Source organism: Variovorax sp. FW305-3-2-15-B-LB1 (assembly GCF_058787635.1).
Genome location: NZ_JBYSZY010000002.1, coordinates 86831 through 142831 on the forward strand (window position 1 = coordinate 86831; position 56001 = coordinate 142831).

53 protein-coding genes (1 of these 53 running past the window's edge) are annotated in these 56001 nt (G+C 66.7%); 29 read left to right on the plus strand and 24 right to left on the minus strand.

Annotation, left to right across the window (positions count from 1 at the left end; all coding sequences use genetic code 11):
- Positions 1–34 precede the first annotated feature (34 nt).
- Together AC3WQR_RS01915 and AC3WQR_RS01920 are read right to left on the minus strand one after the other, a co-directional pair.
- Positions 35–2053 carry an acyltransferase family protein gene (locus tag AC3WQR_RS01915; protein ID WP_492740993.1) on the minus strand — a complete coding sequence of 673 codons (2019 nt, stop codon included), beginning with the start codon at positions 2051–2053 and terminating at the stop codon, positions 35–37.
- An 84-nt stretch (positions 2054–2137) separates the two neighbouring features.
- Complete coding sequence (locus AC3WQR_RS01920; protein WP_492740994.1) at positions 2138–2896, minus strand: glycosyltransferase family 2 protein; 759 nt, start codon at positions 2894–2896, stop codon at positions 2138–2140.
- 45 nt (positions 2897–2941) lie between these two features.
- Between AC3WQR_RS01920 and AC3WQR_RS01925 the strand changes: the two genes are divergently transcribed.
- The 4 genes from AC3WQR_RS01925 to AC3WQR_RS01940 all read left to right on the plus strand — a co-directional run bounded on the left by AC3WQR_RS01925 (position 2942) and on the right by AC3WQR_RS01940 (position 6799).
- On the plus strand, positions 2942–4033 hold the full coding sequence (locus AC3WQR_RS01925; protein ID WP_062471143.1) for a glycosyltransferase family 4 protein: 1092 nt from the start codon (positions 2942–2944) through the stop codon (positions 4031–4033).
- 64 nt (positions 4034–4097) lie between these two features.
- Positions 4098–4991, plus strand: a complete 894-nt coding sequence (argB, locus tag AC3WQR_RS01930; RefSeq protein ID WP_062471140.1) for an acetylglutamate kinase — start codon at positions 4098–4100, stop codon at positions 4989–4991.
- A gap of 88 nt (positions 4992–5079) precedes the next feature.
- Positions 5080–5730, plus strand: coding sequence for a nucleoid occlusion factor SlmA (gene slmA, locus AC3WQR_RS01935; protein ID WP_062471138.1), 651 nt, complete (start codon positions 5080–5082; stop codon positions 5728–5730).
- Positions 5731–5917: 187 nt separating this feature from the next.
- Complete coding sequence (locus AC3WQR_RS01940; protein ID WP_492740995.1) at positions 5918–6799, plus strand: DMT family transporter; 882 nt, start codon at positions 5918–5920, stop codon at positions 6797–6799.
- On the opposite strand, the gene AC3WQR_RS01945 is transcribed toward AC3WQR_RS01940, so the two are convergent.
- From AC3WQR_RS01945 to AC3WQR_RS01970, 6 genes are all read right to left on the minus strand, one after another.
- A complete protein-coding gene (locus AC3WQR_RS01945; RefSeq protein WP_492740996.1) occupies positions 6796–7854 on the minus strand; it encodes a malate/lactate/ureidoglycolate dehydrogenase in 1059 nt (352 codons plus the stop codon). The genes AC3WQR_RS01940 and AC3WQR_RS01945 overlap by 4 nt on opposite strands.
- A gap of 71 nt (positions 7855–7925) precedes the next feature.
- Entirely contained in the window at positions 7926–9452 is a 1527-nt protein-coding gene (locus AC3WQR_RS01950) for a UxaA family hydrolase (protein WP_492740997.1), read from the minus strand.
- A 47-nt stretch (positions 9453–9499) separates the two neighbouring features.
- Positions 9500–10894 carry a TRAP transporter large permease gene (locus AC3WQR_RS01955; RefSeq protein ID WP_070060226.1) on the minus strand — a complete coding sequence of 465 codons (1395 nt, stop codon included), beginning with the start codon at positions 10892–10894 and terminating at the stop codon, positions 9500–9502.
- Positions 10895–10925: 31 nt separating this feature from the next.
- A complete protein-coding gene (locus AC3WQR_RS01960; RefSeq protein WP_070060225.1) occupies positions 10926–11483 on the minus strand; it encodes a TRAP transporter small permease in 558 nt (185 codons plus the stop codon).
- Between the two features lie 9 nt (positions 11484–11492).
- A complete protein-coding gene (locus AC3WQR_RS01965; RefSeq protein WP_070060224.1) occupies positions 11493–12503 on the minus strand; it encodes a sialic acid TRAP transporter substrate-binding protein SiaP in 1011 nt (336 codons plus the stop codon).
- 47 nt (positions 12504–12550) lie between these two features.
- Positions 12551–13258 (minus strand): FadR/GntR family transcriptional regulator, encoded by a 708-nt coding sequence (locus tag AC3WQR_RS01970; protein WP_062471117.1) that lies wholly within the window; start codon positions 13256–13258, stop codon positions 12551–12553.
- 165 nt (positions 13259–13423) lie between these two features.
- Here AC3WQR_RS01970 and AC3WQR_RS01975 point away from each other — a divergent pair, with 165 nt between their 5' ends.
- Genes AC3WQR_RS01975 through AC3WQR_RS01985 form a run of 3 tightly spaced genes read left to right on the plus strand, consistent with a single transcriptional unit; the run spans position 13424 to position 15788 of the window.
- Positions 13424–14158: an SDR family oxidoreductase gene (locus AC3WQR_RS01975; protein WP_307635964.1), complete on the plus strand. Its 735-nt coding sequence runs from the start codon at positions 13424–13426 to the stop codon at positions 14156–14158.
- A complete protein-coding gene (locus AC3WQR_RS01980) occupies positions 14155–14910 on the plus strand; it encodes an SDR family NAD(P)-dependent oxidoreductase (protein WP_492740998.1) in 756 nt (251 codons plus the stop codon). Before AC3WQR_RS01975 ends, AC3WQR_RS01980 begins: the two co-directional genes overlap by 4 nt.
- A 29-nt stretch (positions 14911–14939) precedes the next feature.
- On the plus strand, positions 14940–15788 hold the full coding sequence (locus AC3WQR_RS01985) for a fumarylacetoacetate hydrolase family protein (protein ID WP_492740999.1): 849 nt from the start codon (positions 14940–14942) through the stop codon (positions 15786–15788).
- Here the strand turns inward: AC3WQR_RS01985 and AC3WQR_RS01990 are convergent.
- Positions 15778–16665 (minus strand): LysR family transcriptional regulator, encoded by an 888-nt coding sequence (locus AC3WQR_RS01990; protein WP_492741000.1) that lies wholly within the window; start codon positions 16663–16665, stop codon positions 15778–15780. The two genes, AC3WQR_RS01985 and AC3WQR_RS01990, sit on opposite strands and share 11 nt — an antisense overlap.
- A 107-nt stretch (positions 16666–16772) precedes the next feature.
- Here AC3WQR_RS01990 and AC3WQR_RS01995 point away from each other — a divergent pair, with 107 nt between their 5' ends.
- The 12 genes from AC3WQR_RS01995 (at position 16773) to AC3WQR_RS02050 (ending at position 29759) form a co-directional block, all read left to right on the plus strand.
- Positions 16773–17531, plus strand: coding sequence for an SDR family oxidoreductase (locus AC3WQR_RS01995; RefSeq protein WP_492741001.1), 759 nt, complete (start codon positions 16773–16775; stop codon positions 17529–17531).
- Between the two features lie 149 nt (positions 17532–17680).
- Positions 17681–18385 (plus strand): TetR/AcrR family transcriptional regulator, encoded by a 705-nt coding sequence (locus AC3WQR_RS02000; RefSeq protein WP_070060219.1) that lies wholly within the window; start codon positions 17681–17683, stop codon positions 18383–18385.
- Between the two features lie 75 nt (positions 18386–18460).
- Entirely contained in the window at positions 18461–20257 is a 1797-nt protein-coding gene (locus AC3WQR_RS02005) for an acyl-CoA dehydrogenase C-terminal domain-containing protein (protein WP_369644812.1), read from the plus strand.
- A 43-nt stretch (positions 20258–20300) separates the two neighbouring features.
- On the plus strand, positions 20301–20735 hold the full coding sequence (locus AC3WQR_RS02010) for a DUF2147 domain-containing protein (RefSeq protein WP_070060217.1): 435 nt from the start codon (positions 20301–20303) through the stop codon (positions 20733–20735).
- A 36-nt stretch (positions 20736–20771) separates the two neighbouring features.
- Positions 20772–23195 (plus strand): 3-hydroxyacyl-CoA dehydrogenase/enoyl-CoA hydratase family protein, encoded by a 2424-nt coding sequence (locus tag AC3WQR_RS02015; RefSeq protein ID WP_492741002.1) that lies wholly within the window; start codon positions 20772–20774, stop codon positions 23193–23195.
- Positions 23196–23206: 11 nt separating this feature from the next.
- Entirely contained in the window at positions 23207–24406 is a 1200-nt protein-coding gene (locus tag AC3WQR_RS02020) for an acetyl-CoA C-acyltransferase (protein WP_062471086.1), read from the plus strand.
- A 56-nt stretch (positions 24407–24462) separates the two neighbouring features.
- Positions 24463–25368, plus strand: coding sequence for an alpha/beta hydrolase family protein (locus AC3WQR_RS02025; RefSeq protein ID WP_492741003.1), 906 nt, complete (start codon positions 24463–24465; stop codon positions 25366–25368).
- Between the two features lie 32 nt (positions 25369–25400).
- On the plus strand, positions 25401–26240 hold the full coding sequence (locus tag AC3WQR_RS02030; protein ID WP_492741004.1) for an acyl-CoA thioesterase: 840 nt from the start codon (positions 25401–25403) through the stop codon (positions 26238–26240).
- Between the two features lie 5 nt (positions 26241–26245).
- A complete protein-coding gene (locus tag AC3WQR_RS02035) occupies positions 26246–26992 on the plus strand; it encodes an SDR family oxidoreductase (protein WP_095949525.1) in 747 nt (248 codons plus the stop codon).
- A gap of 55 nt (positions 26993–27047) precedes the next feature.
- Positions 27048–27641, plus strand: coding sequence for a 2-hydroxychromene-2-carboxylate isomerase (locus AC3WQR_RS02040; RefSeq protein ID WP_492741005.1), 594 nt, complete (start codon positions 27048–27050; stop codon positions 27639–27641).
- A 39-nt stretch (positions 27642–27680) separates the two neighbouring features.
- Positions 27681–28445 (plus strand): enoyl-CoA hydratase, encoded by a 765-nt coding sequence (locus AC3WQR_RS02045; protein WP_070060210.1) that lies wholly within the window; start codon positions 27681–27683, stop codon positions 28443–28445.
- Positions 28446–28640: 195 nt separating this feature from the next.
- Complete coding sequence (locus AC3WQR_RS02050) at positions 28641–29759, plus strand: ABC transporter substrate-binding protein (RefSeq protein ID WP_139701560.1); 1119 nt, start codon at positions 28641–28643, stop codon at positions 29757–29759.
- Between the two features lie 7 nt (positions 29760–29766).
- Here AC3WQR_RS02050 and AC3WQR_RS02055 read toward each other — a convergent pair whose 3' ends face one another.
- Positions 29767–30210 (minus strand): acyl-CoA thioesterase, encoded by a 444-nt coding sequence (locus AC3WQR_RS02055; RefSeq protein ID WP_070060209.1) that lies wholly within the window; start codon positions 30208–30210, stop codon positions 29767–29769.
- 42 nt (positions 30211–30252) lie between these two features.
- On the opposite strand from AC3WQR_RS02055, the gene AC3WQR_RS02060 reads away from it, so the two are divergent.
- Together AC3WQR_RS02060 and AC3WQR_RS02065 are read left to right on the plus strand one after the other, a co-directional pair.
- Positions 30253–32088: an ABCB family ABC transporter ATP-binding protein/permease gene (locus AC3WQR_RS02060; RefSeq protein ID WP_492741006.1), complete on the plus strand. Its 1836-nt coding sequence runs from the start codon at positions 30253–30255 to the stop codon at positions 32086–32088.
- Between the two features lie 49 nt (positions 32089–32137).
- A complete protein-coding gene (locus AC3WQR_RS02065; protein ID WP_492741007.1) occupies positions 32138–33076 on the plus strand; it encodes a 2-hydroxyacid dehydrogenase in 939 nt (312 codons plus the stop codon).
- A 10-nt stretch (positions 33077–33086) separates the two neighbouring features.
- Here AC3WQR_RS02065 and AC3WQR_RS02070 read toward each other — a convergent pair whose 3' ends face one another.
- Complete coding sequence (locus tag AC3WQR_RS02070; RefSeq protein WP_492741008.1) at positions 33087–34529, minus strand: amidase; 1443 nt, start codon at positions 34527–34529, stop codon at positions 33087–33089.
- Between the two features lie 61 nt (positions 34530–34590).
- Between AC3WQR_RS02070 and AC3WQR_RS02075 the strand changes: the two genes are divergently transcribed.
- From AC3WQR_RS02075 to AC3WQR_RS02095, 5 genes are all read left to right on the plus strand, one after another.
- Positions 34591–35580, plus strand: coding sequence for a LysR substrate-binding domain-containing protein (locus tag AC3WQR_RS02075; RefSeq protein WP_062471061.1), 990 nt, complete (start codon positions 34591–34593; stop codon positions 35578–35580).
- A 385-nt stretch (positions 35581–35965) separates the two neighbouring features.
- The gene (locus AC3WQR_RS02080) at positions 35966–36865 is read left to right on the plus strand and encodes an amino acid ABC transporter substrate-binding protein (protein WP_062471058.1); all 900 of its coding nucleotides are present in this window, start codon (positions 35966–35968) and stop codon (positions 36863–36865) included.
- A 96-nt stretch (positions 36866–36961) separates the two neighbouring features.
- On the plus strand, positions 36962–37693 hold the full coding sequence (locus AC3WQR_RS02085) for an amino acid ABC transporter permease (protein WP_062471055.1): 732 nt from the start codon (positions 36962–36964) through the stop codon (positions 37691–37693).
- 1 nt (position 37694) lies between these two features.
- Positions 37695–38384, plus strand: coding sequence for an amino acid ABC transporter permease (locus tag AC3WQR_RS02090; RefSeq protein ID WP_062471052.1), 690 nt, complete (start codon positions 37695–37697; stop codon positions 38382–38384).
- Positions 38385–38428: 44 nt separating this feature from the next.
- Positions 38429–39166, plus strand: coding sequence for an amino acid ABC transporter ATP-binding protein (locus tag AC3WQR_RS02095; protein ID WP_056576214.1), 738 nt, complete (start codon positions 38429–38431; stop codon positions 39164–39166).
- 72 nt (positions 39167–39238) lie between these two features.
- On the opposite strand, the gene AC3WQR_RS02100 is transcribed toward AC3WQR_RS02095, so the two are convergent.
- Genes AC3WQR_RS02100 through AC3WQR_RS02115 form a run of 4 tightly spaced genes read right to left on the minus strand, consistent with a single transcriptional unit; the run spans position 39239 to position 43181 of the window.
- A complete protein-coding gene (locus AC3WQR_RS02100; protein ID WP_492741009.1) occupies positions 39239–40177 on the minus strand; it encodes a nucleoside hydrolase in 939 nt (312 codons plus the stop codon).
- Between the two features lie 46 nt (positions 40178–40223).
- Positions 40224–41261, minus strand: a complete 1038-nt coding sequence (locus AC3WQR_RS02105) for a DctP family TRAP transporter solute-binding subunit (RefSeq protein ID WP_062471046.1) — start codon at positions 41259–41261, stop codon at positions 40224–40226.
- A 40-nt stretch (positions 41262–41301) separates the two neighbouring features.
- Complete coding sequence (locus AC3WQR_RS02110) at positions 41302–42600, minus strand: TRAP transporter large permease (protein WP_307635951.1); 1299 nt, start codon at positions 42598–42600, stop codon at positions 41302–41304.
- The gene (locus tag AC3WQR_RS02115; protein ID WP_139701448.1) at positions 42597–43181 is read right to left on the minus strand and encodes a TRAP transporter small permease; all 585 of its coding nucleotides are present in this window, start codon (positions 43179–43181) and stop codon (positions 42597–42599) included. Before AC3WQR_RS02115 ends, AC3WQR_RS02110 begins: the two co-directional genes overlap by 4 nt.
- Positions 43182–43776: 595 nt before the next feature.
- Here AC3WQR_RS02115 and AC3WQR_RS02120 point away from each other — a divergent pair.
- Positions 43777–44259, plus strand: coding sequence for a GreA/GreB family elongation factor (locus AC3WQR_RS02120; RefSeq protein ID WP_447741001.1), 483 nt, complete (start codon positions 43777–43779; stop codon positions 44257–44259).
- A gap of 79 nt (positions 44260–44338) precedes the next feature.
- Here the strand turns inward: AC3WQR_RS02120 and AC3WQR_RS02125 are convergent, their stop codons facing one another.
- Complete coding sequence (locus AC3WQR_RS02125) at positions 44339–45805, minus strand: aminotransferase-like domain-containing protein (protein WP_492741010.1); 1467 nt, start codon at positions 45803–45805, stop codon at positions 44339–44341.
- Positions 45806–46175: 370 nt separating this feature from the next.
- Here AC3WQR_RS02125 and AC3WQR_RS02130 point away from each other — a divergent pair, with 370 nt between their 5' ends.
- Positions 46176–46412: a hypothetical protein gene (locus AC3WQR_RS02130; protein ID WP_062471033.1), complete on the plus strand. Its 237-nt coding sequence runs from the start codon at positions 46176–46178 to the stop codon at positions 46410–46412.
- A gap of 190 nt (positions 46413–46602) precedes the next feature.
- Here the strand turns inward: AC3WQR_RS02130 and AC3WQR_RS02135 are convergent, their stop codons facing one another.
- Positions 46603–47529 (minus strand): alpha/beta hydrolase, encoded by a 927-nt coding sequence (locus AC3WQR_RS02135; protein WP_492741011.1) that lies wholly within the window; start codon positions 47527–47529, stop codon positions 46603–46605.
- Positions 47530–47786: 257 nt separating this feature from the next.
- Between AC3WQR_RS02135 and AC3WQR_RS02140 the strand changes: the two genes are divergently transcribed.
- A complete protein-coding gene (locus AC3WQR_RS02140; protein WP_070060194.1) occupies positions 47787–48350 on the plus strand; it encodes a metal-independent carbonic anhydrase family protein in 564 nt (187 codons plus the stop codon).
- A gap of 285 nt (positions 48351–48635) precedes the next feature.
- On the opposite strand, the gene AC3WQR_RS02145 is transcribed toward AC3WQR_RS02140, so the two are convergent.
- The 7 genes from AC3WQR_RS02145 to AC3WQR_RS02175 form a co-directional block, all read right to left on the minus strand.
- Positions 48636–49145: a DUF1993 domain-containing protein gene (locus AC3WQR_RS02145; RefSeq protein WP_062471023.1), complete on the minus strand. Its 510-nt coding sequence runs from the start codon at positions 49143–49145 to the stop codon at positions 48636–48638.
- Between the two features lie 769 nt (positions 49146–49914).
- On the minus strand, positions 49915–50301 hold the full coding sequence (locus tag AC3WQR_RS02150) for a Rieske (2Fe-2S) protein (protein WP_492741012.1): 387 nt from the start codon (positions 50299–50301) through the stop codon (positions 49915–49917).
- Positions 50302–50456: 155 nt separating this feature from the next.
- Positions 50457–51809 (minus strand): MFS transporter, encoded by a 1353-nt coding sequence (locus tag AC3WQR_RS02155; RefSeq protein WP_492741013.1) that lies wholly within the window; start codon positions 51807–51809, stop codon positions 50457–50459.
- A gap of 41 nt (positions 51810–51850) precedes the next feature.
- Positions 51851–52864 (minus strand): YeiH family protein, encoded by a 1014-nt coding sequence (locus tag AC3WQR_RS02160; protein WP_492741014.1) that lies wholly within the window; start codon positions 52862–52864, stop codon positions 51851–51853.
- Positions 52865–52878: 14 nt separating this feature from the next.
- Positions 52879–54507 (minus strand): 3-(methylthio)propionyl-CoA ligase, encoded by a 1629-nt coding sequence (locus AC3WQR_RS02165; RefSeq protein ID WP_492741015.1) that lies wholly within the window; start codon positions 54505–54507, stop codon positions 52879–52881.
- A gap of 13 nt (positions 54508–54520) precedes the next feature.
- Complete coding sequence (locus tag AC3WQR_RS02170) at positions 54521–55864, minus strand: aconitase X (RefSeq protein ID WP_492741016.1); 1344 nt, start codon at positions 55862–55864, stop codon at positions 54521–54523.
- Positions 55865–55906: 42 nt separating this feature from the next.
- Positions 55907–56001: the 3' portion of an aconitase X swivel domain-containing protein gene (locus tag AC3WQR_RS02175; RefSeq protein ID WP_492741017.1), read on the minus strand. 349 nt of this gene lie beyond the right edge of the window; the window shows 95 of its 444 coding nt (coding positions 350–444); its start codon lies beyond the right edge, outside the window; it ends in the stop codon at positions 55907–55909.

Genomic DNA, 56001 nt, shown 5'->3' on the forward strand with positions numbered 1-56001 from the left:
CGGGGGCGCCCCGCCGGCCGCCGCAGCCTGGTCCTCAGCGGGCCGGCGCCGACGTCATCGCCGGGTCCATGTAGGTGGCGTGCGAGCGTACGTACTCGGCGCGCAGGTGGCCCGCGTCCTTGTAGATCGGCGTGGCGTCGGCATCGGCGCGGGTGCACCAGTCCTTCTGGCACAGGGTCGGGATCGGGTCGATCACGATGGCGCCGCTGCGCTGCGCGATCTGCCGCATGCGCTCGTGCAGCGCCTTCTGCCGCGGGTCCCAGGGGGCGGTGGGCGACATCTTGCCCACTTGCATGTCGCCCAGGCGGCCGCCCTTGATGAACTCCTCGGGGCCGAAGCCCTCGCCGACCGGGTTGTCCAGCAGCAGGTAGACCTGCTTGTGCTTGGACAAGGTGGTCAGCACGGTCTCGAGCATGTTGAGCGAGAAGTCCACGCCGCCGCCGCCCATGAAGCGCCGCTTGTCCTTGCCGTCGAAGAAGTAGTAGCGGTCGGCCGCTGCGTTCTCGGCGTTGGGCTTGCCGGTCTCGGTGAAGTAGCAGTTCCAGCAGCCGCCGAAGACGACGGCGTCGAACCGGTCGCTCATGGCCAGCCGCATGCCGCCGTCGCGGCGTTCGCCGCAGAGGTTGTTCTGCTCGTCGACCACGTTGGGAATCGGCGGGCAGGCGCCCCACGTCACGAAAGAGAGCGAATCGAGCGTGCCTGGCGAGGTCTTGGAGAGCTCGACGGCGCGCGGCCCGTACTGCTCGACATGGCTGTCCCCGAAGAACAGCACCCGCCGCTTGCCCTGTCCGATCTGCTGCAGCACCTCGCCGTCGACCTTGATCGGGCTCAGGCCGTCCGGGTAGGCCCAGTCCTTGGCGGCTGCGGCGGTCTTGTTGAAGTACGGATCGCTGTGGCGGCCGACGTAGTAGCGCGTGGTCGCCAGCAGGCCGAGCACGACGAAGCCGATCATCACGGCCACCAGCCCCGCCGTCACCGTCGGGTTCTCGCTGCGGCGCGTGTAGCGTTCGACGAACCGGTAGGTCAGCCAGGCGAGCACGAATGACGCCACCAGCATCAGCGCCCGGATGCCGTCGGACGGCAGCTTGCCTTCCAGGATGCGCGCATAGGCCAGCAGCGGCCAGTGCCAGAGGTAGAGCGGGTAGCTGATCAGGCCGATCCAGACCATCGGCTTGGAGGCCAGCACGTAGCGGTTGAGCACGCCGCTCGGCCCGGCGGCGATGCAGAAGAAGGCGCCCACCGACGGCAGGATGGCCCAGAACCCGGGGAAGGCCTTGCCGCCGCGGATGTAGCACAGGCCCAGCACGATCAGCACGAGGCCGGCGATCGACTGCGCGTGGCGGCTCCAGCCCGCCTTCGGCGGCGGGCGGTGCAGCCGCGCGTAGGCCAGCATGCCGCCGATCATCAGCTCCCAGAAGCGCGACAGCGGCGAATAGAACGCGGCCGTGCGGTGGCTGTGGATGGTCGTCACGTTGAGCAGGAACGACATCGCCGCCACCGTGCCGAGCACCGCGAGCATGCGCCACTTGCGCTTCCAGGCCAGGCCCAGCAGCACGGGCCAGAAGATGTAGAACTGCTCCTCGATGGCCAGCGACCACAGGTGCAGCAGCGGCTTGGTCTCGGCGGCGTTGTCGAAGTAGCCGGCCTCGCTCCAGAAGGCGAAGTTCGACACGAAGCCTGCGCCCGCGGCCACGTGCTTGCCCAGCTGTTCCCATTCGTGCGGCAGCAGGGCGAACCAGCCGAAGGCCATGGTGGCCAGCAGCACCAGCGCCAGCGCCGGAAAGATCCGCTTCACGCGCCGCGCATAGAACTCGCGGTAGCTGAAGCCGTCGCCCTGGAAGCTGCCCAGGATGATGGTGGTGATCAGGAAGCCCGAGATGACGAAGAAGATGTCGACGCCGATGAAGCCGCCCTTGATCCACTGCGGGAACGCGTGGTAGCCGAGCACCGACAGCACCGCGACAGCGCGCAGCCCGTCGATGTCCGGGCGGTATTTCGGGTGAACCAGGTGGGCGTGTTCGGGGAGGGAGGTCGGGCTGCTCGTGGTCGTCATCGTCGGTGCTGAAAGCGGCGCTAGCGGGCTTTTCGTGCGGGGCTTTTCGGCCCCGATTGTCCTCGCAAACGCCGCCGTGCCTTTTCAGGCGGCGGCGCGCTGCAGCCGCCAGTAGCGCCAGAAAGCGCCCGACAGCCACACCTTGAGCAGGCTGGTCACGTGCCAGTACAGGTACTTCTTGCTGCGGTGGCTGGCGCGCTGGGCGTCGTGGCGCGCGCGCAGGTCTTCGGTCACCTGGAGCTTCCAGCCGGCCAGGCGGGTGCGGGCGCAGATGTCGAAGTCTTCCCCGTACATGAAGAAGCGTTCGTCGAAGCCGCCGATCTTGCGGTAGGCCTCGCTGCGAAACAGCATGAACAGGCCGGGAATCCAGGCCGGCACGGTCGGCGGCTGGTAGCCGGGCTTCTTGCGGCCCAGGATCTCGAAGGGGGTCAGCAGCGCGCGGTGCGGCTCGGGCTCGGGCCGGCCCGACTCCAGGATGCGCGGCGTCATCAGGCCGGCGTCGGGCGCGGCCTGGGCGAGCATCGGGGCGAGCACGTCGGCGTCAAAGCGGATGTCGGGGTTGAGCACCAGGAACCAGGGCGTGTCGCAGCGCGCGAAGGCCTGGTTGTGGTTGGCGCCGAAGCCCAGGGGCGCCGCGTTCTCGATGCGCTCGATCGGAAAGCCCCACTGGCGTCCTGCGATCAGGTCGGCCTCGGGAATGTTCAGCGTGAGCACGACCTTGGCGATCGCGTTCCGGCTGTGCCGGTCGAGCTGCTCGAGCAGCGGCAGCACCAGCGCGAGCTGGCCGTGGCTCACGATCGACAGGGTGACCGGGGCGTGGGGTGAAGAAGGGGGCGTGGGCATGGTCTAATTTCGCTCGGGAATTCTAGGGTTCCCCCAACCCCACTCATGATTGCCCTGATCATCCTCAGTTTCTTCGTCTCCGCCATCGCGGTGCAGCTGTTCATGCGCCGCGCGCGCAGACACGCGCGCCGCTACGGCGCCGACATGCCCCAGCGTTTCCACAAGGGCCACGTGCCGCGCCTGGGCGGGGCCGGCATCATGCTCGGCATGAGCGCGGCCTGGCTGGGCGCCGGCCTGATCGAGCCGCTGAACATCGCCTGGCCGCTCAAGTCCTCGATGCTCACGCTGGTGTGCATCCTGCCCGCCGTGCTCGGCGGCATCGTCGAAGACGTGACGCAGCAGGTCAAGGTGCGCTACCGGCTGGGCCTGACCATCGGCTCGGCGCTGCTGGTGTGCTGGGTGCAGGGGCTGGGCGTGGCGCGCACCGGCTTCGAGACGCTCGACGGCTGGCTCGCGCTGCTGCCCTATGCCTCGCTGGTCTTCGCGGCCCTGGCCATCGGCGGCCTGCCGCATGCCTTCAACATCATCGACGGCTACAACGGGCTGGCCGGCACCGTGGCCGTGCTCGTGTGCCTGGCGATCTCGCACGTCGCGCTGCAGCTGGGCGACCGGCAGCTGGCCGCGATGGTGATCTGCCTGGTCGGCGCCACCTTCGGCTTCCTGGTCTGGAACTACCCGCGCGGCAAGATCTTCGCCGGCGACGGCGGCGCCTACGTCTGGGGCATGGTGATCGCCGTGGCCTGCGTGACGCTGGTGCAGCGCCACCGCGTGGTGTCGCCATGGTTCCCGATGCTGCTCCTGATCTACCCGGTGTGGGAGACGCTGTTCTCCATCTACCGCAAGCTGGCCCGGGGCCAGTCGCCGGGCACGGCCGACGCGCTGCACTTCCACCAGCTGATCTTCCGGCGCATCGTGCGCGTGGCCTTCGCGGACGACGAGGCGCGCCAGCTGCTGGCGCGCAACAACCGCACCTCGCCCTACCTGTGGATGTTCGCCGCGCTGTCGGTGGTGCCCGCGGTGCTGTTCTGGAACAACACCTTCGTGCTGATGCTGTTCTGCCTTCTGTTCGTCACGACCTACGTCGGGGCGTACCTGATGATCGTGCGCTTCAAGGTCCCGCGCTGGCTGCGGCCCTGACCGCCGGCGCCGCCTTGTTGCGAGAATTCTTCCCATCGTCCACCGCTTTGGAGCCTGACCGCCCATGACCGACCCCGTCCTCAACATCCCTCCGCGCGACAAGGCCGAGATCCTGGCCCAGGCGCTGCCGTACATCCGCAAGTTCCACGGCAAGACCATCGTCATCAAGTACGGCGGCAACGCCATGACCGACCCGGCACTGCAGGCCGACTTCGCCGAAGACGTGGTGCTGCTCAAGCTGGTCGGCATGAACCCGGTGGTGGTGCACGGCGGCGGCCCGCAGATCGAGGCCGCGCTGAACAAGCTGGGCAAGAAGGGCAGCTTCGTGCAGGGCATGCGCGTGACCGACGCCGAGACCATGGAAGTCGTCGAATGGGTGCTGGCCGGCGAGGTGCAGCAGGACATCGTGGGCCTGATCAACCAGGCCGGCGGCAAGGCCGTGGGCCTCACGGGGCGCGACGGCGGCCTCATTCGTGCGCAGAAACTCAAGCTGGCCGACCGCACCGACCCGAACGTGCACCACGACGTGGGCCAGGTCGGCGACATCGTCTCCATCGACCCCAGCGTGGTCAAGGCGCTGCAGGACGACGCCTTCATTCCCGTCGTGAGCCCCATCGGCTTCGGCGAGGAGAACGAGAGCTACAACATCAACGCCGACGTCGTCGCCGGCAAGCTGGCCACCGTGCTCAAGGCCGAGAAGCTCATGCTGCTGACCAACACGCCCGGCGTGCTCGACAAGAACGGCAACCTGCTCACCAACCTGAGCGCGCGCGAAATCGACGACCTGTTCGCCGACGGCACCATTTCGGGCGGCATGCTGCCCAAGATCGAAGGCGCGCTCGACGCGGCCAAGAGCGGCGTGAATGCGGTGCACATCATCGACGGCCGCGTGCCGCACGCGATGCTGCTCGAGATCCTGACCGACCAGGCCTACGGCACGATGATCCGGGCGCGCTGAGCGCCCTCCGCGTGCCTTCCGTCGGCGGAAGGCGCGCGCTCACTGCGCTGTGCGAGAATCAATTGATTACATCTTTGCACGCGCTCCCATGCAGAACGAAGAGACAGCTGCCCCCGGCGTAGAGACCCCGGCCGACACGCCCGCCGCCGCACCGACGCGCAAGCGCCCCAAGCCGGGCGAGCGGCGCGTGCAGATCCTGCAGGCGCTGGCCGCCATGCTGGAGCAGCCCGGTGCCGAGCGGGTCACCACCGCCGCGCTGGCCGCGCGGCTCGAGGTGAGCGAGGCGGCCCTGTACCGCCACTTCGCGAGCAAGGCCCAGATGTTCGAGGGCCTCATCGACTTCATCGAGCAGAGCGTCTTCACGCTGGTCAACCAGATTCTCGAGCGCGAAGGCGCCACCGGCAGCCAGCAGGCGGCCCGCATCCTCGTGCTGCTCGTGCAGTTCGCCGAGCGCAACCCCGGCATGACGCGCGTCATGGTCGGCGACGCGCTGGTGTTCGAGAACGAGCGCCTGCAGCAGCGCATGAACCAGTTCTTCGACAAGATCGAGGCCACGCTGCGCCAGGTGCTGCGCGGCGCGGCCGCCGCCGACGGCTCGGCCACGCCCAGCGTCGATGCCCAGGTGCGCGCCGCGGCGCTCACGGCCTTCGTGGTCGGGCAGCTGCAGCGCTTTGCGCGCTCGGGTTTCCGCCGCGCCCCTTCTGAGCACCTGGAAGCCACGATCGCCCTGATCGTCTGAAGGCCGGGCCGGCAGGTCCAGCACCGCCACGCTGAACTCGACGCGGCCCTTTGCGGCGCGTACGATCGATTTCCTCCCTTGCCGCCACGCGGTGCCGCGGTGACAAGCCCGTTTCGCATGACCTCTGGATCGGAGGCTCGCATGAGTGCTTGTCCTTCCCGCCGCCGCTGTCCTTCCGGGGCGCGCCATGCCTGACGCCGCTGCCCGCCCAGCCCTTCTCCTGCACGCCGTCGCGCTCACCGCGGTCGCCATGGTCGCGTTCGCGGCCAACTCGCTGCTGTGCCGGCTCGCACTGCAGCACGGCGGCATCGACCCCGCCAGCTTCGGCAGCATCCGGCTCGCGTCGGGGGCGATCACGCTCGCGCTTGTCGTGCGCTTCCGATCGCAGCCGCCCGCGCTCGGGCACACCGGCTGGCTCCCAGCCGTCATGCTGTTCGCGTACGTCGCGTTCTTCTCCTTTGCCTACCTCAGCCTCCCGGCGGGCACGGGCGCGCTGATCCTCTTCGGCGCGGTGCAGCTCACGATGCTGGGCGCGGGGCTGGGCGGCGGCGAGCGCTTCGGGGTGCTCGCGTGGTGCGGCTTTGTCCTTGCGGCGGCCGGACTCGTCTACCTGGTGTCGCCGGGCGTTGCCGCGCCGCCGTTGCTCGGCGCCGTGCTGATGGCGGTGGCGGGCGTGGCGTGGGGCGTGTATTCGCTGCGCGGCCGGGGCGTGGCCGACCCGCTGGCCGCGACCGCGCGCAACTTCCTGCGCGCTGTGCCATTGGCCCTGGCGCTGAGCCTGGTGTTCGCCACGCGCGCGCACGCCGATGCGCGCGGCGTCGCGCTGGCCGTGGCCTCCGGTGCGCTGACCTCGGGGCTCGGCTACGTCGTCTGGTACGCGGCGCTGGGCCGGCTGTCGGCCTTGCGGGCGGCCACGGTGCAGCTGTCGGTGCCGCTCCTGGCGGCGTTCGGCGGCGTGCTGTTCCTGTCGGAAGCGATCACGCCGCGGCTGGCGCTCGCCTCGGTGGCGATCCTCGGCGGCATCGCGCTGGTGCTGAGCCAGAAGTCGCGCCAGGCGGCGCGGCGCTAGGCGACGGCCACGCCCACCTTGGCACCGGCGGCGACGATCTCGCCCCAGGTCGCGTCATCGACCCACACGCCGTCGCGCCGACGCGCCGCGCGCGCCTGGCGCTCCGGCTCGCCCGCGATCTGCACGGCCTCGAAGCCCTGGCCCGGCGGGCTTTGCCGCAGCCAGTCGATGAACTCGCGCGCCTCCTCGTCGAAGGCTTTCTGCGTGCCGAGCTTCACGGGGTCGATCAGCACCGTCAGCATGCCGTTGAGCACCGTGCGTGCCGTGTCCGCCGGCCGGTGCCAGGTGCCGCCGCCCGTGAGTGCGCCGCCCAGCAGCTCGCAGGCCACGGCCATGCCGTAGCCCTTGTGTTCGCCGAAGGTCATGAGCGCGCCGAACAGGCCGTTGCCCTGCGGCACCACGACCACGCCGGGGTCGTTGGTGGGCGCGCCGCGCTCGTCGATGAGGTAGCCGTCGGGCACCTGCTCGCCCTTGTTGTGGGCCACGCGCATCTTGCCCTGCGCCACGCGGCTGGTCGCGTAGTCGAGCACGAAGGGCTCGGCGCCCGCCAGCGGAATGCCGATGCAGCACGGGTTGGTGCCGAAGCGCCCGTCGCCGCCGCCCCAGGGCGCCACCACGGGCCGCGAGAGCACGTTGACGAAGTGCATCGCCACCAGCCCCTGCGCCGTCGCCATCTCCGCGAAATGGCCGATGCGCCCCAGGTGGTGCGCGTTCGCGAGCGTGAAGATGCAGCTGCCGTGCTGCTTGGCGCGCGCGATGCCGAGTTCCATCGCCTGCACGCCGACGATCTGCCCGTAGCCGTGCTGGCCGTCCAGGCCCATCAGTGTGCCGATGTCGAGGTTGACCTTCACGGCCGCGTTGGGCACGAGGCCGCCTTCGGCCACCGCATCGATGTAGCGCGGCAGCATGCCCACGCCGTGCGAGTCGTGCCCGCTGAGGTTGGCCAGCACGAGGTTGGCGGCCACCTGCTGCGCTTCGGCGGCGCTGCTGCCCGCCGCTTCGAGGATGCGGGCGACGTTGGCTTGCAGGCCGTCGGCCGGCAGGGTTCTGGACATGGATCAGGCTCCTCTTGCGTTCAATGGGATGGCGTGGCCGAAGGGAAGGGCGGGCAGGGGCTGCGTGGGCCTCACATCACCGCGCCGACTTGCCACGGCACGAACTCGTTCTGCCCGTAGCCGTGCTGCTCGCTCTTCGAGTGCGCACCCGAGGCCGTGGCCAGCACCAGCTCGAAGATGCGCTGGCCCATTTCCTGGATCGAGGCCGTGCCGTCCACGATCTCGCCGCAGTTGATGTCCATGTCTTCTTCCTGCCGCTGCCACAGCGCCGAGTTGGTTGCCAGCTTGAGCGAGGGCGAGGGCGCACAGCCATACGCCGAGCCGCGCCCGGTCGTGAAGCAGATCAGGTTCGCGCCGCCGGCCACCTGGCCCGTGGCGCTCACCGGGTCGTAGCCTGGCGTGTCCATGTAGACGAAGCCGTGCGCGGTGACAGGCTCGGCGTACTCGTACACGGCTTCGAGGTTGCTGGTGCCGCCCTTGGCGACCGCGCCCAGTGATTTTTCGAGGATGGTGGTGAGCCCGCCCGCCTTGTTGCCCGGCGAGGGGTTGTTGTTCATCTCGCCCTCGTTGATGGCGGTGTAGTGCTCCCACCACTTGATGCGCTCCACCAGCTTCTGGCCCACCTCGCGCTTCACCGCGCGGCGTGTCAGCAGGTGCTCGGCGCCGTAGACCTCGGGCGTTTCGCTCAGAATGGCCGTGCCGCCGTGCGCCACCAGCAGGTCGACCGCCGCACCGAGCGCCGGGTTGGCGCTGATGCCCGAGTAGCCGTCGGAGCCGCCGCACTGCAGCCCGATCGTGATGTGCGCCGCGCTGCACGGCTCGCGCTTCACTGCGTTGGCGCGCGGCAGCATTTCATTGATGAGCGCCACGCCTTTTTCGACCGTCTTGCGCGTGCCGCCCGTGTCCTGGATGTTGAAGGTGCGGAAGTTCTCGCCCTCGGCCAGGTGGCCGGTCGCGAGCCAGGCGTTGATCTGGTTGGCTTCGCAGCCGAGCCCGACGACCAGCACGCCTGCGAAGTTCGGGTGCGTGGCATAGCCCGTGAGCGTGCGCTCCAGGATCTGCATGCCCATGCCCTGCGTGTCCATGCCGCAGCCCGTGCCGTGCGTCAGCGCGACCACGCCGTCGACGTTCGGAAACGCGGCGAGCGCCTGCGGATTCGTCTTGCGCGAGAAGTGGTCGGCAATGGCGCGCGCGGCTGTGGCCGAGCAGTTCACGCTGGTCAGCACGCCGATGTAGTTGCGCGTGGCCACGCGGCCGTCGGCGCGCTGGATGCCCATGAAGGTGGCTTCGCGTTTCGCGGGCGCGGGCTTCACGTCGGCGCCGAAGGCGTAGTCGCGCTCGAAGTCGCCCTTGTCGGGGCCCATGTCCAGATTCTGCGTGTGCACGTGTTCGCCGGCCGCGATGGGCTTGCTCGCGAAGCCGATGATCTGGTTGTAGCGGCGCACCGGTTCGCCCTGCGCGATGGCGCGCATGGCGATCTTGTGGCCCGGCGGAATCAGGCCGCGCACGGCCACGTTCTCGACGAGCGTGCCGCCCAGCAGTTGCGAACGCGCGATGACGACGTCGTCAGCGGGATGGAGTCGGATGTAGGGGGTCATCGTGGGTATCGTTCTCGGAGCCGGCGCGGGTGCGCCGGCGGTGGTCGTTACTGCATGATCTTCGGCAGCCACAGCACGGTGGCAGGCCAGTAGGTGATGATGCCCAGGCTCAACAGCAACGGCACCAGCCAGGGCAGGATCGCCATCGTCGTGCGCTCGATGCTGAGGTTGGCGATGCGCGCCAGCACGAACAGCACCATGCCCATTGGCGGGTGCAGCACGCCGATCATGAGGTTGAGCACCATCACCACGCCGAAGTGCACCGGGTCGATGCCCAGCTGGTTCGAGATCGGCAAGAGGATCGGCACCAGGATCGTGATGGCTGCGGTGGTCTCCAGGAAGCAGCCCACGAACAGCATCAGCAGGTTCGCCAGCAGCAGGAACACCCAGGCTTCCTTGGTGAAGTTGAGCACCCAGCCCGCGATGTCGGCCGTGACGCCGGTGGCCGTCAGCATCCAGCCGAAGATCGAGGCGGCTGCCACGATGAAGAGCACCGTCGAGGTCGACTCCACCGTCTCCAGGCACACCTTGACGAACATCTTCCACTGCAGCGTGCGGTACCAGAAGAAGCCCAGCACCATCGCCCACACGCAGGCGGCAATGGCGCCTTCGGTGGCGGTGAACAGGCCCGTCGCCATGCCGCCGATGAGCAGCACCGGCGTCATGATCGGCAGCACCGCTTCGAACTTGAAGACCTTGTCGGCCGCGAAAAGAATCACCAGCGCAATGGCCACCGCCGGTTGGGCCGGCGCGCCGAACTTGTCGACTGCGAACCACAGCAGCGTGGGCCACAGGCACACCACCAGCAGCTCGACCAGCGCCTTCATGAGGCGCGGCCACTGGAACTTCACGTCCGCGCCCCAGCCGTTCTTGTGCGCGTAGTAGGCCACCGTGAGCATCATGAGCAGCGTCATGATCAGCCCCGGCATCAGCCCCGCGATGAACAGCGCGCCCACCGACACGTTGGCCATCATCCCGTAGATCACGAAGGGCAGGCTCGGCGGAATGATCGGCCCCAGCGTGGCCGAGGCCGCGGTCACGCCGACCGCGAACTCGGTCGAGTAGCCGTGCTCCTTCATCGCCTTGATCTCGATCGTGCCCAGGCCTGCCGCGTCCGCGATGGCGGTGCCGCTCATGCCCGAGAAGATCACCGAGCCCAGGATGTTCACGTGCCCCAGGCCGCCCTTGAGCCAGCCCACCAATGCGAGCGCGAAGTTGTAGATGCGGTTGGTGATGCCGGCGTTGTTCATCAGGTTGCCGGCGAGGATGAAGAAGGGAACGGCCAGCAGCGGAAAGCTGTCGACGCCGCTCACCATGCGGTGAATGACGACGAAGCCCGGCAGGTTGCCGCTCCAGAGTATGTAGACCAGCGAGGCACCGGCCATGGCCACGGCGACCGGGATGCCGGCGCTCATGAAGAGCAGGAAGGCGATCTTCAGCATGTTGTTGTCGTGATGGAGTGGGGTTGCGACCTCAGCGGTCGTCGATCGTGGATTCGGGCCGCTCCAGCACGCAGTAGCCGCGGCGCCAGTGCACCACGCTCACCTGCACCGAGCGCACGCACATGGCGACGAAGCCCAGGAGGCACACGCCGTAGACGATGTTCATCGGCAGGTCGACGATGGTCATGCTCGCGTTGTTGCCGATCTTGAGCATCATCTGCACCGTCATGACCACGGCCGCCGCGAAGAACGCCGTGCGCAGCACGTCGACCAGCAGGCCCAGCGCGCGGCCCATGGCCGGTGGCATGTGGCGGTAGAAGAAGTCGACCTGGATGTGGTTGTTGCGCGCCACGCCGATCGACGCGCCCACGAACACCGTGCCCACCAGCAGGTAGCGCGCGATCTCCTCGGTCCAGGAGGCCGAGTCGTTCAGCACGTAGCGCGTCACGAACTGGTAGAGCACCGTGAGGCCCAGCACCCAGAAGATGCCCAGGGCGGCCCAGGCCTCCACGGTGGTGCCGGACAGGTCGACGGCCTCGTCCTTGGCGTGGAACTCGCCGTCGTCGCCCAGCAGCTTGTCGTCGCTCATCGTGTGGCCTTACTTGATCGCGATGATGCGGTCGTAGTCCTGCTGGCGGTAGCCGTGGTCGGTGGGCTTGGTGTTCTTGAGCACGGCCTCGCGGAACGCGCCCTTGTCGACCGTGATCACGTTGTTGCCCTTCTTCTTGAACTCCTCCACCAGCCGGGTCTCGGAGGCGATGATCTCGCGGCCGGTTTTCTCGGCGGCTTCCTGCATCACGTCGTTGAACATCTTCTTCTCGTCGGCGCTGAGCTTGGCCCACAGCTGGCCCGAGACCACAGTGAGCAGCGAGTCGACGATGTGGCCGGTCAGCGAGATGTTCTTCTGCACCTCGTAGAACTTCTTGGCCTCGATGGTGGGCAGCGGGTTCTCCTGCGCATCCACGGTGCCGCTTTGCAGCGCGAGGTAGACCTCGGCGAAGGCGATCGGCGTGGCATTGGCGCCCAGCGACTTGGGAAAGGCCAGGTAGGCGGGCGCGTCGGGCACGCGGATCTTCAGGCCCTTCATGTCCTCGGGCTTGCTCACCGGCTTGGCCGCGCTCGAGGTGACGTGGCGCGCGCCGTAGTAGTTGAGCGCCGTGATGTGGTTGCCGGTCTTGTCGTCGTAGCCCTTGGCGAGCTCCTTGAACACGTCGCTCCTGGCGTACTTCAGCTGGTGCTCCGCGTCGCGGAAGATGAACGGAAAGTAGGTGATGGCCAGCGGCTTGTAGCTGTTGCCCGCGAAGCTCGCACCGGTCAGCACGATGTCGACCGTGCCCAGCGTCAGGCCCTGGTTGATGTCGGCTTCCTTGCCCAGGCTGGAGGCCGGGAACACCTGGATGTCGTACTTGCCGTTGCTGCGCTTCTTGATCTCCTCGGCCGCCCACACCGAGTACTTGTGGAAGGGCTCCGAGGTCTCGTACACGTGCGCCCACTTGAGCTTGGTCTGCGCCGAGGCGATGCCCGATACGCCCAGCGCGCCGGCCGCGAGGGCGCAGGCGGCCAGGGCCTTGAGGGCGGTGCGTTTGCTGTTCTTGCTGCTGCTGATCATGGGGTGTGTCTCCGTTGTAGTGAACTGGCAGGAAGGCTGGCGAGGAATCAGGCGGGCTTGGCGCGGCGCCAGCTCGCGCTGAAACGGTGGTGCGAGTTGTCCATGTGCGTGTGCATCGCGCTGCGCGCGGCGTCGGCGTCGCGCGCGGCAATGGCGTCGCGGATCGCCTCGTGCTCGGTGATGGCGGCGCGCCACGAGGTCACGGTCTCGAAGTAGCCGCCCAGCCGCGTGAAGATCGGCCCGCGGCGCGAATCCCAGAAGCCCTGCACCGTCTCGACCAGCACCACGTTGCCGCTGGCGCCGACGATGGCCAGGTGAAAGGCGCGGTCGCCGTCCAGCGGCATGACGTTGCGGTCGGCCATCTCGCGCATGGTGGCGATGGCGCGCGTCATCGCGTCCACGTCCTTGCGCTTGCCCGAGAGGGCGGCGATGGCGGCGGTCTCGCCCTCGATCACGCGGCGCGCGCGGATCAGCTCCAGCGGCCCCCACTCGGTGGGCGCCACCGGTGCGCTGGCGCGGTGCGAGCGGTCGAGCACGTACACGCCCGAACCGGTGCGCACCTCGACCCAGCCCTCGACCTCCAGCGCGATGAGCGCCTCGCGCACCGAGGGCCGGCTCACGCCGAGCTGCTTGGCCAGGTCGCGCTCGGCGGGCAGGCGCGCGCCCACGTCGAATTCGCCCTTGGCGATCAGCCCCCGGAGCTGGTCGGCAATCTGGCGATAGAGGCGTTGGGGTTCGACGGTCTGGAGCGGCACGGGAGCAGGGTGTGGGTGCGGGCGAGGCGGTGGATCGGCTTAAGGGTTGTCCTGAATTGGACAAGTGGTAAGGCCAATTCAGAATACGGCGATTCACAGATGTCACCCATCGGGCCTAACCCGAACCCACCCCGCATCCGCAGAACACCCCAGGAGACACCGACCATGAGATTGAAGGGAAAGACCGTGCTCGTCACTGCCGCCGGCCAGGGCATCGGCCGCGCCAGCGTGCTGGCGCTCGCGGCCGAGGGCGCCCATGTGTGGGCCACCGACGTCAACGAGCAGCTGCTGTCGGCCTATGCCGGTGTGGCGAACGTCACGGCCCTGAAGCTCGACGTGCTCGACAAGGCCGCCATCGGCGCGGTCGTGGCGCAGCTGCCCACGCTCGACGTGCTGTTCAACTGCGCGGGCGTGGTGCACAACGGCACGATCGAGCAGGCCGGTGACGACGACCTCGACTTTGCCTTTCGCCTCAACGTGCGCGCCCAGATGTGGACCATCCAGGCCGTGCTGCCCGGCATGCTCGCGGCCGGGCGCGGCAGCATCATCAACATGGCCAGCGTGTGCTCCAGCATCAAGGGCCTGCCCAACCGCTTCGTCTACGGCACCACCAAGGCGGCCGTGCTCGGCCTCACCAAGAGCGTGGCGGCCGACTACGTGGCGCGCGGCATCCGCTGCAATGCCGTGTGCCCGGGCACGGTCGACACGCCCTCGCTGGGCGATCGCATCAACGCCAACGCCGACCCCGAGGCCGCGCGCAAGGCCTTCGTGGCGCGCCAGCCCATGGGCCGGCTCGCGCAGGCCGAGGAGATCGCGCCGGTGGTGGTGTTCCTGGCGAGCGACGAATCCATCTTCGCCACCGGCCAGTACTTCACGGTCGACGGCGGCATCACGATATGAACCGGCTCGATTTCGAAGGCCGCCACGCCGTGGTCACCGGCGGTGCCACGGGGCTGGGCTTCGGCATCGCGCAGCGGCTCGTCGCCTCGGGCGGCAGCGTCACGCTGTGGGACCGCGACGAGGCCGCCGCGGTGCGCGCGGCCGAAGCGCTGGGCGCCAAGGCCTTCGCACTGAAGGTCGACGTGACGCAGCAGCCGTCGGTCGCGAAAGCCGTGGCCGCCACGCTCGCGCACGCGCCGCGCATCGATGCGCTGGTCAACAGCGCCGGCATCACCGGGCCCAACGTCAAGCTGTGGGACTACCCGGTGGACGACTGGCGCCAGGTGATGGAGGTCAACGTCAACGGCGTGTTCCTGTGCTGCCGCGAGGTGGTGGCGCAGATGCGCAGGCAGGGCACGAAAGGCGAAGGCCGCATCGTCAACATCGCCTCGGTGGCGGGCAAGGACGGCAACCCCAACGCCAGCGCGTACAGTGCGAGCAAGGCGGCCGTCATCGGGCTCACCAAGTCGCTCGGCAAGGAACTGGCCGACACCGGCATCCGCGTGAACTGCGTGACGCCCGCGGCGGTGAAGACCGCCATCTTCGACCAGATGACCCCCGACCACATCGCCTTCATGCTTTCGAAGATTCCCATGGGCCGCTTCGGCACGGTGGAAGAGGTGGCCGCGATGGTCGGCTGGCTCTGCACCGACGATTGTTCGTTTTCCACCGGCGCCGTGTTCGACCTGTCAGGCGGCCGCTCCACCTACTGATTCCCCATTCAATGCACTGAAAGGAACGCATGAAACTCGTCCGCTACGGCAACCCCGGCAAAGAGAAGCCCGGCCTCATCGACAACGAAGGCAAGCTGCGCGACCTGAGCGCCGTCATCAAGGACATCGGTCCCGACCAGCTCGGCGATGCCGCCCTTGCCAAGCTGCGCAAGACCAAGGTCGACAAGCTGCCGCTGGTCAAGGGCAAGCCGCGCTTCGGCAGCCCGGTGGCCAACGTCGGCAAGTTCATCGCCATCGGCCTGAACTACGCGGACCACGCGGCCGAGTCGGGCCTGCCGGTGCCCAAGGAACCCATCGTCTTCATGAAGGCCACCAGCTGCATCCAGGGCCCGAACGACCCGGTGATGCTGCCCAAGGGCTCGGTCAAGTCCGACTGGGAGGTCGAGCTCGGCGTGGTCATCGGCACGAAGGCGCGTTATGTGTCGCAGAAGAGCGCACTCGACTACGTGGCCGGCTACTGCACCATCAACGACGTGAGCGAGCGTGAATACCAGATCGAGCGCGGCGGCACCTGGGACAAGGGCAAGGGCTGCGACACCTTCGGCCCCATCGGCCCCTGGCTCGTCACGCGCGACGAGATCGAGAACCCGCAGAAGCTCGCGATGTGGCTCGACCTCAACGGCCAGCGCGTGCAGACCGGCAGCACCAAGACCATGATCTTCAGCGTGGCCAAGCTCGTGAGCTACGTGAGCCAGTTCATGACGCTGATGCCCGGCGACGTGATCACCACCGGCACGCCGCCCGGCGTCGGCATGGGCATGAAGCCGCCGCTGTTCCTGAAGAAGGGCGACGTGATGACGCTGGGCATCGAAGGCCTGGGCGAGCAGCGCCAGGAAGTGGTGCCCTTCAAGCTCTGAGCACGCGCACCAGCTCGTCGTACACCAGCCGCACGCGCGCCGGCACCGGCGCGCGCTGCGGGCGGTAGACGTGGATCGGCCAAGGCTCGGGCGCCTCGGCCGCCAGCACCTCCACCAGCGCACCCGACTGCAGCCACGGCTGCGCCAGCGGCCCGATGAGCTGCCCGAAGCCGATGCCCGCCAGCACCGCGGCGCATTCGGCGTCGATGTTGTCCGTCACGAACGCGGGCGACGACACGGTGAACACCCGCTTCTTGCTGAACGCCCACGGCCAGGGCCGGCCCGAGCTGTGGTCGATCAGCGCCGTCACCGGCAGCCCGGACAGCGCATCGACGGTGCGCGGCGCACCGACCCGCTCGATGAGTGCAGGTGATGCCACCACGCACAGCGACATCTTTCCCACACCCCGGGCCACGAAGCGCGCGTCGCGCATCGGGCCGACGCGCACGCCGAGGTCGATCTGCTGGTCGACCACGTCGGCATGCTGCTCCGACAGCCGCAGGTCGAGCACCAGCCCCGGGTGTGCCTCCAGCAGCGGCGCCAGCGCCTGCGGGATCAGCCGGGCGTACACATGCGGCGCCGTGACCCGCACCGTGCCCGTGTGCTGCGACAGCGCGCGCCGGTCGATGCGGTGGAAAAGTTCGTCCACGCCGCCCACGGCCACGCGGGCGCGCTCGGCGAGCTGGCGCCCGAAATCGGTGAGCTGCACGCCGCGCGTGCTGCGGTGAAAGAGCGGCTCGCCCAGTTCTTCTTCGAGTTCGCGCACCGCGCGCGTCACCACCTGCGGCGACACCGACAGGCGCACGGCCGCCTCGCGGAAGTTGGCGGCATCGGCGGCGGTGAAGAACACGCGCAGGGCTTCGAGGCGGTTGGACATGGGGTGTTCCTTTTTGGGGAATTCTGAAGTCGCCAGAGTTTCATTTACTGGAACGCGTGGATTTTCCACACTGCATGCACTTCTTCAACACACCCCAAGGAAATTCCATGACCTCCATTCAAGACAACATCCAGGGCAAGGTTGCCATCGTCACCGGCGCCAGCAGCGGCCTGGGCGAATCGACGGCGCGCCACCTGGCCGCGCGCGGCGCCAAGGTGGTGCTCGCGGCCCGCCGCACCGACCGGCTCGACCGGGTCGTCGCCGAGATCCGCGAGGCCGGCGGCGACGCCATCGCCGTGGCCACCGATGTGGCCCAGCGCGCCGACCTCGAAAAGCTCGCGGCCGCGACGGTCGAGGCCTTCGGCCGCATCGACGTACTGGTCAACAACGCGGGCGTGATGCCGCTGTCGCCGCTGGACAAACTCAAGGTCGACGAGTGGGATCGCACCATCGACGTCAACATCAAGGGCGTGCTCTACGGCATCGCCGCCGTGCTGCCGCGCATGCAGGCGCAGGGCAGCGGCCACATCGTCAACGTCGCGTCGATCGCCGGGCTGAAGGTGTTCACGCCCATCGGCACCGTCTACAGCGCCACCAAGCACGCGGTGCGCGCCATCTCCGAAGGCCTGCGCGTGGAGGTGGGCAACAGCGGCGTGCGCGTGACCATCGTGTCGCCCGGCGCGGTGGACTCGGAGCTGAAGTTCGGCAGCAGCGACGCCGAGAGCGCCGTCGGCGTGAAGGCCTTCTACGACGCCAACCAGATTCCGGCCGACTCGGTGGCGCGCGCCATCGTCTACGCGGTGGAGCAGCCGGCCAACGTGGACATCAACGAGGTCGTGCTGCGGCCCGTGTCGCAGGAGTTCTGATCCCGTGGGGCAAGGGTGCGGCCCCCTGGCGGCCGCCCCTTGCTTTGGCTAACCTTTATTAACCCAGCGCCGCCCAAGGTCATTTGCGGTCAAAAGTGCAAAGCCCCTGCAAAATAGAACGACCGTTCGTTTTATTCGGAGCTTTCACGATGTCTGCCACCGCCGTTCCCGCCAAGCCGGCCCGCGCCGCCCCCAAGGGCCAGCAGACCAAGGCCATCATCGTCGACGCCGCGCTGGCGCTGGCCGCGCAGATCGGGCTCGAGGGCCTGTCGATCGGCGCCGTGGCCGAGATCACCAAGATGAGCAAGTCGGGCGTGTTCGCCCACTTCGGCTCGCGCGAGGAACTGCAGATCTCGGTGGTGCGCGAATACCACGCCCGCTTCGAGCAGGAGGTGTTCTTCCCCGCCCTGCAGGCCCCGCGCGGCCTGCCGCGCCTTCGCGCCATGTTCGCCAACTGGATGAAGCGCACCTCCACCGAAATCGACTCGGGCTGCATCTACATCAGCGGCGCCTCCGAATTCGACGACCGCCCGGGCCCGGTGCGCGATGCGCTGGTCGAGTCGGTCAGCATCTGGCAGGCCGCCGTGCTGCGCGCCATCGTGCAGTCCAAGACCGAAGGCCACCTGCGCGCCGACGCGGACGAGCGCCAGGTCGGGTTCGAGATCCACGGCCTGATCCTCGCGCTGCACTACGAAGCCCGCTTCCTGCAGGTGCCCGGCTCCATCGGGCGCGCCAACGTCGGCTTCGACAACATCCTCGCGCGCGCCGCCACGCCGGACGCGCCACCCGCCTCCAATGCCGCCGAGTCCGCGCCCGCTGCGCGCGGCACGCGCCGGCTCAAGACCGTGCGCTGAGTGCCACGGCTGCCCGTTTCGTTTTTCCGTTTTCGTTTTTTCCAATCTATCTAGCTTCGACCAGGAGAGTCCCGGATGCCTACCTACAACCCCCCCGTGCGTGACATGCAGTTCGTGCTGCACGAAGTGCTCAACGTCGCCGAGGAACTCAAGGCACTGCCGGCCCACGCCGAGACCGATGCCGACACCATCAACGCGGTGATCGAAGAGGCCGGCAAGTTCGCTGCCGAAGTCACCTTCCCGCTGAACATCAGCGGCGACGAAGAAGGCTGCGTGCTCGACAAGGCCACGCACGAAGTGAAGACGCCCACGGGCTTCAAGGATGCCTACGCCAAGTACGTCGAAGGCGGCTGGCCTGCACTGTCGTGCGACCCGGCCTTCGGCGGCCAGGGCCTGCCGTTCGTGGTGAACCAGTGCCTGTTCGAAATGCTCAACAGCGCCAACCAGGCCTGGACCATGTACCCGGGCCTCTCGCACGGCGCCTACGAGGCACTGGCCGCGCACGGCACCGACGACCAGAAGAAGACCTACCTGCCCAAGCTCACGAGCGGCGAGTGGACCGGCACCATGTGCCTGACCGAACCCCATTGCGGCACCGACCTGGGCCTGCTGCGCACCAAGGCCGAGCCGCAGGCGGACGGCACCTACCGCATCACTGGCAGCAAGATCTTCATCTCGGCCGGCGAGCACGACATGACGAGCAACATCATTCACCTGGTGCTGGCCCGCCTGCCGGACGCGCCCAAGGGCAGCAAGGGCATCAGCCTGTTCGTGGTGCCGAAGTTCCACGTCAAGGCCGACGGCTCGCTGGGCGAGCGCAACCCGATCTTCTGCGCCGGCCTGGAGCACAAGATGGGCATCCACGGCAACGCCACCGCGCAGATCGTGATCGAAGGCGCCACCGGCACGCTGGTGGGCGAGCCCAACAAGGGCCTGGCCGCGATGTTCGTGATGATGAACGCCGCTCGCCTGGGCGTGGGCAACCAGTCGCTGGGCCTGACCGAAGTGGCTTACCAGAATGCACTGGCCTACGCCAAGGACCGCATCCAGATGCGTTCGCTCTCGGGCGTGAAGGCCAAGGACAAGGAAGCAGACCCCATCATCGTGCACCCCGACGTGCGCAAGATGCTGCTCACGGCCAAGGCGTATGCCGAAGGCGGCCGCGCGCTGCAGATCTTCTGCACGCTGCTGCTCGACAAGGAACACAACCACCCCGACGAGAAGGTGCGCAAGGACAGCGGCGAGCTGGTCGCGCTGCTCACGCCCATCGTCAAGGCTTTCATCACCGACAACGGCCACATCGCGACGAACTCGTGCATGCAGGTCTTCGGCGGCCACGGCTTCATCAAGGAATGGGGCATGGAGCAGTTCGTGCGCGACAACCGCATCAACATGATCTATGAAGGCACCAACACCATCCAGTCGCTGGACCTCTTGGGCCGCAAGATCCTGGGCAACAACGGCGCCTCGCTGAAGAAATTCGGCAAGCTCGTCGCCAAGCTGGTGGAAGAAGAAGGCGTGAACGAGAAGATGGCCGAGTTCATCAACCCGATCGCGATGCTGGGCGACCAACTCACCAAGTTCACGACCGAGATCGGCTTCAAGGGCTTCCAGAACCCCGACGAAGTGGGCGCCGCCGCCGTCGACTACCTGCGCGTGGCCGGCCACTTCGTGTTCGGCTACCTGTTCGCCCGCATGGCGCAAGTGGCCCTGCGCGAAATCGCCGCCGGCAACAACGACCCGTTCTACGTCGCCAAGCTGCAGACCGCGCGCTTCTACTTCGCCAAGCTGTTCCCCGAGACCGCGACGCTGATGCGCACCGCGCGCGCCGGCAGCAAGGTGCTGATGGACACCGACGCAGCACTCGCTTAAGCGACACACAGCCTTTCTTCATCGACCCACCGGGAGCCCGCTCATGAAAGCAACGCTTGCAGCCGTCTTGTTCACCGTCACCGCCGTCTCGGCCATGGCCCAGAGCACGCCGGTGGGCCTGTGGCGCAACGTCGACGACAAGACCGGCGAGGCCAAGGCCGAGATCCGCATCGCCGAGACCAACGGCGCGCTGCTCGGGCGCATCGAGAAGTCGTTGAAGAAAGACACCAAGCCCGACGCCACCTGCGACGAATGCGCCGACGACCGCAAGGGCAAGCCCATCGCGGGCCTGGAGATCATCCGTGGCGGCAAGAAGGCCGAGGGCAAGGACGTCTGGGAAGGCGGGAAGATCCTCGACCCCGAGAACGGCAAGGAGTACCGCGCGAGCTTCACGCCCATTGACGGCGGCAAGAAGCTGGAAGTGCGCGGCTACCTCGGCCCCTTCTGGCGCACCCAAACCTGGAACCGTGTGCAGTAACTCCGCGCACAACCTATCCAAGAAATACCAAGCAACATGTCCCGATTTCAAGTGAAGAAGGTCGCCGTGCTCGGCGCCGGCGTGATGGGCGCGCAGATTGCCGCCCACCTCGTCAACGTGCGCGTGCCCGTCGTGCTGTTCGATCTGGCCGCCAAGGACGCGACCGGTGCGGTCGCTCAAGGTGCAGCGAAGAACGGCATCGTCACGCGCGCCATCGACAACCTCAAGAAGCTCAAGCCCGCGCCCCTGGGCGACGTGGCCGACGCGGGTCTGATCGAGCAGGCCAACTACGAAGACGACCTGGCCAAGCTCGGCGAGTGCGACCTCATCATCGAAGCCATTGCCGAGCGCATGGACTGGAAGCTCGATCTGTACAAGAAGATCGCGCCCCACGTCGCCAAGCATTCGATCCTGGCCTCGAACACCTCGGGCCTGTCGATCACCAAGCTCAGCGAAGCATTGCCTGAAGCCCTGAAGCCGCGTTTCTGCGGCATTCACTTCTTCAACCCGCCGCGCTACATGTTCCTGGTGGAGCTGATCAACACGCCCACCACGCAACCCCAGGTGCTCGACGACCTCGAGGCCTTCGTCACCAGCACGCTCGGCAAGGGCGTGGTGCGTGCGCACGACACGCCCAACTTCATCGCCAACCGCGTCGGCATCGCCGGCATGCTGGCCACGCTGAAGGAAGTCGAGAAGTTCGGCCTCACGCCCGACGTGGTGGACGACCTCACCGGCAAGAAGCTGGGCCGCGCGAGCTCGGGCACTTTCCGCACCGCCGACGTGGTGGGCCTGGACACCATGGCCCACGTCGTGAAGACGCTGCAGGACAACCTGAACGCCGAGACCGATCCGTTCTACGCCAACTTCGCGACGCCGCCGGTGCTCGCCAAGCTGCTGGAGCTGGGCAACCTGGGCCAGAAGACCAAGGCCGGCTTCTTCAAGAAGGCCGGCCGCGACATCCTGCGCTTCGACCTGAAGAGCGGCGAGTACGTGCCCGCCGGCGCGAAGGCCGACGAGGTGTACGGCCGCATGCTCAAGAAGCCCGCGGGCGAACGCCTGAAGCTGCTGCGCGAGAGCGAAGGACCGCAGGGCCAGTTCCTCTGGGCCATCCTGCGCGACGGCTTCCACTACGCCGCCGTGCACCTGGCCGACATCGCCGAGAGCGCGCGCGACATCGACTTCGCGATGCGCTGGGGCTTCGGCATGAAGCAGGGCCCGTTCGAGCTGTGGCAGGAAGCCGGCTGGGCGCAGGTCGCCAAGTGGGTGCAGGAAGACATCGACGCGGGCAAGGCACTGAGCACCGCACCGCTGCCCAAGTGGGTCTTCGAAGGCCCGGTCGCGCAGGCCGGCGGCGTGCACACGCCTGAAGGCTCGTGGAGCGCCTCGCAGAACAAGTTCGTGCCGCAGCGCAAGCTGCCCGTGCACGACCGCCAGCTGTTCCCCGAGAGCGTGCTCGGTGCCAATGCGGCCGATGCCAACACGGCCGGCACCACGATCAGCGACGAAGGCGATGTGCGCGTGTGGACGCTCGACGGCGAGGTGCTCATCGCGAGCATCCAGTCGAAGATGCACGCCATCAGCCCCGACGTGGCCGAGGCGCTGGGCGCCGCGGTCGACCTGGCCGAAGCCGAATACAAGGGCCTGGTGATCTGGTCGCCCGACGAGGTGTTCTCGGTCGGCGCCGATCTGCAGGCGATGCTGCCGGCCTTCGTGGTCGCGGGCATCGGCGCGGTCGAAGGCGCGGAAGAAGAGCTGCAGAACGTCATGCTCAAGATCCGCTACGCCAACGTGCCGGTGATCTCCGCCGTGCGCGGCATGGCGCTGGGCGGCGGCTGCGAGCTGGCCATCCACTCGGCCAAGCGCGTCGTCGCGATGGAAAGCTACATCGGCCTGGTCGAAGTCGGCGTGGGCCTGATCCCCGGCGCGGGCGGCCTGACCTACATCGCACGCCGTGCGGCCGAGAACGCATCGGCTTCGACGGGCACCGACCTGCTGCCCTTCCTCACCGAAGGCTTCACCGCCGCGGCGATGGCCAAGGTCGGCACGGGCGCGCTCGATTCGAAGAAGCTGGGCTACCTGCTCGACAGCGACGTGATCGTGCCGAACAAGGACGAGCTGCTCTACGTGGCACTGCAGCAGGCCAAGGCCATGGCCGACGCCGGCTACCGCCCGCCGCTGCGCCGCACCTTCCGCGTGGCGGGCCGCAGCGGCGCCGCGACGATCAAGGGCCAGCTGGTGAACATGCGCGACGGCGGCTTCATCAGCGCGCACGACTTCCACATTGCCAGCCTGATCGCGAACGTGGTCACCGGCGGCGACGTGGACGCGGGCTCGCTCGTGACCGAGGAATACCTGATGACGCTGGAACGCAAGGCGTTCTGCTCGCTCATCGTGCACCCCAAGACGCAGGAACGCATCATGGGCATGCTCAGCACCGGCAAGCCCGTGCGCAACTAAGGACAGATTTCATGAGCAAGCAAGTACAAGACGCCTACATCGTCTCCGCCACCCGCACGCCCATCGGCAAGTCGCACCGCGGCTACTTCCGCAACTACCGCCCCGACGACCTGCTCGCGACCACGCTGAAGGCGGCACTCGCGGCAGTTCCCGGCCTCGATCCGAAGGCCATCGAAGACATCATCTGCGGCTGTGCGATTCCCGAATCGCAGCAGGGCCTGAACGTCGCGCGCATCGGCGCGGTCCTGGCCGGCCTGCCCACCAGCATCGGCGGCATCACCGTGAACCGCTTCTGCGCCTCGGGCCTGTCGGCCGTGCAGATGGCGGCGGACCGCATCCGCGTCGGCGAAGCCGACGTGATGATCGCGGCCGGCGTCGAGAGCATGAGCATGGTGCCGATGATGGGCAACTCGCCCTCGCTGTCGCCCTCGATTTTCGAGCGCGAAGGCGACGTGGGCATTGCCTACGGCATGGGCCTCACGGCCGAGAAGGTCGCGCAGCAGTGGAAGGTGAGCCGCGAGGCGCAGGACGCGTTCGCGCTGGCCTCGCACCAGAAGGCACTGGCCGCGCAGGCCGCCGGCAAGTTCGCCGACGAGATCACGCCGATCGAAGTGACCGACCGCACACCGAACCTGGAAACCGGCGAGTCGATCGCCAAGACCCGCACCGTGAGCCTGGACGAAGGCGCGCGCCCCGACACCAGCATCGAAGGCCTGGCCAAGCTGCGCACCGTGTTCGCCGCGCGCGGCACCGTGACGGCCGGCAACAGCTCGCAGACCTCCGACGGCGCGGGCGCGCTGATCCTGGCGAGCGAGAAGGCCATCAAGCAGTACGGCCTCACGCCGCTCGCACGCTTCGTGAGCTTCGCCAGCAAGGGCGTGCCGCCGCACATCATGGGCATCGGCCCGATCGAGGCGATTCCGGCCGCGCTGCGCTATGCAGGCCTGAAGCACGAAGACATCGACTGGTTCGAACTCAACGAAGCCTTCGCCGCGCAATCGCTCGCGGTGATGAACACGCTGGGGCTCGATCCGTCGAAGGTCAACCCGATGGGCGGCGCCATTGCACTGGGCCACCCGCTGGGCGCGACCGGCGCGATCCGCGCGGCCACCGTGGTGCACGCGCTGCGCCGCGAGAAGCTGAAGTACGGCATGGTCACGATGTGCGTGGGCATGGGCCAGGGCGCAGCGGGCATTTTTGAACGCGTCTGATCCGTCCGACCCCGGGACGCCCTAGCAAGGGGCCGCAGAACGAAGGAGACCACGGAATGCAAGCCCTGCAACTGCCGGTCGACGCCGGCGCCCACGTGGCGCTGCGCCGCTACGACCCCGCCGGCGCCCCGCGCGCCAGCATCGTCATCGGCGGTGCGATGGGCGTGCGCCAGTCGTTCTACGAGCCCTTCGCGCACTGGCTCGCGGGGCAGGGCCTGCGGGTCTGGACCTTCGACTACCGCGGCAGCGGCGACTCGCTCGGCGATGCGCCGCTGCGCGGTTTCCAGGCCGACCTGTTCGACTGGGCGCGCGACTACGAGGCGGTGATCGACGCCGCGAAGGTCGCGCTGCCCGACGAACCTCTGTACCTGCTGGGCCACAGCCTCGGCGCGCAGCTGCCGGGCTTCCTGCAGCGGCCCGGGCAGGTCGACGGCCTCGTGAGCATCGCGGCCGGCAGCGGCTACTGGCGCGAGAACGCGCCGAAGCTGCGGCGCAGCATCCTGTATTTCTGGTTCGTGCTGGTGCCGCTGGCGACGCGCCTGTGGGGCTACTTTCCGGGCCGCAAGCTGAAGAAGGTCGGCGACCTGCCGCGCGGCGTGATCCTGCAATGGCGCCGCTGGTGCCTGAACCCGCGCTACAGCGTGGGCGCCGAAGGCGAGCCCGCGCTGCAAAGCTATGCGCGCGTGCGCTTCCCGGTGCTCGCGCTTTCGATGACCGACGACGAACTGATGACGCATGCGGGCACGCGCAGCCTCGTGAGTTTTTATGCAGGCGCGCCGAGCGCGGTCGAGCGCATCGCGCCGGCCGACGTGCAGGCGCGGCGCATCGGCCACTTCGGTTTCTTCCGCGAGCAATTCAGCCAGAGCCTGTGGCCGAGCACGCTCGACAAGCTGCATCGGCTCGCGGCACTGACCGCGCCTGCGGCAGTGCAGCACGCCAACGTCCCGCACACGACTGCGTGACGTCATCCTCCGCAGGCACACTGGCGATCACCATGAGCAGCACGACCCCACACCCCCTCGACAAAGCCCTGGCCCTGCACCACAGCGACATCCGCGTGGGGCACTTCACGGGCACCACGAGTCCCGACTACTGGAACATGGTCGGCCCGTTCGGCGGCACCACCGCGGCGCTCGCGCTGCAGGCGGTGCTCAAGCACCCCGACCTGCTCGGCACGCCCATCGCGCTGACCGTCAACTACGCGGCCGCGCTTGGCGAAGGCGCGTTCGACATCCAGGCCACCGCCGTGCGCACCAACCGCTCGACGCAGCACTGGACGGTGACGATCACGCAGCCCGGCGCCGACGGCACGGCGAACATGACGACCACCGCCACCGTGGTCACGGCCGCGCGCCGCGACACGTGGAGCCAGGCCGACCTCACCATGCCCGAGGCGCCCAAGCCCGAGGCGGTCGATCGCATCCGCATCGGCCCGTCGGGCGTGGCCTGGCTCGAGCAGTACGAGATGCGTCCCTTCAGCGGCGGCATTCCCGCCAAGTGGGACGGCAGCCTGCAGCACAGTGAAACCCGTCTGTGGGTGCGCGACGCGCAGGCACGCCCGCTCGACTTCGCCTCGCTCGCCGCATTGAGCGACGTGTTCTACCCGCGCGTGTGGCTGCGCCGCGCCGCGCACGTGCCCGCGGGCACGGTGTCGATCACCACCTACTTCCACGTCGGCGCCGCCGAGCTGGCCGAGGTCGGCACGGGCTACCTGCTGGGCTGCGCGGCGGGGCAGCAGTTCTTCAACGGCTTCTTCGACCAGAAGGCGCAGCTGTGGAGCGAGAAGGGCGCGTTGCTCGCCACCTCGAACCAGATCGTCTACTACAAGGAATGAACGTCATGGCGCTCACCAAGGCTGCATTGATCGTCGGTGCGGGCGACGCCACCGGCGGCGCCATCGCCCGCCGCTTCGCGCGCGAAGGCTACGCCACCTGCGTCACGCGGCGCAGCCTCGACAAGCTGCAGCCGCTGGTGGCGCAGATCGAGGCCGACGGCGGCCGGGCCCACGCCTTCGCCTGCGATGCACGCAAGGAAGAAGAAGTGGTGGCGCTCATCGAGCAGATCGAATCGACCGTCGGGCCGATCGAGGTGATGGTGTTCAACATCGGCGCGAACGTGCCCGAGAGCATCCTCACCGAGACCGCGCGCAAGTACTTCAAGGTGTGGGAGATGGCCTGCTTCTCGGGCTTCCTCAACGGCCGCGAAGTGGCCAAGCGCATGGTGGCGCGCGAGATGCCCGCAGGCGGCCATCGCGGCACGATCATCTTCACGGGCGCGACGGCCTCGCTGCGCGGCGCGGCCAACTTCGGTGCCTTCTCGGGCGCCAAGATGGCCCTGCGCGCGTTGGCCCAATCGATGGCGCGCGAGCTGGGGCCGCAGGGCATCCACGTCGCGCATGTCGTGGTCGACGGCGCCATCGACACCGAGTTCATCCGCAGCAACTTCCCCGAGCGCTATGCGCTGAAGGACAGCGACGGCATCCTGAACCCGGACCACATCGCCGACAGCTACTGGATGCTGCATGCGCAGCCGCGCGATGCGTGGACGCACGAGCTGGACCTGCGCCCCTGGTCCGAGAAGTTCTGACCGACGCCGCGCTTCGCGTCGCATCGCGGCGCACAGACCCAAGGAGACGACACCCATGACGAAATCCGTCGCGTTCTATTTCGACGTCGGCAGCCCCGCCGCCTACCTGGCCGCCACGCAGCTGCCGCACGTGTGCGCCGACACCAGTGCCGAGCTGGTCTGGAAGCCCATGCTGCTGGGCGGCGTGTTCCAGGCCACGGGCAACCATTCGCCCGCCGAGATCAAGGCCAAGGGCCCGTACCTCACGACCGACCTGCAGCGCTTCGCCAGGCGCTACGGCGTGCCCTTCGTGCACAACCCGCACTTCCCGATCAACACGCTGCTGCTGATGCGCGGCGCCACCGGCGTGCAGATGAAGATGCCCGAACGCTTCGGTGCCTACATCGACGCGGTGTTCCATGCCATGTGGGTCGAGCCGAAGAACCTCAACGACCCCGCGACCGTCGGCGCCGTCTTGCAAAATGCAGGCTTCGACGCCGCGGGCCTGCTCGCGCTGGCCGGCGCGCAGGAAGTGAAAGACCGCCTCAAGGCGGTCACGCAGGAGGCGGTGGAGCGCGGCGTGTTCGGCGCCCCCACCATGTTCGTCGGCGACCAGATGTTCTGGGGCCAGGACCGCCTCGATTTCGTCCGCGAAGCCATCGACGCTTGAGCGCGTCGCCCCCCGTTTTACCTACCCAAGGATCTTTCCATGAGCGACATCCTCGTCCACACCGAAGCCGGCGTGATGACCATCACCTTCAACCGCGTCGACAAGAAGAACTCGATCACCAGCAGCATGTACGCCGCGCTGGCCGACGCGCTCGCCACGGCCGAGAGCGAAGCGGCCGTGCGCTGCGTGCTCATCCAGGGCGACCCGACGATCTTCAGCGCCGGCAACGACATCGGCGACTTCCTCAACGGCCCGGCCTCCACGCAGGAGTCGCCGGTGTTCCGCTTCCTGCGCGGCATCGCCACCTTCCCCAAGCCCATCGTCGCCGCCGTGTGCGGCCCGGCCGTGGGCATCGGCACCACGATGCTGTTCCACTGCGACCTCGTCTACGCAGGCGACAACGCGGCGTTCTCGATGCCCTTCGTCAACCTGGGCCTGTGCCCCGAGGCCGCGTCGAGCCTGCTGGTGCCGCAGATGCTGGGCTACCACCGCGCCGCCGAAGCCCTGCTGCTGGGCGAGCCCTTCATGGCCGAGGCCGCGCTCGAAGTGGGCCTGGTCAACCGCGTGGTGCCGCCGACCGAAGCCAATGGCATCGCCCAGACGCAGGCGCGCAAGCTCGCGGCCAAGCCGCTGAGCGCGCTGATCGAGACCAAGCGCCTGCTGAAGAAGGCGCAGATGCCCGCCGTGCTCGAGCGCATGGGCGAAGAAGGCGCGAGCTTCGGCCGCATGCTGCGCGAGCCTGCTGCCAAGGAAGCCTTCGGTGCGTTCATGGAGAAGCGCAAGCCCGATTTCTCGAAGGTCTAAGCCTTCCGTGGACTTGCCTGCGGACGGTGCCTGCGTACACTGTTCCTCGTGCCTGCTCCAGACATCAACCCGCCCACAGCGCCCGCCACACGGGCGATGCGTGCTACTGAAAAAGTAGCATTCGGGCCGACGCGCCGGCATGCTTTGGGCTTACTCGCGGGCTCGCTCGCGGCGCCCTCGCTGGTGCTGGCGCGCGTGCGGCCGTTGCGCATCGGGGTCATCGGCTCGTGGTCGGGGCCCTATGCGGGCGGCGGGCGCCAGTTCGACGCCGGCATGGCGGTCTGGCTGGCCGACCACAAGCAGCAGATCGCAGGCCGACCGGTCGAGCTGCTGCGCCGCGACGTGCCCGGCAGCGCGCCCGAACAGGCACGGCGCCAGGCGCAGGACCTCATCGAGAGCGAGCGCGTCGACCTGCTCACGGGGCTGGACTTCAGCTCCAACGCCTACGCCGTCGGTACCGTTGCCACGCAGGCGCGCGTGCCGACCGTGATCATGAACGCCGCCTCCTCGGGCATCCCCGGGCGCTCGCCGTTCATGGTGCGGGTGTCGTTCACCATCGCGCAGGTCACGGCGCCGCTGGCGCGCTGGGCGCTGCAGCAGGGGCTGCGCGACGTGTGCACCGTGGTGGCCGACTACGCCTCGGGCGTCGACGCCGAAAGCGCCTTCGTCTCCGGCATCACCGCGGGCGGCGGGCGCGTGGGCGCGATGCTGCGCGTGCCGCTGAACACGCTCGACTACTCGGCCTACATGCTGCGCCTGCGCGAGCTGAAGCCGCAGGCCGTGTTCTTCTTCCTGCCCTCGGGCCAGATGCCGGCTATCTTCCTGAAGTTCTGGCGCGACCGCGGCATGGCCGACACCGGCATCCGCCTGCTCGCGACGGGCGACGCCACCGACGACCACTACCTGGACGGCATCGGCGAACTGGCCGAGGGGCTGGTCACCAGCCACCACTATTCCTTCGCCCACGAGTCGCCGGCCAACCGGCGTTTCGCGGGCGCCTTCGAGACCGAGTACGGCAGCCACCTGCGCCCGGGCTACTTCGCCGTGGCGGCGCACGACGGGCTCGCGGCCATCGACGCCGCGCTGAGCGCGCCGGGCGCGCGCGGCGGCAAGGCGGGCGCCGAGCGGCTGGTGGATGCGTTCCGCGGCCTGCGGCTGGACAGCCCGCGCGGGCCGGTCGAGATCGACGCCCACACGCGCGACGTGGTGCAGTCGGTCTATATCCGCCGCGTGGAGCGGCGCGACGCGCGCTGGATCAACCGCGAGTTCGAGTGCTTCGAGCGCGTGCGCGACGCCGGCATGGGCGTCGCCTGAAGGCGGCTCAGGCCGCCGGCTGTTCGATCGGGCGGGGGCGGCCGTTGTCGTCGATGGCCACGTAGGTGAAGGTGGCCTGCGTCACCTTGATGTACTCACCCTGGGCGCGGAAGCGCTCGGCGAACACCTCGACCGTCACCGTGATGGAGGTGCGGCCCACACGCACCAGCTTCGAATAGAACGAGAGGATGTCGCCCAGCCGCACCGGCTGCTTGAAGATGAACTCGTTGACCGCCACGGTGGCCTGGCGCCCCTTGGCGTAGCGCGCCGGGATCACCGAGCCGGCCAGGTCGCACTGCGCCATGACCCAGCCGCCGAAGATGTCGCCGTTGGCGTTGCAGTCGGCCGGCATCGGGATGACCTTGAGCACCAGCTCCATGTCGGTGGGCAGGCTCTTGAGGGTGGCGGCGGCGGCCGCTGCGGCGGAAGCGGCACTGGAAGGGGAGGACATGGGCACAATCTGAAGCAACAACAACACCCACGATTGTCCCCCATGCGCCGAAGCGGCGAAGCCCTTTCCTCCTCTCCCCATGCGCCCGGCGGCCACCCGCCCGCGCGCTCCGACCGTTCCGACTGGGCGACCCTGCGCCGCCTGTTTCCCTACCTCTGGCAGTACAAGTGGCGGGTGATCGCCGCGCTCGGCTTCATGATCGCGGCCAAGGTGGCGAACGTGGGCGTGCCGGTGCTGCTCAAGAACCTCGTCGACACGATGACGCCCAAGCCCGACATGGCGCAGGCGCTGCTCGTCGTGCCGATGGCGCTGCTCGTGGCCTACGGGCTGCTGCGCTTTTCGACCTCGCTCTTCAACGAGCTGCGCGAGCTGATCTTCGCCAAGGCCACCGAGGGCGCGGCGCGCAGCATTGCGCTGCAGGTGTTCGGCCACCTGCATGCGCTGAGCCTGCGCTTTCACCTGGAGCGCCAGACCGGCGGCATGACGCGCGACATCGAGCGCGGCACGCGCGGCGTGCATTCGCTCATTTCGATGTCGCTGTACAGCATCGTGCCCACCATCATCGAGCTGGCGCTGGTGCTCACCATATTGGGCGTGAAGTTCGATGCGCTGTTCGTGTGGATCACGGGCGCGGCGCTGGTGCTGTACATCACCTTCACCGTGACGGTGACCGAGTGGCGCACGCAGTTTCGCAAGACCATGAACGAGCTCGACTCGATGGCGCAAAGCCGCGCGGTCGATTCGCTCCTGAACTACGAAACGGTCAAGTACTTCAACAACGAAGACTTCGAGGCGAAGCGCTACGACGCCAGCCTCGACCGCTACCGCAAGGCCGCCATCAAGAGCCAGCGCACGCTGAGCATGCTCAACACCGGCCAGCAGCTGCTGATCGCCGTGAGCCTGGTGCTGATGCTGTGGCGCGCCACCTCGGGCGTGGTCGAAGGGCGCATGACGCTGGGCGACCTGGTGATGGTCAACGCCTTCATGATTCAGCTCTACATTCCGCTCAACTTTTTGGGCGTGATCTACCGCGAGATCAAGCAGAGCCTGACCGACCTGGACAAGATGTTCGTGCTGATGGAAAAGGAGCGCGAGGTGCGCGACGCGCCCGGTGCGCAGCCGCTGGCGGGCACCGACTCGACCATCCGCTTCGAGGATGTGAGCTTCGCCTACGAGCCCGACCGCCCGATCCTCAAGCACGTGAGCTTCGAGATTCCTTCCGGCAAGACGGTGGCCGTGGTCGGCCCGTCGGGCTCGGGCAAGTCGACGCTGGCGCGCCTCTTGTACCGCTTCTACGACGTGCAGCAGGGCCGCATCACCATCGGCGGCGAAGACATCCGCGCCGTGCAGCAGGCCAGCGTGCGCCGCGCCATCGGCATCGTGCCGCAGGACACGGTGCTGTTCAACGACACGGTCGAATACAACATCGCCTACGGCCGCCCCGGCGCCACGCGCGACGAGGTCGAAGGGGCGGCGCGCGCCGCGCGCATCCACGACTTCATCGCCGCCACGCCCAAGGGCTACGAGACGACGGTGGGCGAGCGCGGCCTGAAGCTCTCGGGCGGCGAGAAGCAGCGCGTGGCCATCGCGCGCACGCTGCTGAAGAACCCGCCGATCGTGATCTTCGACGAGGCCACCTCGGCGCTCGACTCGGCCAACGAACGCGCGATCCAGTCGGAGCTGCGCAGCGCCGCGCAGGGCAAGACCACGCTGGTCATCGCGCACCGCCTCTCGACCGTGGTCGAGGCGCACGAGATCCTGGTGCTCGAATCGGGCGTGATCGTCGAGCGCGGCACGCACGCCGATCTGCTCGCGCAGCAGGGCCGCTATGCGCAGATGTGGGCTTTGCAGAAGAGCGAAGCAGTGCCGATGCTCTAGCCCGATCATTCACCCCTTCTTTCTTTTCACCGACCCCAGGAGTTCAGACGTGTCGACCAAGATTCCCCTGCTGGTGCTCAACAGCCTCTCGAGCGCCCACCAGGCCCAGATTGCCGAGGTCTACGACATGACCTACGCCTTCGGCGATGCGCAGCGCGCCGCCGCCATCGCCGAGCACGGTAGCAAGTTCCGCGCGGTGCTGACCATCGGCGTCATCGGCCTCACGCCCGCCGAGATCGACGCCATGCCGGCGCTCGAACTGGTCTGCTGCATGGGCGCGGGCTACGAAGGCGTGCCGCTCGAGGTCACGCGGGCACGCGGCATCGCCACCGCCAACGGCGCGGGCACCAACGACGACTGCGTGGCCGACCACGCCTTCGGCCTGCTCATCAGCATCGTGCGCGAGTTCCGCACGCTCGACCGCCTGTGCCGCGAAGGCGTGTGGCGCGAAGCCATTCCGCAGCCGCCGAACGTGTCGGGCAAGAAGCTCGGCATCCTGGGGCTGGGCACCATCGGCCAGAAGATCGCCAAGCGCGCCGCCGCCTTCGACATGGCCATCGGCTATCACAACCGCAAGCCGCGCGAAGGCGCCACGCACCGCTACTTCGACGACCTGAAGTCGCTCGCCACCTGGGCCGACTTCCTGGTGCTGGCCGCGCCGGGCGGGCCGGCCACGAAGCACCTGGTTAACGCCGAGGTGCTCGACGCGCTGGGGCCGCAGGGTTACCTCGTGAGCATCGGCCGCGGCAGCGTGGTCGACACCGAGGCGCTGGCGAAGGCGCTGCGCGAGCGCCGCATCGCGGGCGCGGGCCTGGACGTGTACGAGAGCGAACCCAAGCGCCCCGAGCCGCTCGTCGGCCTGGACAACGTGCTGCTCACGCCGCACATGGCGGGCTGGTCGCCCGAGGCCACGCAGAAGTCGGTGGACCACTTCCTCGCGAACGCCGAAGGGCACTTCGCGGGGCGCGGCGTGCTCACGCCGATCTGATCAGAACCGATCAGGACAAGGCCGGCGGGCGCCGCGCCGCCCAGCCGCAGGCCTGGTCGTAGGCATGGCCCAGCCGCAGCACGTCGAGGTCGGCATGGATCGGCCCGGCCAGCTGCAGCCCCATCGGCAGCCCGCCGTCGCCGAAGCCCGCGCGCACATTGAGCGTGGGCAGGCCGGCCAGCGTGAAGGGCGTGACGATCTCCATCCAGCGGTGGTAGGTGTCGCTCTTCACGCCGTTCACCTCGGCCGGCCAGTGCAGCTCGGCGTCGAACGGGAACACCTGCGCGGTCGGCGCGACCACGAAGTCGAAGCGTTCGAAGAGCTTCAGGAACGCGCGGTACACGTTCGACCGGTAGTGCGAGGCCTGGTACAGCGAGGCGGCGTCCAGGTGCCGGCTTTGCTCGATCTCCCATTGCGCCTCGGGCTTGAGCTGCGCGAACAGCTTCGGGTCGCTCAGGTAGGCGCCGAGTTTGCCGCCCACCAGCAGTTGCCTCAATCGCAGCCAGGCGCTCCAGTTGTGCTCGCGCGGCACGTCCAGCGTGCAGGGCTCGACCTCGCAGCCGATGGTGCGGAAGGTGTCGAGCGCCAGCTCGCCGAGTTCGCGCACGCCCGGCGCCAGCGGCAGCTCCGGCCAGATGCTGCCGAGCCAGCCGATGCGCAGGCCGCGCCCGTCGCCGTCCAGCTGCAGGTCGTCGGGCGAGGGCAGGGCGTGCGGTGACGACAGCGGCACGCGCGTGTCGAAACCCGCCTGCACGGCCAGCAGCCGGGCCGTGTCTTCCACCGTGCGGCCCATCGGACCCTCGCAGCCCAGCTGCTGGAAGAAGAGCTCCTGCTCCGGGTCGCCGGGCACGCGACCGCGCGAGGGCCGCAGGCCGATCACGTTGTTGAAGGCGGCGGGGTTGCGCAGCGATCCCATCATGTCGCTGCCGTCGGCCACGGGCAGCATGCCCAGGGCCAGCGCCACGGCCGCGCCGCCGCTGCTGCCGCCCGCGCTGCGATCGGGCGCGTAGGCGTTGCGCGTGATGCCGAACACCGTGTTGTAGGTGTGCGAGCCGAGCCCGAATTCGGGCGTGTTGGTCTTGCCGATGACCACGGCGCCGGCCGCGCGCATGCGCGCCACATGCAGGCTGTCGGTGCGCGCGGGCGAGCGCGGCGACAGCGGCGAGCCCATCGAGGTCGGCAGGCCGGCGGCGTGGCTCAGGTCTTTCACGGCCAGCGGAAAGCCGTGCATCCAGCCGCGCCGTTCGCCGCGCGCCAGCTCGGCGTCGCGTTCGTCGGCCTCGGCCAGCAACTGGGCGGGGTCGCGCAGGGAGACGATGGCGTTGAAGCGCGGGTTGAGCGCGTCGATGCGGGCGAGCGACGCCTGCATCACCTCGCGGCAGGACACGTCGCGGGCCGCGATCTTGCGCGAAAGTTCGGTGGCGCTGAGCTCAGGCAGGTCGTCGAAAGGCATGGCGCATGCGGGAAAAGGAGGGGGCGCCCAGTATGGCGCGGCGCTCGCATAATCGCCGCGTATGGAAACAAAGTGGCTCGAAGACTTCATCAGCTTGGCGGAAACCCGCAGCTTCAGCCGCTCGGCCCAGTTGAGGCACGTGACGCAGCCGGCGTTCTCGCGGCGCATCCAGGCGCTCGAGGGATGGGCCGGCACCGACCTGGTCGACCGCAGCTCCTACCCCACGCGCCTCACGCCCGCGGGCCAGACGCTCTACAGCCAGGCCATCGAGATGCTGCAGTCGCTGCAGAGCACGCGCGCCATGCTGCGCGGCCACTCGGCCGCCGGCCAGGACGTGATCGAGATCGCCGTGCCGCACACGCTGGCCTTCACCTTCTTTCCCTCGTGGGTCACCAGCCTGCGCGAGCACTTCGGGCCGATCAAGAGCCGGCTGATCGCGCTCAACGTGCATGACGCGGTGCTGCGGCTGGTCGAAGGCAGCTGCGACCTGCTCATTGCCTACCACCACCCCTCGCAGCCGCTGCAGCTGGACGCCACCAAGTACGAGATGGTCAGCCTGGGCGAGGAAACCGTCGCCCCCTGGGTCAAGGCCGATGCCGAGGGCGCGCCGCGCTACCGGCTGCCGGGCCGACCGGGCCAGCCGCTGCCCTACCTGGGCTATGCGCCGGGCGCCTACCTGGGGCGCGTGGTCGACCAGTTGCTGAAAGAGTCGGGCACCGCCATCCACCTCGACCGCGTCTACGAGACCGACATGGCCGAAGGCCTGAAGGTGATGGCGCTCGAAGGCCACGGCATCGCCTTCCTGCCGCAGAGCGCGGTGCGCAAGGAGATCAAGGCGCGCAAGCTGGTGAGTGCGCTGCCGCCCGAGATCGACAGCCTCGAGGCCAAGATGGAGATCCGCGCCTACCGCGAGCGGCCCACCGCGCCGGTCCCGGTGAAGGGCGGCGCCGGCCGCTCGGCGGCCCGGGCCGGGCTGTCCGAAAGCCTGCAGCCCAAGCGCACGGCCGACGCCCTGTGGTCCTACCTGGTCGGAACCCAGCCGCCGCAATGAGCGGGCGAGTGTGAATGGTTGTGAATTTGTGCGCTGCACAATCTATAAGCACCACGCATACGACCCCCCCGCAATCAGCATTGGCGGCCCGGCCACGGCGCCACTACAGTCGCGGCAGTTTTTTTCGGCCGTTGCACGCCGGGGATCGCCGGTCGCTGCTTGCGCCACGCACAGCCGCCCGAATGCCGGGCACAAAGGCTGCTTAGTGAAAGTCGGACAATGCGAAATGTCTGGATTGCACCAGGCTGGCGCCCCGATGGGCGCGGCCGGTGCGAGGCGGGCGGCGATGCCCGTGGAATGCACCGGGTTGGTCCGGGTATCCCGCAAAATGCGAGTGTCTAGAATTTCGTTCTATTTGTTTCAGTCACCCTCAGGAGCTTTTCGTATGAAAAAACAAGTATTGGCATTGGCTGTCGCAGCGCTCGCCACCAGCGGCGCCTTTGCACAGGCCAATGACACCCTGGCCAAGATCAAGGCCTCGGGCACCATCACCGAAGGCGTGCGTGAGTCCTCCGGCCTTTCGTACACGCTCGGCAATGGCCAGTACACCGGCTTCCATTACGACGTCTGCGCCAACATCATCAAGGACCTGGAGAAGGCCGCCGGCAAGAAGCTCGAAGTCAAGTACCAGCCCGTGACTTCGCAGAACCGCATCCCCCTCGTGCAGAACGGCACCGTGGACATCGAGTGCGGCTCCACCACCAACAACGCCACCCGCCAGAAGGACGTGGCTTTCGGCGTGACCACCTACGTCGAAGAAACCAAGATCGTCGTCAAGGCCAACTCGGGCATCAACTCGCTGGCCGACCTGAAGGACAAGACGGTCGCCACCACCACCGGCACCACGCCGCTGCAGACCGTGCGCAAGCAAAAGCGCGCCGAGAACCTGACCTTCAAGGAGGTCTACGGCAAGGACCACTCCGACAGCTTCCTGCTGCTGGAAACCGGCCGTGCCGACGCCTTCGTGATGGACGGCTCGATCCTGGCTGCCCTGGCCGCCAAGTCGAAGTCGCCCAAGGACTACAAGATCCTGAACGACGTGCTGGCCGTGGAGCCCATCGCCATCATGATCCGCAAGGACGACCCGGCCTTCAAGAAGGCCGTGGACGACAGCATCAAGGCCCAGGCCAAGTCGGGCGAACTCGCCAAGCTGTATGACAAGTGGTTCCTCAAGCCGATTCCCCCGGCCAACGTGACCATCAACCTGCCGCTGGGCGAAGCCACCAAGAACGCGTGGGCCAACCCGAACGACAAGCCGGCCGAAGAGTACGTCACCAAGGAATAAGCGCGCGTCGCTGCGTGAATGGACGCCCACCTTTCGCGGTGGGCGTTTCTTTTCAAGGGACGGTTTTTCGAAAAGAAGCTGAAGGAGTAAACACACATGGGAAACTGGGATTGGCAGGTCTTCCTGCAAGACCCCGGGGGGGAATATCCGAGCTACCTGCAATGGATGCTCTCGGCCTGGGGCTGGACGGTGTCGGTCGCGCTGCTGGCGCTGATCGTCGCGCTGGTGCTGGGCTCGCTGATCGGCATCATCCGCACGCTGCCCGACAGTCCGTGGCTGGTGCGCTTCGGCAATGCATGGGTGGAGCTCTTTCGCAACATCCCGCTGCTGGTGCAGATCTTCCTCTGGTACCACGTGATTCCGGCGCTCATCCCCGTGATGAAGGGCGTGCCGAGCTTCATCCTCGTGGTGCTGGCACTGGGCTTCTTCACTTCGGCGCGTATCGCCGAGCAGGTGCGCTCCGGCATCCAGGCGCTGCCCAAGGGCCAGCGTTACGCGGGCATGGCGGTGGGTTTCACCACGCCGCAGTACTACCGCTACGTGATCCTGCCGATGGCGTACCGCATCATCATCCCGCCGCTCACGAGCGAGACGATGAACATCTTCAAGAACTCGTCCGTCGCGTTCGCCGTGTCGGTCACCGAACTCACCATGTTCGCCATGCAGGCGCAGGAAGAAACCTCGCGCGGCATCGAGGTCTACCTGGCGGTGACGGCGTGCTACGTGGTGTCGGCCCTGGCCATCAACCGGCTCATGGCGTTCATCGAGAAGAAGACCCGCGTGCCGGGCTTCATCGTCTCGGCCAGCGCTGGTGGCGGAGGACACTGACATGATGAATCTCGACCTGTCCTTCTACAACTGGGACGTCATCAGCAACTTCGTCATCAAGGGCTTCTACTTCAGCATCATGCTGACGGTGGTGGCCACCATTGGTGGCGTGATCTTCGGCACGATCCTGGCGCTCATGCGCCTGTCGGGCAAGAAGTGGCTCGATGCGCCCGCGGCCCTGTACGTCAACGGCATGCGAAGCATCCCGCTGGTGATGGTGATCCTGTGGTTCTTCCTGCTGGTGCCAGCGTCGTTCTATTCGATGTTCGGTTCGCTCGGCTCGAACTACCGCTCCGAAATCTCGGCGGTGATCACCTTCGTGGCGTTCGAGGCGGCCTACTTCTCCGAGATCATGCGCGCCGGCATCCAGTCGATCCCGCGCGGCCAGGTGAACGCGGGCCAGGCGGTGGGCATGACCTACGGCCAGAACATGCGCCTCGTGGTGCTGCCGCAGGCCTTCCGCAACATGCTGCCGGTGCTGCTCACGCAGACCATCATCCTGTTCCAGGACACCTCGCTGGTCTACGCCATCGGTGCCTACGACATGCTCAAGGGCTTCGAAACGGCCGGCAAGAACTTCGGTCGTCCGATCGAGGCCTACCTGCTGGCGGCGGTCGTGTACTTCGCCATGTGCTACGCCCTTTCCTGGCTGGTGAAACGCCTGCACAAGAAAATCGCCATCATTCGCTGATTGAGTGGCTGAACTGAACCGGAGAGAAACAAATGTCCGAAAAAATGATTGAAATCAAGAACGTCTCCAAGTGGTACGGCCCGGTGCAGGTGCTCAACGACTGCTCGGTGAACATCTCCAAGGGCGACGTGGTGGTGGTGTGCGGCCCGTCGGGTTCCGGCAAGTCCACGCTCATCAAGACCGTGAACGCGCTCGAGCCCTTCCAGAAGGGCGAGATCACCGTCAACGGCATTCCGCTGCACGACCCCAAGACCAACCTGCCCAAGCTGCGCTCCAAGGTCGGCATGGTGTTCCAGCACTTCGAGCTGTTCCCGCACCTGTCGGTGACCGAGAACCTCACGATCGCGCAGATCAAGGTGCTGGGCCGCACGCCCGACGAAGCCAAGACCCGCGGCCTGAAGATGCTCGACCGCGTGGGCCTCATGGCGCACAAGGACAAGTTCCCGGGCCAGCTGTCGGGCGGCCAGCAGCAACGCGTGGCGATCGCCCGTGCGCTGAGCATGGACCCGATCGTGATGCTGTTCGACGAACCCACCTCGGCGCTCGACCCCGAGATGGTCGGCGAAGTGCTCGACGTGATGGTGAGCCTGGCCAAGGAAGGCATGACCATGATGGTGGTCACGCACGAAATGGCTTTCGCCCGCAAGGTTGCGAGCCGCGTGATCTTCATCGACGTGGGCGGCAAGATTCTCGAAGACTGCCCGAAGGACGAGTTCTTCAATCACCCGGAAAACCGTCAGCCGCGCACCAAGGACTTCCTCAACAAGATCCTGCAGCACTGATTCGCTGCCGCACCCAAACAAAAAGCCACGCTGTCCGCAGCGTGGCTTTTTTCATGGGGCTTGATCTGAGGCTCAGGGCAGCCGCGCGATGTGCTCCGTCAGCAGGTCGAAGAACCCCTGCGCATCGCCATCGATGACCCACTGCACGTTGGCCGGCTGCTTCAGGCTGCCGTGCCAGTCGGCCACGGTCTGGCCGAAGCCCATGCCCTCGCGGCTGTCGACTTCGACGTGGATGCGGCGGCCCTGGAACAGGTCGGGCCGCAGCAGGTAGGCCGTCACGGTGGCGTCGTGCACCGGGCCGCCGGGCATGTCGTAGTGGGCCATCTCCTGCGGCGCGTAGGCGTCGAGGATGTCGGCGACGATCGCGCCGGCGCGGTTGCCCAGCTGGCGCAGCCGCGCGATGCGCGCGTCGCTCGTGAGGATCTTGTGCGTCACGTCCAGCGGCAGCATGGTGATCGGCACGCCGCTTTTCAGCACCGCCTCGGCCGCATGCGGGTCGGCGAACACGTTGAACTCCGCCACCGGCGTGATGTTGCCGCCGTTGAAATGCGCGCCGGCCATGAGCACCAGCTCGCGCAGGCCGCGCACGATGTCGGGCGCCTGTTCGAGGGCCAGTGCGAGGTTGGTCTGCGGGCCGAGCATCGCGAGCGTCACGCTGTGCTCGGGCGCGGCGCGCAGCGTGCGCACGAGATAGTCGACGGCATGGCCTTCGGCCAGCGGCACGGCGGGCTCGTGCACGGCCACGCCCGTGAGGCCTTCGCGGCCGTGGATGTTGGCGGCGTAGATGGGCGTGCGCTGCAGGGGCCGTTCGGCGCCCGCGTAGACCGGAAGTTCCGGCCGTCCGGCCCATTCGCAGGCCAGGCGCGCGTTGCGCGAGGTCTTGGCCAGGGGAACATTGCCCGCCACCGTGGTCAGCGCCTGAATCGCCAGCGATTCGGGCGCCGCCAGGGCGAACAGCAGCGCGATCACGTCGTCCGCGCCGGGGTCCGTGTCGATGATCAGGGTGTGCATGGCGACATTGTCATGCCGCCCCCGATCCACGGCGATGCGCGGCTGCTTACTTCGCGCGCGCGGCGATGGCCTTCTCGGCCTTGGCCACCAGGTCGACGCCGACGGTCGACTTCCACTTGTCGTACACCGGGCGCGTGGCCTTCACGAAGGCGTCGCGCTCGGCCGGCGTGAGGTTGGTCACCGTCACGCCCATGGCCGCGATGTCCTTCAGCACCGGCTTGTCGGCTTCGACCAGGCCCTTGCGTGCGATGGCGATTTCCTGCTTGCCGGCGTCGAGCGCCGCCTGGCGCACGATGGCCTGGTCGGCCGGCGTCCACGAGGCCCAGATTTCCTTGTTCACGACGAACACCAGCGGGTCGGCCACGTAGCCCCAGGTGGTGACGAACTTCTGGCCCACCGTGTGCATCTTGAGCACGGTGAACAGGAACAGCGGGTTCTCCTGGCCGTCGACCGCGCCGCTGGCGAGCGCGGGCTGTGCGTCGGCCCAGCTCATCTGCGTGGGGTTGGCGCCCAGCGCGGTGAGCATGTCGGAGTAGATGGGCGAGCCCACCACGCGGATCTTCATGCCCTTGATGTCGGCCGGCGACTTGATCGGCTTCTTCGAGTTGGTGATTTCGCGGAAGCCGTTCTCGCCCCAGGCGAGCGGCACCACGCCGGCCTTGTCGAGCGTCTTGAACATGTCCTTGCCCACCTCGCCCTGCGTGAGCGCGTCGATGGCCGCGTAGTCGGGCATCAGGAAGGGCATGGAGAACAGGTTGAGCTGCTTCACTTGCGGCGACCAGTTGATGGTCGAGCCCACGGCCATGTCGATCACGCCCTGGCGCAGCGCGCTGAACTCGCGCGTCTGGTCGCCTTGAATGAGCGACACGCCCGGGTACAGCTTGATGTTGATGCGGCCCTGGGTGCGCTCCTTCACGAGGTCGGCCCAGATCTTCCCGGCCTGGCCCCACGGCGTGGGCGGGCCCAGCACCAGCGACATCTTGTACTCGGGCTTGTAGGTGGCCTGCGCCATCGCGCCGGTCGAGAACAGGCCGAGCGTGGCGGCGACGGCGGCAAGGCCCAGCAGGGTGCGGCGGAATTTCATGAGAGAGGTCTCCTCTTGGTCTGTCGATGGATCGAAAAAATCAGTAGCCCAGCTTGCGCGGCAGCCAGAGCGCGAGTTCGGGGAAGGCGATCACCAGCACCATCACCACGAACATCGAGAACAGCATCCAGCCCACCCACTGCACGGTTTCTTCCATGCGCACCTTGGCGATGCGGCACGAGACCATGAGGTTGACCGCCAGCGGCGGCGTGAACTGGCCCAGCGCCACCTTCAGCGTGAGGATCACGCCGAACCACACCGGGTCCCACTTGTAGTGCTGCACGATGGGCAGCAACAGCGGCACGAAGATCAGGAAGATCGACACGCCGTCCAGGAACATGCCCACGGTGATCAGCAGCAGGATCAGGAGCGCCAGGATGCCGTACTCGCCCAGCCCCGAATTCACGATGGCGCGCGTGACCGGATCGATGACGCCCAGCGTCGAGAGCGAGTACGCGAAGATGCCCGCCAGCGACACCACCAGCAGGATCACCGCCGACAGCTCGCCCGACTCGCGCAAGATCACGAACAGGTCGCGCACCTTGATCGTCCGGTGGATGCACATGCCCACGAACAGGCCGTAGAACACCGCCACCACGGCCGCCTCGGTGGGCGTGAACCAGCCCGCGCGCATGCCGCCCAGAATGAGCACCGGCGCCGCCAGGCCCCAGATCGCTTCGCGAAAGCTCTTCCAGAACGGCGGGCGCGGCAGCGTCGATTCGAGCGCGCCCATCTTGTGCTTGCGCGCCAGCCACACGGCCGGAATCATCAGCGCCAGGCCGGCCATCACGCCGGGGATCATGCCGGCCGCGAACAGCGCCGGCACCGAGGCGCCGGGCACCAGCACCGAGTACACGATGAACGCGACCGACGGCGGAATCAGGATGTCGGTGGCCGCCGCGGCGCCCACCACGCTGGCCGAGTACGCGGCCGGATAGCCGGCGCGGCTCATGGCCGCGATCATCACCGCGCCCACGGCGGCGGCGTTGGCCGGGCCCGAGCCCGAGATGCCGCCCAGGAACATGGCCACCGCAATCGCCACCAGCGGCAGCATGCCGGGGCCGCGGCCCACGATGGCGATGGCGAAGTTGACCAGGCGCAGCGCCACGCCCGAGCGGTCGAAGATGGAGCCCACCAGCACGAACATCGGAATCGCCAGCAGTGGGTACTTGCCCAGGCCGGCGTAGAAGTTCTGCGGCACGGCCAGCAGGCCGAACCACTGGGCGTCGGCGTTGGCCAGCGCAATGCAGGCGGCGCCCGCCAGTCCGAGCGCGGCGCCGATGGGCACGCCCACCAGCATCATGAGCACGAAGGCGACGAAGAGCAGGGTGGCGATCACTTGGCGTCGCCCTTCTTGCTGTCGCTGTCGTCAGACTTGTAGTTGGTCTTGCGGCCACGGCGCACCATGAGGCCGATGGCGCGCCCCGCGATCGCGAAGGACACGATGGGCAGCCAGATCGAATACCACCAGGCGGGCAGGCCGATGCCGGGCGTGGTTTCCTCGAAGCGGTAGTCGTCCCAGACCATGCGGATGCTGAGCGCGCCGATCAGCGCGAACAGGATGGCGATCATCAGCGCGCCGAACTGGGCCAGACGCTTGCGCCGCGCCATGGAGCCGCTTTCCGAGAAGTACTCGATGCGGATGTGCCGGTCGCGCGCCACGGCGGCCGAGCCGGCCACCAGCGCCAGCATGATCATGAGGAACACCGAGAACTCTTCCGTCCACGCGAAGGACGAGTCGGTGAAGTAGCGCACGATGACGTTGGCAAACGTGATGAGCGCCAGCGCGCCCATGATGAGGACCGTGAGCCAGTCTTCGATGGCGAGGGGAACCTTGGTGGGTTCGTCGGCGGCTTCGATGTCGGGGGGGAGGGGACTGGCGGCGTCCAGCGTGGGGCCGGACTCGGGAGGAGTTGTCATCGCAGGAAAGGGCAGCTGAGGCAGGCGCCAGGTCACCGGGCGGACGCCGGGACGCGATCCGTACACCTTGACAGGCGAGCAGCGCTCGATGCTAGGGGGTCAATGACCATTCATATATCGGGGGTTTCCTTAGCTGTCGCGGTGCGTTGACGGCTTTGGTCGGGGGCCTTCGGGGTGCGTGCACAGGACACCGGGTACTCCCCTCCGCGAATGTCCCCCGCCTTCGGCTCCTCCTTGATTTCGCTGCGGGGAGCACCCGGCGCCCTGTGCACGATGACTGCGGCTGTGGGGTTGGCGGTTCGACCGCTGTGGTGGATTGCAGATGGATGTGCGGGGCGTACCACTGAGCTTTCGTGAGAGGCGAGCGGTGGGCAGGCTGAGGTCCGAAGGACCGGTGTCGGTCGCGGTCGACTTTGGTATGACTGCGTTCAATGTTCGCGTCAGACTGCGCGCTGCCTTTCAGTTACGACGTCTGACCGTCGCCTTCAGATCCATAGCTGAAGTTAACCTGCAGCCCACAGAAGCGTCGAAGGCTTCTGGAGCCCTTCATAATCAAAATCTGCCCCCCGCTTGTTTGAGATACCGACCTTTCGTCATGGATAAATTCTTGCTGCAACAGCAGGTGCTGGAACGGCTCGCCGAAGACCTGCTGCAAGCCGAACAGGCAGTGCGGGCAGCCCATGAAACGGCGACTCACGAAGAGAACATCGCCGAAAACAAATACGACACATTGGGACTCGAAGCCGCCTACCTGGCCACCGGCCAAGCTCGGCGCGCCGAAGCCATACGCCAGGCGATGGCCAATTGGCGCCAATTCCGCCCGCGCCCCTACGACGCCAGCATAGGAATACGGCTCGGCGCACTGGTCTGCCTGGTCGATTCCGACGACAAGCAGCAACAGCTCTTTCTCGGCCCGGATGGGGGCAGCATGACGTTGGTCAGCGGCACTCAGCTTGTTCAGGTCATCAGCGGCGAAGCCCCTTTGGGTAGGGCAATGCTGGGCAAATGCGAGGGTGATGAGGTGTCGATACAGGTCGCTCCAATCCGACAGCAGTTTGAGGTGCTGCGGGTTCTTTAAGCCGCGACTGGACGGAAGCGGCGCGCGTGACGTTGAGAGTCAGTCGAAGGCGGCGGACCTCGACCTGCATGGACGCTAACTAGGGTCTCGACGAACGTTCCTCGAAGATGGGCCCCGATTTTCCAGTTGTAGATTTCAGCTGCGCGTTGGCGAGATCTCCAAGACTCCTGATAGCCCCTTCCAAGCGCGGGTCGCCGAGATACCCGTAGTTGATGCGCAGGTGCCGGGTGTATCGGCGGTCGGCTGAAAACAAATGGCCCGGCGCTACGCCTATGCCGAGCCGAAGAGCGTCCTGGTGCAGTGCGAGCGAGTCGACACCTTCTGGCAGCGCGAGCCACAGGAAATAGCCACCCTCGGGGCGCGTGACCCGCGTTCCAGTTGGAAAGTATCGATCGATAAATCGCAAGCATGCAGCCTGCTGGCGGCTGAGCGAATGCCGCAGGGCGCGCAGGTGACGATCGAAACTCTTGTGTTGCAGGTACTCCTGCAACGCCAGTTGCGAGGGGAGTGCCGTCGCCAGCGAGCTCATCAACTTGTTCCGACCCAAAGTGGCTGCAAAGCGACCGCCCGCTACCCAACCGATGCGATATCCGGGTGCCAGGGATTTCGAGAAAGAACTGCAGTGCAGCACCCAGCCATCCCGGTCCCAGGCCTTGGCTGGTGGCGGTCTCCGAGCCCCATGCGCGAGCTCGCCGTACACGTCGTCTTCGATCAGCGGTATGGCGCGGGTGGCGAGCATGCTGACCAGTTGCTCTTTGGCTGCGTCGCTCATGGTGCAGCCCATTGGATTCTGGAAGGTCGGCATGAACCAGCAGGCCTTCACCGGATGCTGGTCGATCACGCGAGCAAGAGAGTCGAGATCTACGCCTGTTCGCGGGTGGGTCTCAACCTCGACCGCGCGAAGACCGCGGCGCTCCAGTGCCTGCAACGCACCATAGAAGGTTGGCGTTTCGATCGCCACGAGGTCGCCTGGCTGCGTCACCGATTCGAGCGCAAGATTGAGGGCTTCCATCGCCCCGCTGGTGATGACCAGTTCAGACGCAGGAACATCCATCCCGACGCTGCCGTAACGCAGGGAGATCTGATGGCGCAATTGGACGTTTCCTGGTGACAAATCCTCGACGGTCTGCCAAGGATCCATCCGCTTGAGCGCTCGCGTCAGGCCGGCGGCAAGTTGCTCGAAGGGAAACAGTTCTGGCGACGGAAAGGCCGAGCCGAGCGGGACCATATCGCGCTCGCGAGCCTGCGCAAGGACCTGAAAGACAAGCGACGAGACGTCGACCGACATGGACCGCAGGACAGGCTCGCTGGCGGCGAGTTCGTTGGTCGGCATTTCCGCGCCTGCTCGAACGAAGTATCCCGACCGCTGCCGAGCTTCGACAAGTCCTTGCGCCTCCAGCAGGTAGTAAGCAGAGAACACGGTGGACGCACTGATGCCCATTTGCGACTTCAGTTCGCGCACGGAGGGAAGGCGATCGTTCGCCTTCAGGCTACCCGCGCGAATACGCTGAGCGATGTTGTCGGCAAGCTTCTCGTAGCGGTTCATGGGCATCTCTTTCTGATACGGTCGTTCTGGACCGCTTCAGAGATTGTCATATCAGACGTCGACCCGTCCCGGCGCGACTACCGGCCTCCTTGCATCTGATACGGAAATTTTCAGCTGATCTGGTTCTGTACGTATCAGCCTGGAAGATGAACACTCGACAGCACGATGAGAGTGCTTCTGTGGTGCAGGCAGACTGCTCCGCCTTTCGACCCATGTCTTGCGTGCCTTTCGACGCGCCTTGCGGACGCCCATTTAGCTCACCGCAACCGTTTCGTTAGATTGATTGAATTTCCGTTTCTTCATCGGTCTATTGAGCTAATCGCCGCACTCGGGCACTTCGCCGTCCGTCACCATTGATATCCCTTCAATCATGAATTCAATCCCTATCTCTTTTGTTATCTTCAAGGTTCTCGTGCTCAGCGTGGGCATGTATTTAGCCGTCAAGTGGCATTACGAACGGGGACAGAAGGACAAGAATCAGAAGACAGCTGCAGTGGTACTGACATCCATCAAGGTGGGCGGGGCGTTCGTCGCTTCTGCGTTCCTCGTGCTCTTCCTCACCTTTGAATTTTGCAATTGGATGGGTCTGGACCTGGCCATGCAGTGATTGGAAGTTTTCGGTCGATAGCCCGGATACGGTGCGACTGACGGCACGACCCTTTCAGAGACGGGCACCGGCACGATGGCGCGGTATTTGGCTGGCATGCCGACGTGCGAGGCGAGCTCGCCGATGGCAAAGTTCTCACCCAGAATTCATGTCAAGTGATCGCCCGGCTGCATCGTCTCGCTGTGATTTGTCAGTGCGCCGAGAGCAGATACTTCATGCCCTGCGTGAAGCCACGCGGCGCGACGGTGAGATGGTCCTCGTCGTTCAGGACCGCTGACTTCAGCTTCAAGCTTGGGTACTTTCTGCTCTGTAGCGTCGTCTCCAGCGTCTGGTTGTCGGCAACCATGTCTACCGTCTGGTTGTAGCGCCGAACACCTTTGCGCAGCGCCTCATAGGCGCCGACATAAAGATAGACATTCGCCTTCAGGTCCCGATTCTGTTTGGCGTAGCTCGCTTCGAGCTTCAAGGCATGTCGCTTGTCGTACCAGAGAGATGGGCTGCCGAGGATATAGCCGCTGAACAAGCCGGGCTCGGTGAAAAGGATCTGCATCCCAAGCAGGGCGCCGTAGGAGTGACCGAGAAAGATTGTTCTGGCCGGGTCGGCCCGGTAGCGAGCGGCGATGAACGGCTTTACCTGGTTGCGCAGATATTCTTGATAGGCGCGCGCCTGACCGTGGACCGCATTGGCAGGCGCGGTGCTGGGGCCGTTCGGTGTCGGTGTGTAGTCGCGCTGGCGGCTGACCGCGCCGTCCTCGCCCTTTGCGTAAGACAGGCCGACGAGGATGAATTCCTCGATCTGAGGTCCTTCGACGTTCAGGCGGCGCCCCAACTGCCGGACGATCGGGAAAGCGTAGTCGGCGTCAGTCACATACAGCACGGGGTAGCGCTGGCGCGGCTGCTTCGCATAGGACGGCGGCAAAGCAATGAAGACTTGGTAGCCGCGGCCTGAAACCGGATCGGGCACGTCCCATACCTCGCTGTCGACAACCTCGTAAGGCCGCCCCTCGCCGGGCTGCACCTTGGGCGTCGTTTGGGCCTGGGCGTGTGCCGGATCGCCAGAGATGCCGAAGCTGGCGATGAGGGCAACCAGCAAGGCATTCAGAAAACGTTGTTGCATGTGATGAGGTCTTCGCAGGTCGGAGGAAATTCTGGTGCAGACCGAGAGGATGGCTTTCGTTCGACACCTGTCCCACGAGACAGGCCTGCACGCCTGGCTATCTCGCGAATGCACAACCATTCATTTCATTTGCATCTTTTACTCAGAGCAAATCAGCCGGCGCATCATGCCTTGTGCATGTCGTATGGATGCACTTTGGGTCTCGGCTCGACCCACCCGGCCGCTCCGGTATCCAACTACTTCAATTGGAGACCCAAATGAAAAAATTCATTCCCAGCGCCATCGCCAGCCTCCTGATCGCAGGGGCAATCTTGCCGGTCGCCGCCAAGGAGAAAGTCGTCGACCGGAGCATCACGGAAGCGGAAGTCCTGGGGGCCCAGCAGGCCTGGTGCAAGGCGCTGGTCGACATCAGCGCCGCGAATTCCAGCGGAGGGCAGCCGGCCGCCAGGGCGCTGGCCGAGAAGGTCATCGACAGCGCCTACGCCTACCAGCTGGGCGCAGTGCTGTTCAAGCCGACGCTCACGACATCGCCGCAGACCTTTCGCACCGCTCGCGACGGCGCGCTGGCGTACTTCGTGGGCGGCAACCCTGCCTTTCCCAACGACACCGGCTTCGCCCTGAAGGGCTGGACGAAATGCGAGATTGCCAACACTGCCGTGCTCATCCACGGCGACGTGGCCAGCACGCTGGGTAACGTGCTATTCACCGACCCGGACGGCAAGGTCACCACGGTCGACAAGACTTGGACGTTCGTGAAGGACGGTGCCGGCAAGCTGCGCATCGTCGTGCATCACTCGTCGCTGCCGTACGCTGGCCGTTGAACACCGCGTTCGAGTGCCGGCAGGCCCAGGCTCTAGGGCGGCGCCTTCAAGGGGCCTTCATCTGGTGATGAAGGCCCCTCGGAGGACCGTCATTGGCGGCTCCAAGGCGCGAATCGGTGGCAGCACGCCGTCGTAGCGCTCGACCTGCACCGTAGTGCGTTGCCCCGTGCAACCCTGCGCCAGCGATGAGGTGCCGATGTCGTGCGTCAACACATTGGGGTTGCCGTGCAGGCTTGCACTTCGAGCGGCAGTGGCCAGAGTGGCTGAACGCCTGTCCGTCTTGGGTCAGTAGGCACCCATGTAGTCGCGCTTGCCGATCTCCATACCGTTGTGGCGCAAGATGGCATAGGTGGTGGTCACGTGGAAGAAAAACTGCGGCAGTCCATAGTGCAGAAGGTATGCGCTTGCGGTCAGCTTCTTTTCCTTGGGGGTGCCGGGGCGCAATACGATCTCGCGGCTCTCGCTGGAATCGAATTGCTCAGGCTTGAAGGAGCCGATATGGGCCAAGGCTTTGGCGATCAACGCTTGCAGGTCGGCGAAGCTGACCTCGGTGTCGGGCCAGGACGGCACCTCGGCACCCGCCAGGCGGGAGGCAATGCCCTTGGAGAAGTCTGCGGCGATCTGTACCTGACGTACCAGTGGAAACATGTCAGGGAACAGCCGCGCCTGCAGCAGCGCGTTGGGATCGATATTTTTCTGCGTCGCCTGGTCTTCGGCCTTCTTGAGCACGTCGGACAGGGCGCGCAGCATCTGCTGCATGACGGGAACGGAGGCGTTGTACAGCGGGCTGGTCATGGTGAGTTCACTTCAAAAATTTTGGGCACGATGGCCGGAGTTGGCGTGGCAGAGGCCCTGCCGACCATGCAAGGCTAACAGCACAGGGCGAACTGAATCGCCCCGGCTTTTGTGGCCAGCTTTTCTTCCCGCTGGCAGTCGGAGCAGCCGCGTTGAAGGGCAGTTCACTGGCAAGAAGTGGACGTCAATTGCAGGTGCACGACAGACCGCGATCGCTGGATAGCAGTCGGTCGACCTCTCGCATCGAAGGACCGCTTCGGGCCCTGAGCGGCCTCTTGGATCCTAAGATTGCGTGCCCCAAACCGGACACACGCACGCGGACACCTCACCTGCACGTCGGTTCCGACTCGCACCTCTTACTGGCAGTGCCCGCCCGACGTTTTGCTCGGCTGATAGGCACTGCGAAGATTGGGCGCGCCACTGCATGGCCAGCGCGATACCGAAGAGGTTCTCGAACAGCCCGAGGATCGACTCGCCAGGAGGAGCGTGCATGACAGGCTTCGGTGTGTGGAAGCCCGCCGAGCGGCCGGCAGCGACTCGTCCGTTGATGGGCGGCACGATCAGATCGTCTCCCGCATCATCAATTTCCATCGTCACTCATGGCGGTCAGGGCCAACTCATTCGGCCGCAGGGCATTGGGCAAAGCGATCGATGCGCGTCTGGTCAAGCAGGATGGCTGTGGGCGTCCGAAGTCACGGCCGTGTGGTCCTGCAGCGCACCAAACCGATAGTCAGAGGGGGCAGGCAAAAAAGAACTCCTGTGATGCGTGTCATGGGGCCAGGTCGATCTGGACCCGATGATCGTGTATCCGGACCGGGTAGACGCGCACACCGAAGCCCGGGGCTCCGCGCATGCAGCCGGTGGCCAGATCGAAGCGCAGCCCGTGCGCACGGCAGCTCAGCGCGCCGCCATCGAGCTTGCCGGTGACCAGTGAGGCGCCCTGGTGCGGGCAGCTGTCGGCCAGCGCGTAGACGTGCTCGCCGACGCAAAACAGCGCGATCTCGTGGCCGCCGGCACGCAGCAGGCGACGCGCGCCGTCGCACACCTCCTCTGCGGCCATGGCGTCGATCCACTGCGACATCGCGGCAACCTCAGGCGCCGCGATGACGTCATGAACGACGAGCTCAACGGACGCGGTGCTGTTCGGGGCTTCCACTTCCGTCCTCCGAGAAACTTCCACTCATGCGTTCCCACTCCTTCATTGCGACACCCCAAGGAGGCGCATACAGACACGCAAGAAACTTCTCAAGCATCGCAAACATCTCAAACCTCTCTTTAGTCTCAGTTGGCATCGGGGCCTTGGCCGAACCTTCAGCGGCAAGCCGCAAGTTGTGTGTCAGGCAGGCTTACGTCATCAACAAGAGGGTTTGCGGCGCGCTCAGCATCACGCTGGTAGGTACGAGAACCGATCACCAGCATCCAGGCGGCAGCAATCCCGAACACCGGTGTCACTGCCAATGCCGTCTGCAGCCCGAAAGCGTCGGACAGTGCGCCCGCAATGAGTGGTCCCATCGCCATGCCCAGCAGGTTCTGCAGCAAGCCGAGGATCGACGCGCCAGTGACGCGGAAGCCGGGGTGAATGACGTTGATGACAATGGCGGCAGCAGGGCCGGCGGTACAGGTCGCGAAGAAGCCACCAAGGGCAAACAGTCCGAACTGCGCCTGGTTGGATAGGTGAACGCCGAGCAACGGCAGCCCGAACGCGGCGCCAAGGACCGCTGACGAGACCACGCACAGCACGCCCATCGAAAGCACCCGGCCGCGCGGATAGCGCTTTCCGAACATGTCACATACAACGCCCCAGACCACGCTGCCGAGCGCACCGCACAGCACGACAAGCGCGGCATGAATCCCTGCCTGTGCAGGCGCGACCCCATGCACGCGATTCAGGAAGCTTGGCAGCCAGGCCCACATCGACGACAGGACGATGAGTTGCACGGCGCTCCCACAGCCCACCCACATCAGCGTTGGTGACCGCTTCACGGTCCCGAAGGCCGCACGGATGACGCCGCCAGCTGAGCGCGTGGAACCCTGGGATTGCGTACCGACGTCGACCGTGTGGTAGTCGCGTACCTTGATGTAAAGCAGACTCAGCACCAGGCCGGGAATGCCGACCACGCCGAACGCCGCCTGCCACCCCCAGCGCGCCGCGATGATGCCGCCGAGCGCGACGCCCAGCACCGAGCCCACGGAAGCGGCTGCCATGAAGCTGCCGAGCAGAGCGCTGCGCATCCGGTCGGGGAAGTGGGTCGCAATCAGTGCGGCGCCCACCGCACCGTAGCCGGCCTCTCCGACACCGACCATGGCGCGCGCCGCCAGCAGCGAGCCGTAATTCCGGGTGAACATGCACGAGATCGAGGCGATGCTCCACACCGTGGCCATCGCCACGATGCTCTTGACGCGGCTCACGCGGTCGGCAACGAGCGAGACCGGAAGCGCACAGGCGGCGAGGACGATCGACAGGGCCGAGACCAAGCCGCCGAGTTGCTTGTCCGACAGGCCCCAATCGGCCTTCATGTACGGGAACAGTGAAACGATGACCTGGCGATCGATGTAGTCGAAGAGCATCAGGCCGATGGTCATCGCGTAGGCGAACCACGCCTGGCGCGGCCCGAACAGATAGCCGTCGTTCGGCCTCGAGTTGGAAGTAGTCTGGATATTCACTGTCTTGTCTCCAATTTGGAATCTCTTTTTTGCCTCGGCGCCTATGCGCCCCAGCGCACCATCGCCAGCACGAGGGCCGCGAGGAAAATGGTTTCGCCGACCATCAGCACGACGGGCTTCAGGCCCACCTGGACGATTTCGCGCCACTGCGTCTTCATGCCGCTCGCGGCAATCGCCGCCACCAGGCAGGCGCGCGAAAGATTGCCTCCGAACTCGGCAAACGCATGCGGCAGCAAGCTGCTGCTGTTGACCGCGACCAGGACCACGAAGGCGACGATGAAGCCCGGCAGCAGCGGCGGGCGCTGCCCTTGTGCCGCGGCGCCACGCGGGCGGGTCAGCAGCACGGTGAGCAGGATCACCGGCATCAGCATCGCGACGCGGGCCAGCTTGACGAGGGTGGCGACGTCGCCGGTTTCCTTCGACATGCCATAGCCGGCGCCAACCACCTGCGCGACGTCGTGGATCGACGCGCCGAGAAAGGTGCCGGCCAGCCGCGCGTCCAGGCCGATGGCCTTCGCGAGCATCGGATAGACCACCATGGCCAGCGCCGAGAGCACGGAAATGCCCACGATGGTGAACATCAGCGCGCGCTCCTTCTGCGGGTGCGAGGGCAAGGCCGCCGCCAGTGCCAAGGCGGCCGAGCCTCCGCAGATCGCGGTCGCGCCTCCGCTCAGCAGCCCGAACAGGTGCGTGAAGCCCAATGCCCGCGCGGCAAGAATCGATACCGTGATCGTGGCAACGATGGCGACCAGCGCGAGCAGTACCGGAGGCCAGCCGAGTCCGACGATCTGGTCGAGGGTGATCTGCAGTCCCAGCAGCGCGATACCGACCCGCGACAGCTTGCGCGCCGTGAACTCGATGCCCGGCGCGCAGGGGCCCTCGGTGGCCAGGAAGTTCATCGCCATCCCGAGGAGCAGCGCCAGCAGCATCGCGGACGCTCCGTAGTGCTGCGACAGGAAGCTGGCCGCGGCCGCGACGACGCCGCAGGCGAGTAGGCCGGGAAACAGCGCACGGCCGCGCCTCGACCAGACGGCCGCGCAAGTCATGGTGGGCATGGCTCTTTCCGGATTCAGGCTGTGGGCAGTCGGTAATCCCGGAACGTCTCGCGCAGCTGGTTCTTCAGCATCTTGCCGGTGGCGCCCAGCGGAATGCTGTCGACGAATGCCACGTCGTCCGGCGTCCACCACTTGGCGATCCGGCCGTTGTAGAAGTCCAGAAGTTCCTCGCGCGTCACCTCGGCGCCGGGCTTCCTGGCCACGACCAGCAGCGGGCGCTCGTCCCACTTCGGGTGCGCGACCCCGATGCACGCGGCCATCGCCACCGCCGGGTGGGCCATGGCGATGTTCTCCAGGTCGATCGATCCGATCCACTCGCCGCCGGACTTGATGACGTCCTTGCTGCGGTCGGTGATCTGCATGAAGCCGTCGGCATCGATCGTCGCGACGTCGCCGGTCGGGAACCAGCCCTGGACCAGTGGGTCACCGCCCTCGCCCTTGAAGTAGTTGGCAATCACCCAGGGACCGCGCACCATCAGCTCGCCCGAAGCCCGGCCGTCGCGCGGGAGTTCGCCCCTGTGCTCATCGACAATCTTCATGTCGATGCCGTACAGCGAGCGCCCCTGCTTGGCCTGCAGCGCCCGGCACTGCGCCGCGTCCAGCCCCACATGTTTGCCCTTGAGCTTGCTCAGCGCGCCCATCGGGCTCAGCTCGGTCATGCCCCAGGCGTGGATCACCTGGACGCCGTACTTGTCCTCGAAGGCGTCCATCATGGCCGGTGGACAGGTCGATCCGCCGATGACGGTGCGCTTCATGGTGCTGAACTTCAGGTTGTTGGCTTCGACGTGCGTCAGTAGGCCCTGCCAGACGGTCGGCACGCCTGCCGCCATGGTCACGCCTTCGGTCTCGAACAGCTCGTGCAGCGACTTTCCATCCAGCCAGGGGCCGGGGAACACGAGCTTGGCGCCGACCATGCACGCCACATAGGGCAGACCCCAGGCGTTGACGTGAAACATCGGCACGACCGGCAGGATCGTGTCACGCGAGGAGCAGTCGAGCGAGTCCGGCAATGCGGCAGCGTAGGTGTGCAGCACCGTGGACCGGTGGCTGTACAGCGCGCCCTTGGGGTTGCCGGTGGTGCCCGAGGTGTAGCACAGCGACGAGGCGGTGTTTTCATCGAACACCGGCCAGGTGAATTCCGGGGAATGCGCGTCGATCAGGTCCTCGTAGCACAAGAGGTTCGGGATCATCGACGCCACCGGCATGAAGTCGCGGCTGGTCATGGCAACGAATGCCTTGATGGTTTTCACGCGCGAGGCGATCGCCTCCACCAGCGGCAGGAACGTGAGATCGAAGAACAGCACCTTGTCTTCGGCATGGTCGGCGATCCACACGACCTGGTCCGGATGCAACCGAGGATTGAGCGTGTGCAGCACGGCGCCGGAACCCGACACTGCGTAGTACAGCTCCATGTGGCGGTAGCCGTTCCAGGCGAGCGTCGCGACGCGATCGCCGAAGGCGATGCCATTGGCGGCCAGCGCATTGGCCATGCGGCGCGAGCGCTGGGCGAGATCGGCGTACGTCTGGCGATGCAGGTCGCCTTCGACGCGGCGCGAGACGATTTCCTGGTCGCCGTGGTGGCGCTCCGCATGATTGAGGAGCGTCGAGATCAGCAGCGGCTGCTGCATCATGTTTGCGTTCATGGTGGTTGTCCTCTTACCAGCGGGTGGATACGAACCGGCCGGTCACGGCCGCATCGATGAGATCGGGAACCGCACCGAAGTGCCAGCCCTGGCCGAAGCCGCCACCGAGCTTGACGTACTTGAAGCTGTTCGTCGCGATGTTGAGGTCGTGGCTCCAGGTGCGCACCGGGTTCATGCCCATGCACGTGGAGTGATAGATCTTTCCGCCCGCGTCTTCGATGAGCTTGGCCTCGCCGTTGTCTCTGGCCATGTGGTACGACGGCGTGTCGGTCTGCACCCACATGTGCACGTTCGGGCTCACCTTGCGGCCTTTGATCAGGCCAGCGATCTGGCGAATCTCGTGGTACGTCAGGTGCGGGCAGCCGAAGACGACGATGTCCACCTTGTCGCTCTTGGCCGAGTCGAGCTTGCGGTAGTACTCCCGCACGTCGTCCAGCGTCACGATGTGCTTCTCGACGTTCGCCGGGACCTTGCCGCCGAACGCGGCTTCCAGCGTCCGCGACTCGGGCAGGGCCGAGCCGATGATGTGCAGCATCGGGTCGTTCATGCCCGCGGAGACGCAACCCGACAGGCACTTGCCGGCCGTCGGGCTCAGGAGCGGGGGCATGTTGACGACGGCCGGGATGCGGTTGCCGCCCTTTTCGGCAATGACGGCGCCCAGGGCCGCCCAGTCCGCCGGGTCCGTCACCTTCTCCTTGACCTCGTCGGTCAGCTCGACGATCACCTTCGCGAGCCGGTTTTCATCGAGCAGCATGCCGTATTTGGGCAGGTAGCCGGTATAGCCGGCATACACGGTGTTCACCGTGCTCTCGCGGTTGCTGCGCGCGCCGACGAAGGTGTTCAGATAGGCGGCGACGCTGGACTCGGAGGAGGCGCAGAACTCGCCGTACCTGGGCGTGCGGGTGGTGAGGTGCGAATTGCACGACTGCGACATGATCCAGCCGTGCTCTTTGAGCGCGTCATGGCCGCGCACATAGCCGTCGTAAATGTCCTTGGGCAGCTTGTAGCTGCCGTCGCCCCAGGAGAAGTTCCACGGATAGCCTTCTTCCTCGTACTTGTCGATCTGGACGAGGTACGGGTCGTTCAGGCAGATCGTCTTGCTCTCGTCGGCGACGCGGGCATCTTTGATCTCGATGAATTTGTCGTACAACGGACTGTGACCCATGTCGAAGGTTGAGAGGTCGGGGTGCGACCGGTCCTTCATCTCTATCGGGCAGACGTTCAGGACGAAGGACAGCGGCACCATCTCCTCGGCGTCGACAGCTTTGCCAAAATCCACCAGCTTTTCCAGCGCGAAGCGCCGTGCCTCGCCATACTTTCCATCCAGCATCTCCTGCTGGGTTCGATCGAGCTTCATATATTCCTCGTGCAATTCAAAGGGGGTTCGCGGGACCAGGCATCAGGCCGATGCTTTGCGCGTGATCGTGACGGTGGCTTCCTTGCCGACTTCGTCGGCGCGGATCTCCACCCAGTCACCGGTGCGGATCTCCTGGA

Bases quoted from the DNA above. Each gene is read 5' to 3' on its own strand.
- AC3WQR_RS01915 (WP_492740993.1), bottom strand. From the start codon at position 2,053: ATGACGACCACGAGCAGCCCGACCTCCCTCCCCGAACACGCCCACCTG.
- AC3WQR_RS01920 (WP_492740994.1), bottom strand. From the start codon at position 2,896: ATGCCCACGCCCCCTTCTTCACCCCACGCCCCGGTCACCCTGTCGATC.
- AC3WQR_RS01925 (WP_062471143.1), top strand. From the start codon at position 2,942: ATGATTGCCCTGATCATCCTCAGTTTCTTCGTCTCCGCCATCGCGGTG.
- argB (WP_062471140.1), top strand. From the start codon at position 4,098: ATGACCGACCCCGTCCTCAACATCCCTCCGCGCGACAAGGCCGAGATC.
- slmA (WP_062471138.1), top strand. From the start codon at position 5,080: ATGCAGAACGAAGAGACAGCTGCCCCCGGCGTAGAGACCCCGGCCGAC.
- AC3WQR_RS01940 (WP_492740995.1), top strand. From the start codon at position 5,918: ATGCCTGACGCCGCTGCCCGCCCAGCCCTTCTCCTGCACGCCGTCGCG.
- AC3WQR_RS01945 (WP_492740996.1), bottom strand. From the start codon at position 7,854: ATGTCCAGAACCCTGCCGGCCGACGGCCTGCAAGCCAACGTCGCCCGC.
- AC3WQR_RS01950 (WP_492740997.1), bottom strand. From the start codon at position 9,452: ATGACCCCCTACATCCGACTCCATCCCGCTGACGACGTCGTCATCGCG.
- AC3WQR_RS01955 (WP_070060226.1), bottom strand. From the start codon at position 10,894: ATGCTGAAGATCGCCTTCCTGCTCTTCATGAGCGCCGGCATCCCGGTC.
- AC3WQR_RS01960 (WP_070060225.1), bottom strand. From the start codon at position 11,483: ATGAGCGACGACAAGCTGCTGGGCGACGACGGCGAGTTCCACGCCAAG.
- AC3WQR_RS01965 (WP_070060224.1), bottom strand. From the start codon at position 12,503: ATGATCAGCAGCAGCAAGAACAGCAAACGCACCGCCCTCAAGGCCCTG.
- AC3WQR_RS01975 (WP_307635964.1), top strand. From the start codon at position 13,424: ATGAGATTGAAGGGAAAGACCGTGCTCGTCACTGCCGCCGGCCAGGGC.
- AC3WQR_RS01980 (WP_492740998.1), top strand. From the start codon at position 14,155: ATGAACCGGCTCGATTTCGAAGGCCGCCACGCCGTGGTCACCGGCGGT.
- AC3WQR_RS01985 (WP_492740999.1), top strand. From the start codon at position 14,940: ATGAAACTCGTCCGCTACGGCAACCCCGGCAAAGAGAAGCCCGGCCTC.
- AC3WQR_RS01990 (WP_492741000.1), bottom strand. From the start codon at position 16,665: ATGTCCAACCGCCTCGAAGCCCTGCGCGTGTTCTTCACCGCCGCCGAT.
- AC3WQR_RS01995 (WP_492741001.1), top strand. From the start codon at position 16,773: ATGACCTCCATTCAAGACAACATCCAGGGCAAGGTTGCCATCGTCACC.
- AC3WQR_RS02000 (WP_070060219.1), top strand. From the start codon at position 17,681: ATGTCTGCCACCGCCGTTCCCGCCAAGCCGGCCCGCGCCGCCCCCAAG.
- AC3WQR_RS02005 (WP_369644812.1), top strand. From the start codon at position 18,461: ATGCCTACCTACAACCCCCCCGTGCGTGACATGCAGTTCGTGCTGCAC.
- AC3WQR_RS02010 (WP_070060217.1), top strand. From the start codon at position 20,301: ATGAAAGCAACGCTTGCAGCCGTCTTGTTCACCGTCACCGCCGTCTCG.
- AC3WQR_RS02015 (WP_492741002.1), top strand. From the start codon at position 20,772: ATGTCCCGATTTCAAGTGAAGAAGGTCGCCGTGCTCGGCGCCGGCGTG.
- AC3WQR_RS02020 (WP_062471086.1), top strand. From the start codon at position 23,207: ATGAGCAAGCAAGTACAAGACGCCTACATCGTCTCCGCCACCCGCACG.
- AC3WQR_RS02025 (WP_492741003.1), top strand. From the start codon at position 24,463: ATGCAAGCCCTGCAACTGCCGGTCGACGCCGGCGCCCACGTGGCGCTG.
- AC3WQR_RS02030 (WP_492741004.1), top strand. From the start codon at position 25,401: ATGAGCAGCACGACCCCACACCCCCTCGACAAAGCCCTGGCCCTGCAC.
- AC3WQR_RS02035 (WP_095949525.1), top strand. From the start codon at position 26,246: ATGGCGCTCACCAAGGCTGCATTGATCGTCGGTGCGGGCGACGCCACC.
- AC3WQR_RS02040 (WP_492741005.1), top strand. From the start codon at position 27,048: ATGACGAAATCCGTCGCGTTCTATTTCGACGTCGGCAGCCCCGCCGCC.
- AC3WQR_RS02045 (WP_070060210.1), top strand. From the start codon at position 27,681: ATGAGCGACATCCTCGTCCACACCGAAGCCGGCGTGATGACCATCACC.
- AC3WQR_RS02055 (WP_070060209.1), bottom strand. From the start codon at position 30,210: ATGTCCTCCCCTTCCAGTGCCGCTTCCGCCGCAGCGGCCGCCGCCGCC.
- AC3WQR_RS02060 (WP_492741006.1), top strand. From the start codon at position 30,253: ATGCGCCGAAGCGGCGAAGCCCTTTCCTCCTCTCCCCATGCGCCCGGC.
- AC3WQR_RS02070 (WP_492741008.1), bottom strand. From the start codon at position 34,529: ATGCCTTTCGACGACCTGCCTGAGCTCAGCGCCACCGAACTTTCGCGC.
- AC3WQR_RS02075 (WP_062471061.1), top strand. From the start codon at position 34,591: ATGGAAACAAAGTGGCTCGAAGACTTCATCAGCTTGGCGGAAACCCGC.
- AC3WQR_RS02080 (WP_062471058.1), top strand. From the start codon at position 35,966: ATGAAAAAACAAGTATTGGCATTGGCTGTCGCAGCGCTCGCCACCAGC.
- AC3WQR_RS02085 (WP_062471055.1), top strand. From the start codon at position 36,962: ATGGGAAACTGGGATTGGCAGGTCTTCCTGCAAGACCCCGGGGGGGAA.
- AC3WQR_RS02090 (WP_062471052.1), top strand. From the start codon at position 37,695: ATGATGAATCTCGACCTGTCCTTCTACAACTGGGACGTCATCAGCAAC.
- AC3WQR_RS02095 (WP_056576214.1), top strand. From the start codon at position 38,429: ATGATTGAAATCAAGAACGTCTCCAAGTGGTACGGCCCGGTGCAGGTG.
- AC3WQR_RS02100 (WP_492741009.1), bottom strand. From the start codon at position 40,177: ATGCACACCCTGATCATCGACACGGACCCCGGCGCGGACGACGTGATC.
- AC3WQR_RS02105 (WP_062471046.1), bottom strand. From the start codon at position 41,261: ATGAAATTCCGCCGCACCCTGCTGGGCCTTGCCGCCGTCGCCGCCACG.
- AC3WQR_RS02115 (WP_139701448.1), bottom strand. From the start codon at position 43,181: ATGACAACTCCTCCCGAGTCCGGCCCCACGCTGGACGCCGCCAGTCCC.
- AC3WQR_RS02120 (WP_447741001.1), top strand. From the start codon at position 43,777: ATGGATAAATTCTTGCTGCAACAGCAGGTGCTGGAACGGCTCGCCGAA.
- AC3WQR_RS02125 (WP_492741010.1), bottom strand. From the start codon at position 45,805: ATGAACCGCTACGAGAAGCTTGCCGACAACATCGCTCAGCGTATTCGC.
- AC3WQR_RS02130 (WP_062471033.1), top strand. From the start codon at position 46,176: ATGAATTCAATCCCTATCTCTTTTGTTATCTTCAAGGTTCTCGTGCTC.
- AC3WQR_RS02135 (WP_492741011.1), bottom strand. From the start codon at position 47,529: ATGCAACAACGTTTTCTGAATGCCTTGCTGGTTGCCCTCATCGCCAGC.
- AC3WQR_RS02140 (WP_070060194.1), top strand. From the start codon at position 47,787: ATGAAAAAATTCATTCCCAGCGCCATCGCCAGCCTCCTGATCGCAGGG.
- AC3WQR_RS02145 (WP_062471023.1), bottom strand. From the start codon at position 49,145: ATGACCAGCCCGCTGTACAACGCCTCCGTTCCCGTCATGCAGCAGATG.
- AC3WQR_RS02160 (WP_492741014.1), bottom strand. From the start codon at position 52,864: ATGCCCACCATGACTTGCGCGGCCGTCTGGTCGAGGCGCGGCCGTGCG.
- AC3WQR_RS02165 (WP_492741015.1), bottom strand. From the start codon at position 54,507: ATGAACGCAAACATGATGCAGCAGCCGCTGCTGATCTCGACGCTCCTC.
- AC3WQR_RS02170 (WP_492741016.1), bottom strand. From the start codon at position 55,864: ATGAAGCTCGATCGAACCCAGCAGGAGATGCTGGATGGAAAGTATGGC.